This is a genomic window from Streptosporangium sp. NPDC000095, from assembly GCF_042899335.1.
Lineage (GTDB): Bacteria > Actinomycetota > Actinomycetes > Streptosporangiales > Streptosporangiaceae > Streptosporangium.
On the sequence record NZ_JBIAZS010000010.1, the window covers coordinates 284,991 to 340,406 of the forward strand.

The window sequence follows — 55,416 nt, forward strand, 5'->3', positions numbered from 1 at the left end:
ACGGTCCTGGAGAACTGGGTCGCCAGGCGCAGGTCGACCGGTGTGGTGAAGGCGCGGAGCCTGGCGGAGAAGTAGGCGTCCAGCTCCCGGCGGACGGGATCGAGCCGCCGGGCGTCCGGCCCGATGAACGTGCCGACCTCCCTGCTGATCCGTTCGAAGACGACGTTCTCGTCCTCGTAGCTGCAGGCCACCACACCCCTGCCCGTCACCGCGAGGGTGAGACGCCCCAGCGGGCCGTCGAGCGTGCCGAACGCGATGTCGGGATGGCTCGTGCCGACGTAGTCGGGCGAGGTCACCCGTAGCAATGCATCGATGTCGCCGGATGACATGGCCCCACCCTTTCGTATCCAGGTGTGTGGTGACCGCAGAGTATCGGACGGATCGCCCGGCCAGTGGCAACACGTGCGGGACGAAAGTGCCAAGATCAGACCGGTTGAGACGGCACTATGGGTCTGTGGTGGACTACAGGGCCGACAGTGACGGCGGTATCGGCCGTGAGGTCGTCGCCGCGGCGCCCAACGCGATCGTCGCCATCGATCGCGAGCAGACGGTGCTCGCCTGGAATCCCGCCGCCGAGCGCCTTTTCGGCTGGTCGGCGAAGGAGATCGTCGGGCGCCGGGCGCCGGTGGTCCCCGAGGAGCTGACGGCCGAGCACAACGCGGTCCTGGAGAAGGTCCGCACCGGCGGTGAGGTCTCGCTGAGGACCAAGCGGTTTCGCCGCGACGGCAGCCTGATCGACGTACGGGTCGACACCGGCGCGCTGTCCTCGCCGGACGGCGCCCTCCTCGGCTACGTCAGCGTCTACCACCTGGCCCAGGACGACGAGACCGCGAACGAGCGCAGCGTCCGCAGGGCACAGCTCGTCCGCAGGCTCACCGACGTGGTCGCCGACATCAACGCCGAGCTGGAGCTGCCCGCCGTGCTCGACCGGATCGCGGCGAGCCTTGCCGACCTGACCGGGGCCGACGCGGGCGGGTTCGTGCTGATCGAGGGCGACAAACTCAGGCTCGTGGCCTGCCACAACCTTCCCGACACGATGCGCGACTCCACCGCCGACCTTCGCACCAGCCTGGTCGGCAAGCTGCTGCGCGAGGGCAGGACCGTCCTGCTGGAGACCGGCGACCAGAGTCGCCTGGACGATCTGATCTGGTCGCGGCTGCCCGGCCTGCACACCATCGCGCTCGGCCTCGCCGCCATGGGCGGGCGGCCGTACGGCGCGCTGTACGCGCTGTTCGCCAAGCGCAAGGTGAGCCACCTGGAGCTGGAACTGCTGGAGCTCCTCGCCGGTCACGCGGGCATCGCCGTGGGCAACGCGATGGCCTACCAGGAGGCCGTACGCCAGCGCGCCCACGAACGGGCGGTGTTCGACGCCAGCGCCGACGGCATCGCGGTCCTCGACGGCGCGGGCAGGGTCGTCCGGTGGAACCCGGCCGCGAGCGAGCTGACCGGTTTCCACGCCACCGAGGTGATCGGCGGGCCGCCGCCGTTCGAGCTGCCGAGGCCCGGGGACAAGCTCGGCATCCAGCTGCCCTCGGGCACCTGGCTGGACGTGCTCTGCGCGGAGATCGTGGAGACGGGCGAGATCGTGGTCGACTTCCGCGACGTCACCCGCGCGAAGGAGCTGGAGGAGGCCAAGGACCTCTTCCTCGCCACCACCAGCCACGAGCTGCGCACGCCGATCACCGTGGTCCGAGGCTTCGCCAGCACGCTCGACAGCCGCTGGGACGGCATGACCGACGTCGAGCGCCGTGCCGCCGTGCACACCATCGCCGAGCGGGCCCGCTCTCTCGGTCAGCTCATGGACCACCTGTTGCTGGGCTCGCGCGCCGGGGCCGGCGAGCTCGTGCTCAGGATCGAGAGCTTCGACCTGGCCGAGCTGGTCGGGCGTGCGACGCTGGGTCTGCCGATCCTGTCGGACCTGCACCGCATCGAGGTCGCCGTCCCCGACGACCTGCCCCTGGTGTCCGGTGACGCGCTGGCCACCGACATCCTGCTGGCCCAGTTGCTGGAGAACGCCTTCAAGTACTCACCGGACGGTGGCCTGATCAGGGTCGAGGCATGGGTGGACGGCGACCGGGTGGTGCTGGTCGTGGACGACGAGGGCGTGGGAATCGCCCCCGCCATGCGGGAGCGCGTCTTCGAACGTTTCGTCCAGGCGGACAGCGGTGACCGCCGCAGATTCGGCGGGGTCGGCCTCGGCCTCTACATCGTGCGGAGCCTCGCGCGGGCCCAGGAAGGGGAGGTCACGGCGCATCCGCGCCCCTCGGGCGGCACCCGGATGAGGTTGGCTCTTCGTATTGCCGACACGCCGAGCGCTCTTACCTGATCGACACGCCGAAGCGGTAACGAGCCGGTAACGGATGTGCTGATCTATTGTCGAATGTGCACAAGCTGTAATTGGTGTGCGGTTTCCAAGACTATCTAACGGGGCATTTCGGTCGTACTGGGGTGAGTTCCTCAGGGGGGAACAGGCATACGGGGAGGTGAGTGCGTCGAGCGTCGTTCTGTTGCCGTATGCACCGTCCAGCGTCGCTGTCGCACGCCAACGCCTCTGCTCTGACCTGCAGGAACGGGGTGTGTACGAGTCCGCCATCGATGACGCGGTGCTCGTGGTCAGCGAGCTGCTGAGCAATGCGCTGCGTCACGCTCACCCCCTGCCATCAGGGCAGATCAGGGTGTCATGGCGCTGGACCGAGGAGCATGTCGAGGTCGCTGTGAGTGACGGTGGCGCCGCCACCGAACCGCGGGCGGGACGCCCGGCGCTCTCCTCCCTGGGAGGGCGAGGACTCGGAATCGTCGAATATCTGGCCTCCACCTGGGGCGTCAGGCACGAGGGAGACATCACCACGGTGTGGGCGTTGGTCGCGGCGGTCGACACGGTAGGTAACGGCCGTGTTTCCACCCCCGAACCCGCCCTCAGGGAATGCGGGTAACGCTCCCGACGGTGTCCCGCCCCACCTCACACGTCACGAGGCAGGGCGGGATCCCGATCTCCGCGTGCTCACCCGGGGCCCGCCGGGCGGCGTTGTTCGGTGGGCGGCTACGCGGGTTCTACGCGTAGAGGAACCACTTGTCGTACTGGGGGACGCAGCTGTACGAGGTCCACCAGCCGCTCTGGATGCCGAGGTTTCCGACCCGGTGGCAGTCCCAGTCGTAGTAGTAGACGTTTCTGAGAGTGGCGGCCTGTGCGGGCGCCGCGCCGACGGACAGTGTCAGGCCGGTGGCCAGCACGGCCGAGGCGAGCAGGGTCAGGGTCTTGCGCATCATTCCTCCTGGGGCATGGACGAAATGCGGTTCCGCGAAGACGTGCGATCACTCCGTCGGGCCGGACGGCACCGGAAGTATCACATCGGCACTCGCCAGGAAACAGATCACCGTCCCCGTCCCGGTCCGCGGAGCGGGCCTGACCTCGTGACACCGGCGAGGAGACGTGCGGCGAACGTGAAACGTTCACGGTGGTTTTTCGCGGGTGCCGAGCCGGTGTGACGGTGGTTCTTTCGCGGGCGTCGAACCTGTGTCGCGGTGCTTCTTTCGTGGGTGTCCGAAGCGGTGTGACGGCGCCTCCTTCGCGGATGTCGAGCCGGTGTGACAGTGGTTCTTTCGCGGGTGCCGACCCCATGTCGCGGCCGTTCTTTCCTGGACGTCGAAGCGGTGTGACGGCGCTTTCCTCGTGGAGGCCGAACCGGTGTGACGGGCACTCCCTCGCCGGTGCCGAGTTCGGTGGATCCGGGGACGGGACCCTCACGCCCCGGCGAGCGCCGGGCGGTGCAGCACCGCCTTCTCCCCGGCCGTCCAGGCCGTCGAGACGAGGAGATAGATCCCCGCCGCCAGCGGCAGCACCATGGCGACCAGAACCGTCCCGTACGGCAGCAGGGGCAGCATCCGGCGCAGCGCCGCGGGCTGGAGGTCCTCGCTCATCGTGCGCCGCATCCGGCGGGAGGTGACCCACGCCACGGCGACGAGCAGCAGGAAGAGTCCGGCGAACACCATGGTCGGACCGCTGATCAGCCCGAATCCGGCCACCGTGCCCGCGAACTGCTGCCCGAGCGGCACCCCGAGGAGCCCGTGGGTCAGGAGCGTGTTGGCCTGCCCGGCGATCGTCGAGGAGACGAACACCTGGTACGTCACCATGAGGAACGGCATTTGTGCCACGGATGGCAGGCACCCGGCCAGCGGCGAGGTCTTCTCCCTGGCGTAGAGGGCGGCCATCTCCCGCTGGAGCCGCTCGGGGTCGCGGCCGTACCGCTTCTGGAGTTTCCTGAGCTCCGGCGCGAGGCGGGTCCTGACCCGCTCGCCCCTCGCCTGCATGACACCGAGCGGAAGCAGCATGAGCCGGACGAGGAGGGTGAAAACGACGATCGCGAGCGGGGCCGAGCCCAACGGCTCGGCGAGCACGGCGATGAGACCGGCGGTGAACGAGATGACGGGGTCGAACATGGAAGGGCCCTTCTGAGCGGAGTGAAGACGGCGCAGAAGGCACCCGCGAACCGCGAGGATCTTTTCGGGACGCGTGCGCGGCGCGCGAAGGCCGGGTGTCCCGGAGACATGCCGATCACGCATGTACGGGGTTACCGGTCATGTGCGCGGGTGACACACGGCGATCGCGTGCGCGTGGACGCACGGCGACCACATCTGTGCGGACACACGGTGATCAAGAACACGGGGGACACACGGCGATCACGCGCGTCGGGCACGGAGGTCGCGAGAGGTCGCGGGGGTTACGCGGGCGCCGGGCCCGCGGAGGGTGCTCTGGGCCGGGACCTCCCGGCCGCGTCGGGGTCGCACTGCCGGACGAACATCGTCAGCCTGGCCCGGTCGCGCCGGGACAGCGGTGACCGTGACCCCGTACCCGAGGTGACGGGCGCCGGACGCAGCGCCCAGGCGAGCAGGAGCACGCCCAGCCCGACCACGGCGGCGGCCGTGAGGACACCGCCGCCGTCGAACATCCAGACCGTCAGGGTCTGGACGGCGAGCAGTAGGTTCACTGCTTGAGCTTGCCGACCACGGTGACCGCGGCGACGACCACGAGGGCGAGCACCCCGAGCACGAGCGCGAACTTCAGCAGCCCGAAGAGGGCGGGCAGCACGAGCCCGAACACCACGTAGAGCGCGAGCAGGACGCCCAGAACCCCGAACACGATACGACTCATACGCTCTACCGTACGTCGGCCTGGGAAACGGCGAGGGCCTTGATCATAACGAAGGTCATAACGATCCAGTCCTTACGGACCGATGACACGAATGAGGGATCGTTCCCTCGCGGGCCTACCGTGGAGGCCATGAACGCGCGGATTCTGGTGGTCGAGGACGATCCGATGGTGGCCGAGGTCGTGGCCCGCTACCTGGAGCGCGACGGTCACGCGGTCGACTGCGTCGGGGACGGCGCCGAGGCGCTCAGGCGCGCGCTGGCCAACCCGCCCGATCTGATGGTGCTCGACCTGATGCTTCCGAAGATGGACGGACTCCAGGTCTGCAGGAAACTCAGGGAGCGCTGGCCGGTCCCGGTGATCATGTTGACCGCGCTCGGCGAGGAGCTGGACAGGGTCGCCGGCCTGGAGACCGGTGCCGACGACTACGTCACGAAGCCGTTCAGCCCGCGTGAGCTGGCCCTGCGCGTACAGTCCGTGCTGCGGCGGGCGCGCGGCGCCTCCCTGCCCGCCGGTACCGGCGTGCTCAGGGACGGCGAGCTCACGGTCGACGTCGGCGCCCACGAGGTGCGCCTGCACGGCGACGAGGTCCTGCTCACCGCCCGCGAGTTCGACCTCCTCGCCCACATGATGCGCAACCCCCGCCAGGCCTTCAGCCGCTCCGCCCTGCTCGACCAGGTGTGGGGCTGGTCCTTCGGCGACTCGTCCACGGTGACCGTGCACGTCCGCCGCCTCCGCGAGAAGATCGAGCCCGACCCGACCGCCCCCCGGCGCATCGTCACCGTGTGGGGCGTCGGCTACCGCTACGAACCGCTGGCGGAGTCGTGATCCCCGAGATCCTGCTGATCGTCGCGGTCACCGCCGGGCTGGGCCTGCTGGTCGCGCTGGCCGGGCTGGGCGCGATGCGACTGCTGCGCGAGCGGTCGATCGGCGTGATGCTCGCGGTGGTCGTCGTGGTGACCGTGGTGGCGACGGTGGGCGGAGTGGTCGCCATCACCCTGAAAATGATCATCGAGGGTACGCCGAGGGACATCGTGCTCAGCGTGGTCGTCGTGGGCGGCCTGGTCGGGCTGGGCGTCGCCACGGTGCTCTCGCGCCGGGTCGTGGCGGCGAGCCGCAGGCTCGTCGACGCCGTGCACGCCGTATCGCCCTCGGGGGAGTTCACCCCACCGAGGGGATTGCCCGCCGAGCTCGGCACGATCGCCGGGAGCCTGGACCAGGCGTATCGGCGGCTGCGGCTCGGCCACGAGCGCGAGCGCGCCCTGGAGAGCGCCCGCCGAGAGCTCGTCGCCTGGGTCAGCCACGACCTTCGCACCCCGCTGGCGGGCATGAGGGCGATGGCCGAGGCCCTGGAGGACGGGGTGGTCTCCGACGAGGAGACCGTCCGCCGCTACCACCGGCAGATCCGCCTGGAGGTGGACCGGCTGTCGGGCATGGTCGACGACCTGTTCGAGCTGTCCAGGATCCACGCCGGGACACTGCGCCTGTCGCGCAGCAGGATCGGCCTCGGGGATCTGGTCGCCGACGCGCTGGCCGGGGTCGAACAGCTGGCCAGGGCGAAGGGGGTGCGCCTGACCGGCGAGGCCGACCAGGTGGTCCCCGTCCAGGCCGACGCCGCCGAACTCTCCCGGGCGCTGCGCAACCTCGTGGTCAACGCGATCAGGCACACCCCGGGCGACGGCACCGTCGTGGTCCGCGCCTCGGCCGAGGACGACATCGCCTGCCTGTCCGTCGCCGACTGCTGCGGCGGCATTCCGGCCGACGACCTGCCCCGCGTCTTCGACGTCGCCTTCCGCGGTGAGACGGCCCGTACCCCCAGCGCCGACGGAGCCGGAGCGGGCCTCGGCCTGGCGATCGCGCGAGGCATCGTCGAGGCCCACGAGGGGTCGATCGGCGTCGTCAACGCCGACGCCGGCTGCCGCTTCGAGATCCGGCTGTCACTCTCCGCCTGAGCGGCCGGGTGCCGGGTGCTCCTTCGTCCGGTTCGTCCGGGCTTCGTCCGGGCGGCCAGGTGCTCCTTCGCCTGGGCGTTCGTGTGTTGAACGGTCGAGCCCAGGTGCGGGGGCAGGACGGTCGAGGGACGGTCAGTTCGCGCCCGTGCCGTTGGAACCCGTGCCGCCGGCGGCCGGCGCGGGCGTGACGTGGTCATCGAGGTTCTCGGGTCTCACAGCGACCATGAGGGCCATCTGCGCGCACTCGTCACCCTCGGTGTCGCGTTCGACGTGCTGGCAGGAGGTCAGCCTCCTGGTGGTGCCGAGAGATTCCACCATCGCCCGGAACGTCGGGCACGGCCAGCGCCACATGCAGCTGCGGCAACGCAGGATCGGATGCGCGGTGTCGCTCGTGACGCCGCCCGCGTCGCGCGGCCGGTGCAGGTCGAGCAGCCTGACGCCGAGCGTGGCGAAGTCGAGGAGCTCCTCACGCGCTCCCTCAAGGAAGTCCAGGTCCTCGGTCGACAGGCGGGTCCTGATCGGGATGTGCCCCTCGTGGTCCACCAGTTTTCGCAGTGAGCTCGCCGCGTCGCGCCACGAGGTGGCCTTGTCGGTACGAGTGATCATGGACTCCAGGTGCTCCCGGAGCCGCTTCCGCTGGAGATCTTCGGGTAGGTCGGTGTTCATGATGCGTTCGAGCCCGTTTCTTGTGACTCAACGGCCGCCACTGACGTGGCGCGGGGTGATCGGGAGGTGCCGGGTCTCCTCCCTTTCGGGCCAAGCCGTTGTTGCGTAGTGTCAAGCTTCGCGCACTCAGGGTTTCCGTGAGACGGAAACGGGGGACAAAGGGCCGGACGACTCGGGTTGTTCAAGAGAACGTGACCAGCGGCTCTCGCGCCGATAGTGTGCCCGCTGTGGAGCTAAAAGTCTCAACTCGATCTCATGCCGGGCACACCGTCGTGACCATCGTTGGCGAAATCGACCTATACACCGCGCCTCGCCTGCAGGCCGAGTTCACCCGGCTGCTTGGTCAGAGCCAGACCATGCGTGTCGTCCTCGACATGTCCGCGGTGGAGTTCTGCGACTCCACCGGCATGAACGTGCTGCTGTCCGCGCTCAAGCGGTTGCGGGAGCGGGGCGGCACACTGGAGGTGGCGGCGCCCCGGCCCGCCGTACGCAAGATCCTGCAGGTCACGGGTCTCGACTCCGTCTTCGTCGTGCACGAGACCCTGCCGGAGAAGCTGCTGACCTCCGATTCCCAAGGATGACGTCCTCCCCACGGCTGATGCCCGGGGTCACCACGCTGGAGGTGTTCGATGGCCGGCACGGCGGCGATCATTCCCGCCAAGGATGAGGGCGACAGGATCGGGGCCACCGTGGCCGCGGTCCTGGCGCTGCCCGGCGTCGACCTCGTCGTGGTCGTCGACGACGGTTCCGGCGACCAGACGGGACGGGTGGCCAAGGCCGCCGGCGCCCGTGTCGTGCGACACAGCCACAACCGGGGCAAGGCCGCCGCCATGGAGAGCGGTGCCCACGCCGTGCGCCAGCTCGACGGCGAGGAGCCCCGGCACCTGCTCTTCCTCGACGCCGATCTGGGCGACACCGCCCGTACGGCCACCGCGCTGATCGAGCCGGTCGCGGCGGGCGAGGCCGACATGACGATCGCCGTCTTCGTCACCCGGGTGAAGCTCGGCGGCCACGGGTTCGTCGTGAGACTCGCGCGTGAGGGCGTCGAGCGCGCCACCGGCTGGACCCCCACCCAGCCGCTCAACGGGCAGCGCTGCCTGACCCGGGCGGCCTTCGAGGCCGCCCGCCCCCTGGCGCGCGGTTTCGGCGTGGAGACGGGTCTCACGATCGACCTGCTCAGGAAGGGCTTCCGGGTGCGCGAGGTTCAGGTCGAGATGGCACACCGGGCCACGGGTACCGACTGGAAGGCCCAGATCCATCGGGCCAGGCAGTTCCGCGACGTCGCCCGCGCCCTCCTGGCACGCCGTTAACCCGGCATCCGGGTCCGGCACCCGGTCGACCAGGTCGGCGGGCCTGGAAGCCCGCGCCGAACCGGGCACCCCGCCGGGTGTGCTGGAATTTGCGGGTGACTCGGGATGCGTCGGTCGTCGACGCCAGGCGGAGCCCCGCCGGCGATACGCCGCGAAGGCTCGGCATCGCCGCGTTCGCAGCCGTGGGGCTCTCGGCGGCGACGACGGTTCTGATCGGGCTGCTCGGCCCCTCGGCCATGGTCCCGAGGCTGCCCGGCCCTTCCTGGCAGCCGCCGTACTCGCTGGACGTCCATCCCGGCACCCATCTGGTCATCGCCATGGGCGCCTTCGCGATCGTGCTGGGCGGGCTCGGACTCGTCGGCGCGCTCAGGTCACGGTGGGGCCCCGACCCGCGCCTGCTGCTCGCGGCCGGTTGCGCCGTGTCGGGCGTGCTCGCCTTCCTGTCGCCCTCGGGCTCGGCCGACCACCTCAACTACGCCGCGTACGGTCGCCTGGTCACGCTCGGCCTGGACCCGTACGCGATCACCCCCGCCACCCTGCCCGGCGACCCCGTCACCGGCGCGGTGGAGGAGTGGGCCGGCGTGACCAGCGTCTACGGCCCGGTCGCCACCGCAGTACAGGCACTGGCGAGCCTCGTGGGCGGTGACTCGGTCAGGCTCACGGTCTTCGTGATGGCCGTCGTCAACGCGGCGGCGTTCGTCGGTACGGCGCTGCTGCTGCACCGTTTCGCCAGGGGGGACGCGAACCTCCAGCGGCGGGCGGCGCTGCTGTGGGCGGCGAACCCGCTGATGATCTACCACCTCGCCGCCGGGATACACGTCGACACCCTCGCCGTCGCCTGCATGGTCGCCGCGCTCACGGTGCGCGGCGCAGCCTCGGGGCTGATGCTCGGGGTGGGCATCGGGGTCAAGCTCAACGCCGGGCTCGTCGCCCTCGGACCCGCGTGGGAGTTGCGTCGCTCGCCGGGCAGGCTCGCCGTGGTGGCGGGGACCGCGACGGCCACCGTGGTGGCGATCTACGCCGTCGCCGGGCCGCACGTGCTCGATCAGGTGAGCGCCGCCAGTAAGAGGGTCTCCCTCGCCACCCCCTGGCAACTCGTCAAGGTGGGGCTCCAGTCGCTCTTCGGGCCGGGCGCGTACTCGGCGTGGATCCAGATCGGGTCCCTGCTCCTGATGGCCTGCCTGGCCTGGCTCGTGCTGCGGGCGCTGCCCGCCGACACCGCCCCGGCCGTGGCCGCCGCGATGGTGGTCGCCTGGCTGTTCGCCGCCCCGTACGCGCTGCCCTGGTACGACGGGCTGGCCTTCGCGCTGCTGGCGATGGCGTCCTGGCCCGCGTTGGAGGCGTTCATGGTGGCCAGGGTCGCCGTGCTGTCGCTCGCCTACCTCCCGGCCAGGGAGATAGCGCGGCCCGATGACCTGCTCTGGACCAAGACCCTGCTCAGGGAGACGGTGGTGCCGTGGACGCTGCTGGCACTGACGATCGCCCTGGTGTGGTGGGCGGCGAGAGCCGGACTGCGCGCACGCAGGCGGCCAGCGTCAGCGGCACCGCGACCGTGAGCGCCATCGCGGGGATCGCGATGCCCGAGTCGTTCATCAGAAACCCGATCAGCGAGCAGGCCAGCGCCCCGATCAGCCCGGCGCGCAGCGCGGGCGCGAGCGTGTAGGCCCGGCCCAGGGCCGAGGCTCCCCACCGCGAAGGGCGGTCGAGCACCAGGAACAGGAACGCCAGCGCGACCAGCGTGAGCAGCGACAGCGACCAGTTGCCGACCGTGACCCCGATCATCGCGCCGAACTTGCGGCCGACCACGGTCCAGGCCTCCCCGTCCAGCACCTGCTGCACGAAGGCACCCAGGTGGGTGCGTTGGTCGGCGGGCCGCATCCAGTCGGCCACTGCTATGGCGCCGATCAGCAGGCTGCCCGCCAGGCCGACCAGGATCAGTCTCATCGGTGAGACCCGCCCGCCGGACACCAGGATCATGAGGATCGCGACCCCCACCAGGAACGCCGGGACCCCGCCGAAGTCGGCGCCCCACGCGGGCCAGCCGTCGGCGAACACCGCCAGTCCTCCGTACGCCGCGCACACCGCGAGCGCGAGCGTCCGACGGCCACCCGAGATCAGCCACTGGGCGATTCCGGCGAGGGCGAGGATCGTGCCGGCGGCGTAGACGGCGAAGGCGATGTTGCTGAAACCGTAGAAGCGTCCGCCGGTGACCGGCTCGTAGCCGGTGACCGCGTTCACCTGAAGTGCCGAGCCGGTCATCACGTCGGCCAGCAGCGCGACCGAGGTGATGGCGGCGACCACCGTCAGCGGGCCGAGCGGGTGCGCCCGCCACGGTCCGGAGAGCGCCACCCCGGCGACCGCGCAGGCGAAGCCGAGGATCGTCACGATCACCCAGACCATCGGCGCGGGCAGGCTCCACCAAGGGATCAGCTGCGCCAGGAAGGTGGAGACCGCGATCGCCCCGCTGACCACGGCGACGACCTGGATGGCCGTCAGGGCACGAGAACCACCCCAGCCCCGGCGGATCGCGACGGCGGCCAGCAGGTAGAACAGGATCTGCACCGCCACGAACACCGCGAAGAACGGCCCCCTCACCTCGCGCAGCACCTGGCTCGCCAGGTCGTCGTCGGCGAGCTTCTCGACCGTCGCCGCGACCGGCTCCTCGCTCGCCCCGCCGCCCTGCCAGGCGCGTCCCACGACCCCGTTGGGGGACTGGAGGCCCAGCAGGCCGATCGCGGTGGCGGTCAGGTCGGTGTTCGTGACCAGGCCGTCCTGGCGGGTGGAGGCGGCGGTGAGGTAGCCGCGCGGGTACGTTTCCCCGCCGGGGGACGGCCCCCGGGCGATCGCCACGTGCAGGTGAGGCGCGACCGAGGTGTCGGCCAGGCCGGCGACCAGGACCGTGGTCCCCGTTCCGGGCGCGGCCGTTCCGGGGACGGTGCCTTCGGAGGGCGTGGCCTCGGGCGTCGTGGCTCCGGGCGCGGTGGTTTCCGGCGTCGTGGTTTCCGGTGCCCGGGTCCCGGGTGCGGTGGTTTCCGATGCCGGTGCCGGTGCCGGGGTTTCGGGCGCGGTGGTCTCCGGGGCCGTGCTCGCCGTGGGCGACGCCGGGGTCGTGCCGTCGGCGAGCGAGGGGGGCAGGCGGTCGAGGACCGTGCCCACCACGCGGTCGGCCCTGGCCACGGCCTCCCGCCTGGCCTGGATGGTCATCGTGGCGAGGACGTCGTCCGCGGCGAGGGCGTCACCGGTCCAGGCCCTGGCGAGGTCATCGGCCTCGACCACGATCAGCCCGTACGGGGACAGGTCGCCCAGCTCCTCGACACTCGCCGCGTATTTCCCGATTTTTCCGGACTTGTCGGCGGCGGCGAGGGCGGCTCCCGGCCCGACGGCCGCCACCTTCAGACCCGCCTCCGCCGCGAGCCCGCCCAGCTGCCCGAGAACCGGCCGGTAGGAGGTGGTGGCGTTGAAAGCGGTCAGCTCGTCCCAGCCGGGCACGCTCGCCCCGCCGCCGGGGGTCGCCTCCGGTGCCCGAGGGGGCTCGCAACCCGTGCCGGGAGCGCCCGCGCGCTGGCCGGCCGACACCGTCAACCAGCCCGCCGCCGGGCAGGTGATCCCCCGTTCGGGCGGCGGGACCGCCCGGGTGGACATGGACGCGGACCCGCCCTCACCCGCGAGCCTCCACAGGTTCGGGGTCCGCTCCCGGTCGAGATCGCTCCACTCCAGGCCGGGCACCCCGATGATCACGACCCTTCCGGGAGGCGTCACCGCCGAGGCGCCCGTCACGCCGTCACCGGAGCCCCCCGGAACACCGAGGGCACCCGAGACGCCCGTACCGGCACCCGAGGCGTCGAGGGCACCCGAGATCCCCTGGGCTCCCGAGGTATGGGGAACAGCGGAGGCGGCGAAGGCCTCCGGAGTGCCCGGGAGGCCGAGCAGGACGAAGAGCAGGGCCGACAGCAGGGCCGACAGCAGGGACGCGGCGGTCGGCACGGTCCCGGCGACCCGGCGGAACGCCGGCCGTGTCGCGGGTCCCCCGGTCGCCGGGCACGCGCGCCCGTGACCGCTGTGTGCCGAAGCCATCCGGTTCCCCCTGTCCGTGCCCGTTGGGCGGCCACTTTTCCCCGCCCCCACGGTAACCTGCCTGCTCGTGAGGACTGGCGAGGCGACCACGACCGAGCGGCGCCCATGGACGTGGCCGTCGTGGTCGGCGTGGCTGCCCTGGCTGCCCGCGCTGCTGCTCGTCGCCGCCGCGGTGGCCCCGCTGGTGCTCCACTGGCTGGGCAATGTGGACGACCAGCGTCTGGTCGACCTGGATGTGTACCGTACCGGCGGAGCGGCGATCCTGGAGGGTCGGTCCGTCTACGGGTTCGTCACGCCCGCGCCGCAGTTGCTGCCCTTCACCTATCCGCCGGTGGCGGCGCTGTTCGCCACGCCGCTGGCGGCGGTGTCGTGGACGACGGCGCAGTGGGCGTGGACGGCGTTGATCTTCCTGACACTGGGGGTCTCCGTCCGGCTCTCCTTCCGCGCCGTGTTCGACGGGGTGGGTGGCGTGCCGGGGAGGTCGGGAGCGGCGGACGAGGTCCCGCTCTCACCGGGTTCCGCTCCCCGCGCGCCCGGTGGGGATCCGGCGCCGACGGAGGGGAAACTCCGGGGCGTACGCACCCGACTGGTCGGCTCGGGGAGATTCGGCGGGCTCGGTGGGACGGGCGGGGGGCGGCTGTGGACGCCGCTGCTGTTCGCCGCCCTGATGATCGCGTGCACCTACCTGATGCCGATCAGGGACCAGGTCCGCTTCGGCCAGGTGGACATCCTGCTCGTCGCGCTCTGTCTGGCCGACTGCGTGGCCAGGCGCCCGCTGTGGCCGCGCGGCATGCTGATCGGCCTGGCCACCGCGGTCAAGCTCACCCCGGGTGTCTTCCTGATCTACTTCCTCATCGCCGGTTTCGGACCCGGCGCGAGACGGGAGCATCGAGAGACCTTCCTCGTGGCCGCGCTCACCGCCGCGCTGCTGACCCTGCTCCCGTTCCTGGTGATCCCGGCGGACGCCGCCGACTTCTGGTTCCGCGCGTTGCTCGACCCCGAGCGGCTCGGTGCCAACGCGGCGACCACCAACCAGTCGATGCGCGGCATGCTCATCCGGCTCTACCTCCCCGACGTGCTGACGAGCCTGCTCTGGCTGGCGCTGGTCGCCGTGGTCGCCTGGTACGGCTTCCGCCACGCCCGTAGAGCGCTGCTCGACGGGCACCTCGTGAGCGGGGTGGCCCTGGTCGGGCTGATGGCCGTACTGCTCTCGCCGGTCGCCTGGATCCACCATCTGGCCTGGGTGGTCGTGGTGCTCGGCGCGTTGGTCGGTGACGGGCGCGACCCGGTCAGGCTCCGGGTGGCCGCCGGGGTCTGGCTCTACTACGTGCTGCCGATCCCCTGGTGGGGAGTGACGATCAAGGCGATGGAGATCCCGGTGCTCAGCCCGGTGCTGGGCAAGATCGTGCAGAACGGATTCGGGCTGGGCGCGCTGGCCCTGGTCTGGGTGCTGGGAGTGTGGCTGCCCCGGCGAAGGGCGACGTTCGAGGTGCTCTCCCGGCGGGATACGGCTCCGGAGGCGGAGCGGCCCGGGAGGGACGGGGGCCCCGGACGTGAAGCGGCCGTCGAGGGGACCTGAGCGGGAGGGGGCAAGGTGCGCGGCGGCCGTCGAGGGGAAGATCAACGAGGAAACGACCTCTGACGTGGGACGACTTCGACTGATCGGATAGGATTCGGTCGTATCGGTATGTAATCCTGCGCACATTTTCTGACAGTCGCCGGATACCCTGGGGCCATGCCGAAACTCGCTTACCTGGGACCGGAGGGGACCTTCACCGAGGAAGCCCTGCGCATCCTGGCGCCTGAGGCCGAGCGCCTGCCGAGCCCGAACGTCACCGCGGCCCTCGATGCCGTACGGCGCGGCGAGGCCGACGGAGCCGTCGTCCCGATGGAGAACTCGCTCGAAGGCGCGATCACCACGACCCTCGACGAGCTCGCCCGGGGTGAGGCGCTGCTCATCACCGCCGAGCTGCTGCTTCCCGTCGAATTCTCGCTCCTGGCGCGTCCCGACACCGAGATCGGCCACATCAAGAGGGTCTTCACCCACCCGGCGGCCATCACCCAGTGCCGCAACTTCATCGCCCGCGAGCTGCCCGACGCCGTGGTGGTCGCCGCCCCGTCGACCGCCGCCGCGGCGCAGGAGGTCGCGCTGCCCGGCTCGCCGTACGACGCGGCCATCGCCGCGCGCATCGCCGGAGAGCACTACGGACTGGTCGAGCTCGCGTCCGGGATCGGCGACCGCACCGACACCGTCACCCGGTTCGTCCAGGTGTCGCGTCCCGGACCGCTGCCGGAGCCGACCGGTGCCGACCGGACCTCCCTGGTCGTCTTCCTCGCCGACGACCACCCGGGCGCGCTGCTGGAGATGCTGACCGAGTTCTCCGTCCGCGGCGTCAACCTGTCCCGCATCGAGTCGCGGCCCACCGGCGACGGCATCGGCCGCTACTTCTTCCACTTCGACTTCGAGGGCCACGTCGCCGACGCCCGCGTCGGAGAGGCGATCTCGGGTCTCCACCGGGTCTCCGCCGAGGTGCGCTTCCTGGGCAGCTACCCGCGTGCCGACGGTCTCTTCCCGCAGATCAAGCGTGGTACGAACGACGGCGACTTCACCGAGGCCGCCAGCTGGCTCGGCAGGATCCGCAACGGTCAGGTCTGACCGTCACCCGGCTCGCGAGCCGGGGCCGATCCCAGGGGGCAGCCGGAGTATGCCCTTCGAAGGCGCCCTCCGAGAGGGATCCGGAGTGTGCCCGCCGAAGGCACGCCAGAGGGGGCGGGGCCGGTGCGTACCCCCGCCGAAGGCGTCCGCCGGGCGGAAACGGGGTCGGTGCGCCCGCTCCAAGGCGTCCCAGGGAGGCTCCAAGGCGTCCCGGGGAGGAAGACGGGGCCGGTGGGTGCCCGCCGAAACGTCCCGCCGGGCGGGAAAGCGGGTTCCGTTCCCGTGGCGCCACCCCGCCCCGGAGGGCGGGCGGTCAATCCGGGCGCGGGCGCGGGCAGTACATCGGTAGCCTTGTGGCTGTGATTGACCTGCGTACCCTTCGTGAGGATCCCGACCGGCTACGGGCGTCGCAGCGTGCCCGCGGTGAGGACGACTCTGTCGTCGACACGCTGCTCGACCTCGACGAGCGGCGGCGCGGCGCGCTGAGTCGCTTCGAGACGCTCCGCGCCGAGCAGAAAACCATCGGCAAGTCGGTCTCCCGTGCCTCGGGTGAGGAGAAGGCGACCCTGCTGGAGCGGGCGAAGGATCTCTCCGCGCAGGTGAAGTCCGCCGAGGCCGAGGCGGAGAAGCTCGGCTCCGAACTCGACGGCCTGCTCTACACGGTGTCCAACCTCGTGGAGGAGGGGGCTCCCGCCGGCGGCGAGGACGACTACGTCGTGCTGGAGGAGATCGGCGAGAAGCCGTCCTTCGACTTCGAGCCCAAGGACCACCTGGAGCTGGGAGAGCTCCTCGGCGCGATCGACATGGAGCGCGGCGCGAAGGTCTCCGGCTCGCGGTTCTTCTTTCTGAAGGGTGTCGGCGCCAGGCTGCAGCTCGGGCTGCTCAACATGGCCATGCAGCAGGCGATCGAGGCGGGCTTCGTCCCGATGATCACGCCCGTGCTGGTCAAGCCGGAGTCGATGAAGGGCACCGGTTTCCTCGGCGCCCACGCCAGCGAGGTCTACCACCTGCCCGACGACGACCTTTTCCTGGTCGGCACGAGCGAGGTGCCGATGGCGGCCTACCACGGCGACGAGATCCTCGACGGCTCCGCGCTCCCGTACCGCTACGCGGGATGGTCCTCCTGCTTCCGGCGCGAGGCCGGCTCGTACGGCAAGGACACCCGGGGCATCATCCGGGTTCACCAGTTCGACAAGGTGGAGATGTTCTCCTACGTCCGCCCCGAGGACGCCCACGCCGAGCACCTGCGTCTGCTCGCCTGGGAGAAGGAGATGCTGGCCAAGGTCGAGCTGCCCTACCGGGTGATCGACACCGCGGCCGGAGATCTGGGGTCCTCGGCCGCGCGGAAGTTCGACTGCGAGGCGTGGGTGCCCAGCCAGGGCAGCTACCGCGAGCTCACCTCGACCTCCAACTGCACCGACTTCCAGGCCCGCCGTCTCGGCGTTCGCTTCCGTGACTCCGGTGGCAAGCCCCAGCACGTGGCCACCCTGAACGGCACGCTGGCCACCACCCGCTGGATCGTCGCCATCCTGGAGAACCACCAGCAGGCCGACGGCTCCGTCGTGCTCCCCAAGGCGCTGCGCCCGTACGTCGGCCTCGACGTGCTCGAACCCGTCAAGTAAGCCCGCGCCGCGCGAAGAGACTCACAGTGAAGGCCCCGCCGCGGCGGGGCCTTTTCGTGGTCACGCCGGATGTTCCGCCGCTTTTGTCGCTTCCTCGGTCGGCGCGGCGCCCGCCCAGCCGACCAGGACGGACCCGCCGACTCCGATCGCGCCGACGAGCCAGGCGAGGAACCCCGCCGTCGGATAGTCGTCGATGACGCCCGCCTCCCAACCGGTGAAGAGCGTCCATGTCGCGAACGGCGTGCAGCAGGCGATGGTGACGAGCGCCAGCCAGGTCCGGGCCGGTACGCGCGCCCGGATCGCCGCCACCGACACGAGAATCGTCGCGGTGAGGGCGCAGGCGCCGCCGAGCAGGGCCATCAGAGCGCCGATGTCGATGACGTGCGGTTCGCCGGACGGCAGGGCGAGCACGAAACCGACCGCGGCGAGGAAGTACGCGGGCCCGGTCACGCCGGTGATCCGCCGTGTGTGACGGCGTGCCACGGCCATGCCGGACATGAAGCCGAGCAGGCCGACGAAGAGACCGACGCGGTGCTCCGTCCTCAGATCGACTCCCGGCGCGTCGAGCGGGATCGCCGCGTTCGCGGAGAGACCTCCGTCGAACAGGCCCATCCGCCGCCAGTTTCCCCGCGCGTCCCGTACGGCGATGCCATCCTCACCGTTGGCCGCCACCACCACGTGCCCGTCCGGTACGCGCTGGACCGCGATGGCCGAGGAACCGTGCCATGGCCTGTCCTGCGTGCCCGCCGCCCGCCGCCGAAGGGCGTCCTCACGCCCTGGGGAGACCGCCCACACCGTTCTCCAGCTGTTCCCGCCGTCCCGCGACTCGTCCACCGCCAGCCGAGGCGGGACGACGCGGTAGCAGTGCAGGGGGTCATCGGGCAGGCAGCTCCGGGTCGCGGGGGCCTGGACGGGCGAGGAACCGAGGTCTGGGAGGCCCGAGTCCGGTGAGGGCGAAGAGATCCGGGTGCTCCGCTCCTGTGCGGGGTGACCGATCCACGTACGGCCGCCGTCACGGGAGAGGAACTCGGCACCTTGGTCCAGGACCACGGCGATGACCTCGCCACGTATGAGGACCTGCGTCGCCGCGGGCGGCCGCGGTTCACCTGCGGTGGCGGTGACCCCGACAAGGGCGATCGGGACGATGATCAACACGCGGACCCGCGATACCGGGTGACCGGTACCGCACCGGAGCCAGATCAGCCACGCGGCGCCCAGCGCCGGCAGGGCCACCAGGTCGGTCGGGTCGGCCAGGACAAGCGACGGGCCGGCGGCCAGGGTCCACGCTCTGGAGGCGAGTGCCGCGCCCGCCTCCGTGGTCTTGACCAGGGTGAAGCCGACACCGGTGGCGGTGATCGCCACGAGGGCGGCGAGCCGGATGGGGGCGAGCGAGGCGCCGCCTCCGGAGAGGGCGAGGACCGAGGAGAAGAGGAGAGAAAGAACGAGGGCGAGTACGGGCGGGGCGACCAGCAGCCCCGCGACGTCGCTCAGCTTGCCGGTGACGAGCCCCGGCCACAGGGCCTTGAGGAGATGGTCGTTGATCAGCAGCACGAAGGTGGCGACCACGGTCGCCGGATGCCCGATCCAGGCAAGGAGGGGCTCTCGCGGGCTTTCCACGGCCGGGTAGATCCACCGCGACGAGGCTTGGTTCGGGGTCGGTGGCATTCGTGATCGAGGTGTGTCCCGAAACCCGAGCGATCCGCACGTCTCGGTGCCGGGCGAGTTCGGTTCGCCGGTGACGCCGCGCACGTCCACAGTCCCGCGGGAGGGCACGGAGTGATTCCTCCCGCTGTCGCCCTGGCGAAGCCCTTACGGTCGCTCTCAGAGGCGGAGAGAGGGCGCTGGACCGCTAGGTCGCGGCCCGCCGCCCCATCGCACTCCAGGCCGCCACCCTCACCGGGCGGCTTTCAGGCCGGCCGACGTGAACAGGCACCCGCGACCGCTCGGAGACCTCGTTCTGCGGCTCCTGGCGCTCAGCCCGGCCTTTCTTCGGCGTCTCGCCTGGCGGCTCTCGGATCCGGTCTGTCGGTGAGCCCCGCGGGTCTGGCCCGGGGCCGGTGCCCTCAAGGGGGAGAATCGGCCTCCGCGGACGAAAGCGAGGCGAGAACACGCGGGGCGGTACGCCGGGGCGCGCTCCGCAGGGCGGGGGCCGGTGCCCGAAGTGCCGCGGGACGCCCCGAAAGGTCCGGGAACAGAAAGACGGGGTTCGCTAGAAGCGAACCCCGTCTTCCCGGTTCAACCAAGAGGTCTATGCGTCAGACGGCGCGGACCTGCGAGGCCTGCGGGCCCTTCTGGCCCTGGGTGATCTCGAACTCGACCCGCTGGCCGTCTTCGAGGCTACGGTAGCCGTTGCCCTGGATCTCGGAGAAGTGCACGAACACGTCCGGTGCACCGCCGTCCGGTGCGATGAAGCCGAAGCCCTTTTCAGCGTTGAACCACTTGACGGTTCCCTGAGCCATTAAAGCTCTCCCTCAGGATTTGAAACTTTGGGATTCACACCTCATGAACCCCATGTGTCGTACAGCGGGCCCCGGGGTGGCTCAGTCAAACTGGTTTTCACAACGGGATTCAGCTAATACAACGCCATCACATCTAACACTATCCGGCGCGGGCGTGTTCCCGCCATGAGGAAGATTCCTCGGACCGGATCCCGGGGCCGACAGACCGGCTATCACAGTGCAGACTGGGACGTGTTATGCAAAGCCCCAGGTTGATCGCCACAGACCTCGATGGCACCGCTCTGCGCTCGGACGGTACCGTCTCTCCCCGTACGGCCGCCGCTTTTGCGCTTGTGGAGAACGCCGGGGCCACGCTGGTCTTCGTGACCGGCAGGCCACCCCGCTGGATGAGCATGGTCGCGGGTGCCGTACGCCGTCGTGGGCTGGCCATATGCGCCAACGGAGCCCTCGTCTACGACCTGCACAGCGAGCAGATCGTCAAATCCCACCTCATCCACCCGGACGTGCTCGAAGAGGTGGTGAGACGCCTCCGCGAAAAGGTGCCCGACCTCGCCTTCTCCGTGGAATACGAGGGCGGATTCGCCCACGAATCGGACTTCCGTCTCGGAAGATGGGACAGCAAGACGGTCGTCGGACGCCGTGTCGGAACGGACGCACTTACCTCGCGGCCCTGCGCCAAGCTTCTAGCGCTGCATCCCAGAATGGACCCCGACATCCTCCATGAGGCGGTTTACGGGCTGGTCGGTGACCTTGTCACCCCCACCCATTCCAGCGGCCGGGCACTGATAGAGATGAGCGCGCACGGTGTGACGAAGGCATCGGCACTGGCCCATCTCGCTATGACGCTCGGTGTCGTGGCCGAAGAGGTGGTCGCCTTTGGTGACATGCCCAATGATCTGCCGATGCTCAGGTGGGCCGGCACCTCGTACGCCGTCGCCAACGCACACCCGGAGGTGCTGGCCGCGGTCGATCACGTGACCGCGGCCAACAACGACGACGGGGTCGCCGGAGTCCTTGAGGAGCTCTACAAGGGGGACGGGTTTCGCGAACCCCATGAAGGCGTCCCGTGAAGGCTCCGCGGGCGGGGGCGGCCACCGGCTCTCGCCGTACTCTCGCCGGATCGCGGGCCTTCTACAGGTAGGGGCCCGCGTTACCCGCGGGTCCTCCCTCCTGCTGCTGTAGGGACATGCCACCGGGCAGAGCCCTGCGCATGTTCTCCAGCTGGGCGCGAGCCGCCATCTGCTGGGCGAACAAGGTGGTCTGTATGCCGTGGAAAAGCCCCTCGAGCCAGCCGACCAGTTGCGCGTGGGCGACCCGGAGCTCGGCCTCGCTGGGCGGGGTGCCGTTGACGTCCTCGGTGAACGGCAACGAGAGCCGTTCCAGCTCCTCGACCAACTCGGGCGCCAGACCGTCTTCGAGCTCCTTGATGGAACTCTCGTGGATCTCCTTGAGCCGCTTGCGGCTGGCCTCGTCCAGAGGAGCCGCCCGGACCTCCTCAAGGAGCTGACGGATCATGCTGCCGATGCGCATCACCTTGGCGGGCTGCTCGACGAGGTCGGCGATGGACCTGCTCTCGCCCTCCTCCTCGCCCTTGGAGCCCTGGGGACCCACGACCACGATGTGCGGAGTGCTCTCCTCAGCGTTCATAGCCTCAACTTACTAGCAGGATTTTCCCGACGTGTTCTCCAGACTCCAGGATGCGGTGAGCCTCGGCCGCCTCCCTCATCGGCACCCGGGCATGCACCACCGGCCGGATCGCCCCGGCGTCGAGCAGGGGCCAGACGTTGTCGACGACCCCGCGCACGATGACCCCCTTCTCGTCGACGGGCCGGGAGCGCAGCGTGGTGCCGTACACCGAGGCCCGCTTCGCGAGCAGGGCTCCCAGGTTCAGCTCGCCCTTCGCGCCGCCCTGCAGGCCGATCACGACCAGCCGCCCCCCTGTCTTGAGAACCTTGATGTTTCCCGGAAGATACCTGCCGCCCATGATGTCGAGGACCACGTCGGCCTTGACCTTCTCCGAGAAGTCCTCCCGCCGGTAGTCGATCCCCTCGTCGGCTCCCAGCTCCAGGCAGCGCTCGATCTTCTCGGGGGACCCGGCGGTCACGACCACGCGCGAGCCGAACGCCTTCGCCAGCTGTATGGCCATCGTGCCGATCCCGCTGGCACCGCCGTGCACGAGGAGGGTCTCGCCCTTCCGCAGGCGTCCGGTCATGAAGACGTTGGACCAGACCGTGCAGGCCACCTCGGGCAGCCCGGCGGCCTCGACCAGGTCGACGCCCTCCGGCACCCGCATGACCTGCTGCCAGGGTACGGCGACCTTCTCCGCGTACCCACCTCCGCTGAGCAGCGCGCACACCCGGTCACCCGGCGCGAACCCCTCCACGTCCTGGCCCACCGCCCCGACCACGCCGGAGCACTCCATGCCCGGGTACGGTGAGGCGCCGGGGGGCGGATCGTAGAAGCCCTGACGCTGGAGCGCGTCGGCCCTGTTGACCGCGGAGGCGGTCACGTCGATGATGACTTCGCCACGTTCGGGTAGCGGGTCGGGAACCTCCCGCCACGTCAGAACTTCCGGTCCGCCTGGTTTATCGATCACGATGGCGCGCATGTGAGAAAAGGTATCCGCTGAGCCCCAACTTGGTGGTTGCACGCGTTGACATGAACACAGGGCGTTAACCTGCTATGTGTTTGCTGCCCTTTTATGCCCATCCCGAGGGGGAACACGGTGGCAAGACACGATCGTGAGGAATCTCTCGAGGAACAGCTCGCGTGGCTGGATGCCATCAAGGAGCAGGAGGAGGAGGCGCCCGCCCTGGCGGTGAAGGCCACCGCGGTGGACGACGCCGTCGTCTCGCCGTACCCGAAGGATCCCTGGAGTCTGGTCCCGACCGAGCCCGACACGACGTCCTCGCCGCTGTTCCGTGCGGCTGTCGACTCGGCCCACCCGGACACCGATCCGCCGGTGGAGGACGCCGACGCGGCCGAGTGGATGGAGGCCTCCGACACGGTGACGTCGTTCACCGTGCCCGCCCCGGCGTCCGGCAAGCAGGACAACGACGGTTTTCTCGAGCCGCTCAAGCCCCTGCCGCGCCAGGAGTCGGCCGACACCGGCGAGTACGGCGCCGGCGACTTCACCGAGCCGCACATCCGCACCCCGTTCGCGGCGCCCGCCCAGGAGCCGTCCCGAGGGCTGTTCGAGCAACCCCAGCGTCCGGCGGAGCCGGCCGCTCCCGCCTCGGCGGAGCCCTCCGAGTTGGAGCCGCTCAGGCCGTCCTCCTCGGACACCGAGCGGTTCACCTTCGGCAGTAAGGAGTTCGGCGGCACCGACTCCGACCGCTTCTCCTTCGGAAGCGGCGACACGCGCCCCGCCTCGGGGGACAAGGACTTCTCCTCGACCAGCGGAGATCTCTCCACCGGAAGCACCGACTCCGACCGGTCCCCGTCCGGCGCCTCCGGCACCACGGGATCCGGCACGTCCGGTGCATCCGACACATCTGGTTCGTCCGGCGCGTCAGGCCCTTCCGGTACGTCTGGTTCGTCCGACGACGGCGACCGATTCTCGTCAGGGGCCGCAGAGGCCGACCGCTTCCCCTCCACCGGCGCCGAGCACGACCGCGACCGTACGAGCTTCGAGCCCTTCGGATCCTTCGACTCCACGGTGACGTCGGCGGCGAAGGAGTCGCCGTCGCCCAGGCAGGCGTCCGAGCGTTTCGAACCCGCTCCGGATCGCTTCGCCCCTGTTCCCGCGCCCGTTTCTCCGCCCGGTTCCGAGCCCGAATCGGAGTCGGAGTCGGAGTCGTTCCAGGCATCCGAATCCTTCGGCACCGACAGGCCGGAAGCGGCCGCGTCGCCGGAGCGCCCCTCCACGGCGGGTGCCTTCGGCTCGAAGCCCACCTCGGGCGCCTTCGGTGACGCTCCCGGTTCCTCCGGAGCCTTCAGCTCGTTCGGCTCCTTCGACACGGAGCGTTCCAGCTCACCGTCGTCTTCTTCCTCCGGGTTCGCCGCCTTCTCCGGCCCCACGGCCTTCTCGCCGGGCCGGGACGCGCCCCCCGCCCCCGAACGGGAGACCCCTTCACCCCAGAAGCGCGGTCGGGACACGGCGGAACGGGAGAATCCTTTCGCATCCAACCGGGACACGGCGGAACGGGAGAGCCCTTTCGCACCCGGTCGGGACGCGGCGGAACCGGTTCGGGAGCCGTACCAGGCACGCCGCCGCCAGACGGCCCCGGCACCCGCCTTCGGCGCACCGGCCAGGCAGCAGCCTCCGGGCACGGCTCCCCGGCCGTCCGCCGACAGCCTGGATCCGGAGTCGCTGCTGAGGGGCCGCCGCAACGCGCCCGCCGGCGGCTGGCGGAAGCTCGTCTACAAGGCGTCGGCAGGGTTGATCAAGCCGGGCGAGTCCCCGGAGGTCCGCCGCCGCAGAGAGCTGGTCGGCCGCGCACGCACCCCGGTGGCCACCGGCCACCACCGTGTCGCCGTACTCAGCCTCAAGGGCGGTGTCGGCAAAACCACCACCACGGTCGGCCTCGGCGCCACCCTGGCCCAGGTACGCGGCGACCGGGTCATCGCGGTCGACGCCAACCCCGACCGCGGCACCCTGTCGGACAAGGTCGAACTCGAAACCTCCGCGACCGTCCGCGACCTGCTGAACGAGCGTCAGCAGATCAAGAGGTACGTCGACATACGGGCCTTCACCTCCCAGGCCCCGTCGCGCCTGGAGATCCTCGCCTCAGACCGGGACCCGTCGGTCTCCGAGGCCTTCAGCGCGGCCGACTACCAGTCGGTCTCCCAGGTCCTGGAGAACTTCTACTCGATCTGCATCACCGACTGCGGCACCGGCCTGCTCCACTCGGCCATGTCCGGCGTGCTCGGACTGGCCGATCAGCTCGTCCTGGTCAGCTCCCCCTCCGTGGACGGCGCCCGCGCCGCCTCGGCGACCCTCGACTGGCTGGAGGCCCACCACTACGAGGAGCTCGTACGCTCCGCGACCGTGGTGCTGTGCAGCGTCCGCCCGCGCTCGAAGTCGACCGTCGACCTCGACCGCCTGGAAGCCCACTTTGCGGCCCGCTGCCGCGCCGTCGTCCGCGTCCCCTACGACCCGCACCTCGAGGAGGGCGCGGAGATCGACCTGGAAAGACTCCAGGCCGGCACCCGCGAGTCCTACCTCCGCCTGGCCGCCTCGGTCGGCGACGGTTTCGCCGGCCCTCAGCCCTGATCCACACACGATCCTCAGCTTGACCCACACACCGGCGGGCGCCGCGACTCCAGATCGGAGCCACGGCGCCTGCCGGGTCCGGGCACGCTCGGGCCAATGAGAGACTAGGGTGCAATCTGACACGTTCTTTGGACGTGTCACCAGGAGAGCTCGCCTAGTGGACGATGGCGGCGGTCTTGAAAACCGCTAGGCCGGGTGACCGGTCTCGTGGGTTCGAATCCCACGCTCTCCGCTCAGCTCGGAAAACGGCGTCTGACCAGGGACTTCCCTCGGATCGGGCGCCGTTGATCGTTTCCAGGATGCGTAACCGTAGGCCACCGTGAGCGGCTCTCGGCCGGTGTTCGCGGGATATGTGCGGGATGAATCTTGAGGTGTTCTCCCATGTCGCGCGCGAGAATCTTGCCTCGAGAACCGTGAGGGGACATCGACATTCTGTGCGTTGGTGAGCGGTGAGCTCTGAAGCAAGACCGGGGCCTGTGCGGGTTGCTGGGGTCACGAACTGCTGATCGCGTCGGCGGTCACTCCGGACCGACTTGACGCACCCCGCCCATCGGATGTCTCAGCTCCGGCTCAACGGAACGCGTGACTGGGCCGTCATACTGACGTTGCGACCCCTCGCAGGGGCGATTAACCACCGGATTTCCCGTCAGAACGGTTCCGGACTCGACACGCTCAGGACGGTCGCTATCAGCACTGAGTCAGGTCGAGCTGCACACCTCGCTCACGGCAACACTTACCGATCGTGCCAGACAGCACCTCGCTCCTGCCATAGCCGAGGAAGGCATTAGTGCATCAGCCGAAGCCGCCGCTCCCATCTACCCAAGCTTTCATGCTTCAGCCGTTAGCTATGGATACCAGAATCTCTATCGCCCCCGTCTGCGCACCGCATCTCGCCAATACTCCCCCTTAGCATCGCGATGCTGGTGACTTAAGATCGGCTTTGGAGCCCCCAGCCATACATGGAGCGAATGGAACTCGACAGGCTCCAGCGTGGCGCTGGCCTCGTCGCGCCCCCGAGCATATGCCCTGATTCGATAGTCACCAGCACCTCGAAAATTTATCAATGGAAAGTGGTCGGCGCCACCACCATATAACGTCTCAAGGAAAAAATTTTCATCGGCATGAAAACTAAAGTCAACAATTTCATCCCACAGGCCAACCTGGATAGGCGGCTCGGAAGAATGAAATTCTAGACGTAGATTAATTTCCCCATCATCCAATCCTGTGATAATTCTCACCGAACCTGTATAGATATCTACCAAACCATTCCCGCCTGCGGTATGTATGCTTTCGATGTTGATAGAGTGAGTAATCAGATACTGGTTCTTGTAAGCCAGGATTTCGCCTTCGAATATCTGCGGTTCGGCCTCGCGGTTAAGTGACATCATTGCTCCTTGTCTGATTCAAATGACTCTACGTGGTACACCACTGTGACCGCCCGTCCTCCTTCAGTCGGTCACAGTGGTGTCGGGTGGTCGCTAAGAAACGTTACTGAGGAAGAGCGAATCCGAGTTATCAGTTAAGCTGCTGTCCACACCTGCATTCCCGGTGTAGTTGCGCTGCTCGTTGAATGCCCAGTCAGCGATTGGGGCGCCATTATACTCCATGTGCTTGAACGAGTTCCCCGAACTTCCGAAGCGGAACACCCTGCCGGGGTCATCATAGTAGTCGACGTATGCACCTTCGATGCTGCCCAATTGCTTCTTGAGGGTGTTATTGTAGAAGACATTGTTTGGCCCAGAAGATCCTGACCATTTAACGGCCTTCAGTCCCGTTGCCCACCAGATCGGGAACCAGTCGGAACTATCTGGTGCGCTATTACCCTCGTCCCCGCAGTTGCTCTTGCAACTTCCAGGGCGGTGAGAATATGACGTGGAGACCTGATTCAACTCGAAGAGATTGTTACGCTCCCAGCCTCCATGAAGATTGAGATCGGAGTCGAAACTGTTTCCGATCGCGACATTTCCAGACGCCGACCATTGGAATGTGAAATGGCGCAGGTATCGTGTTGTGTTGCCCGCATACAGGGAATCCCAGACCCGGGATCCCCGGAAGTATCCGTTCCCGCCTTTACCTTTGTTCCAGGACCCTTCCAGGTAGTTATTGACGACCGTGAGATTCTTGGCCTCTTCGGTCACGATCGGATGAGAGCCGACCATTTCGGCGTGCACGTTGCGCACAAAGCTATTCACGGCCCACTTGAAAACGATGCCATGCATCGCCGCCTCTGGGGCCATATTTCCGTAGTTACTGATGGCGTCGTCTGAGTCCATATTCGCATCTTGTGCGAAATATAGATTCTCGAATCCAACGCCTAAGACGGGGTCAACCAGAGGTGATGCCTTGGAATCGTATGCCGCATCGTAGCCGGTAATCATCTCGGAGCCGTCTGATATTGACGTGACCGGAACGTCGTACTCCAGAGGTTTATCTATCGTGACCCACTTGTCACTGCTGGACCTGCCGACACCAGTAATCTCGAAAATCTGCTGCCGCATATGCAGATTTTGCAATTCCCACTCGGTGGGAACAGCCTTCATGGTCCGATAGAAGTTCATGGTGTTTGCAGCACGAATGTTGATATAGCCGCCGACTTGAATTGTGTTCATGATGGCGCTACTGGTGTTATTGGCGATGAAGACTTTTGTTTCGCCCTCACGCGCAGCGAAACCAGCGTCCCCTGGCTTGTCACGAAGCTTTGCGCCAGCCTTCCAGTGGACGTTTACAGTCCCCTCGAACAAGTCTTTTCTATTACTGGGCGCAGCCAGATGCTGGACGAGGTAAGAGGAGTGGACTCCTCGCGACTGAACGCGGAACAGCCCTCGTCCGGGCCAAATCCAGCCTCCCTTAGCATCAGCGAAAATCATTGCGTCTTGGTCCCAGCGCGAACCGTCATCCGCAACCGCGTCATACAACGTGTTCTCATCCGGCGAATAGATGAGCCGAGTGCCGTTTTCCGGATCATTGCCGGCACCAGTAATCACCAGGTAGTCGGCGTCAGCGTATATCTGATGTGTTATTGCTAGCTCGCCCGCCGGCAGCCGGATTCGACTAAGGCTTGTATAATTTGCTGTTGGTGAGCAATCGCTCTTGATTGCGTCAATGGCGGCCTGAAGACCGTTTGTGTCGTCGTTGTCGTCGTCAGGAACCACGCCGTAGTTGCTGGCTAGCTCTGCTTCGGTTATTTCGCAAGAAGGTGATGTATTGAAGTCACTTACGGAAGGCAAACTCGCAGCACCTTCGCGATATCCAGCTCTTGACCAGTCATAAAGACCTGACACGGGGGTGCGGCGGTTCCCTGCTGACAGATCCAAACTCAATAACGCTGGTCCCGGAGGGATGGTGCTCGATGGCTCGTTCGGATCCGGAGTCACACACCAGGCTTCAGTCGTACACGGGATGACGTGTACATAGAATTTGTCGCCGTCAATTACCCGTTGTGGCGTGTAGAAAGCTGTAAATAGATAGGTTCCCCCGTTTGAGTTATGCTGCTCGTCGATCATTCGGCGGCTGAATCCAATCCCAGAGGTTCCGCCCTCCCGAGTCGACGCCATAGGATATTCATCACAGGTTTTTCCTGCGGTAGCGTTATTTCTCTTCCACGTCCTTGTACAGGCTGCCGCACGGTTCTTCTCGCCGAGACCGGTATTGCCGCGGGTGAGCGGCACCCCATCATCCTTATTCGGAAACCCCGGCGCACCCGGGAGGGGGCCACCGCCTGTTCGACCTGGAGTCCCTTGGCCGTTCTGCGCGTCCTGAATGTGTTGAGCTAGTTCGGGGAATCCATTTGGCGCATTGGGGTTGAAGCTGTATTCCATAACTGGGCGGAATGAGTCAAAGACACAGCCCTTGGTGTTGTTATTGCCTGGTAGCGCGTTGTCGCAACGGATTACCCGGGTCGCGAGAGCCTTAGGTTCACCCTTCCAGTCTAGTGGACTGGCGCTATGGAGTTCGAAAGTGCCATACGGGTACTCGTACAAGATCATGTTCGGTTCGGCGGGCGTAAACTCGAATGTCCACGCGCCAACTGCTGGTGGCCCTCCGGGAAGTAGCTCTTGCTGATCGAATCCCCCGCTGACGACTGCACAGCCGTCGCTGCTCGCGCAGTCTGCCTCGCTGGTAATGGTGAGTCCCGGCCAAACGGCCACCGGCCCGTGAATTACGGTTATAACCGTCTGAGTCCCCGGATCTTCTGGGTTCAGCCACGCTCTGTGCGAGTAGACATATTGCCCTGGAGCCGCGATATTATCCACGGTGATCTCAAGTTCGTGGAAAGTGTTTACTTGGCCGATTTTCCGCGGAACAGGTAGCGGCCCTTGCGGATAGATGATCTCTACGACATCCGTCGTTTCTTCTACTTGCCTACACGAGTAGGTGCGCGTCTCGTACCAACCTACGGTTCCGCACTCCGTTGCATTGTTCAGCGTCGAGTGCCCTTCCGCATCCCGGTAAGCGGAGCGCGCAGGGACCTTAACCGAAGAATCCCAGCCAGGGCGGGAACAGGTGAGAATGGTTCCTGCCGGCGGCTTCTCTTTAGCGATCTTCTTTTCGAGACCCTTGCAGGTATCCTGGCTGGGCTTGATTCGAGCGTCTCGGCTGAGTAGCGGTTTGTTTGCGAGACTCAGTTCTTTGGTGTCGACGACCGGCGTAGGCGTAGGCGCGGGACTTGCAGTGGCAAAGGCCTGTGGTATGGCATTGACGAATGTGAGTGCCATGATTAAGGCACTGAGGACGGCCAGGCTTCTCTTTCTCATTGCACCTTCCTTGATACGGCCCGGGAATGGGTCAGCAAGAAACATGTGCGCTTCGAAGTCCGAGAAGGCATGGTTGTCTTGTCTGCGGTACACGATTCACAGACGGTAGTCGGGAGGAGTATCAACGGATGATGTAGCGACAGACGTCATACATGGCGGTTAGAACGCAGGCCAAAGAGAGGTCTTCGCGTCAGGTAGGGGACGGGGACCTTGCAATGTCGAGGATTCGAGTTTCTCGAAAATTTGTGCGTGCCCGTCTCGGATGAGAGAACGATATGCCTGAAGATTATTTCCGACAATATGACCTTAATCACATTACTGAGCGATCAGGATGGTTTACTGTCTACGCAACTCGGGCCGCAGGATATCTCCATTACGGAAGACCGGATCTCCGTGACTTGAAATCTTGTGGATAACGCCACGGCTGCACAGCCGGAGGTCATGAAGGTTCACGGCGCTCGCCTTTCCTCAACCGATCGAATACGCTGAGACGACACCAGCGTTCTACGTTGATCAGCGGCTCATGGATGCAGGGGCGGTCATCTTCCGTGAATGCCGGACGGCGACGCCTCGACTGATCAAGATCACCGCGCCGACGAGCAGGGTCACCACTCCTGACAGCTCGGCGAACGCCGCCATGACGTATTCGCCGTCCGGATCGCCGACTCCGGAAGGCCAGCTGTTGAGCCATCGTGACGTGGCCATTGCCTGTGACAAGACCAGAGCTCCGAACGCGATGGTGATCCCTCCCAGGACGAAGCCCGGGGGCACCGGCCGGGTCCGCTTGCTGAAGAAGCCGACCCAAAAGACTCCGACCACCAGTGAGGTCGGGACCATGAGAAACCAGCCGATCTCCAGGTTCATGATCGCGTCCAAGCGCAGATGCTCGAATCCCTCGCCCCGTGGGGAGTGCAGGAGCGGGACCATCACGGTCCCGCTGAGGAGCCCGATGGCGAAGAAGCGGAAGAACCACATGATCGACATGGTCTCGGACGGCCTGGGGAGCAGGTCAAGAGTTGGGGAGGAAAAAGCTTCCGTTGGTGGGGAAGGAATGATCCGCGGCACCAGCCATGGTGATCGGAGACCAGGAGCCCGTGGGATATGCGCGGGATGATCTTCCGTGGCCGAGATCCGAGAAGAGCCTCATGGCCTGGTCAGGGGCCCTGTCATTGCTCGGAAGGCAGCCCTCTTGAAAACCGCTAGGCCGGGTGACCGGTCTCGTGGGTTCGAATCCCACGCTCTTCGCCCAGCTCGGAAAACGGCGTCTGACCAGGGACTTCCCCCGGACCAGGCGCCGTTGATCGTTTCCAGGGTGTGCAGCCGTAGGCCACCGTGAGCGGCCCTGAGTCGGTGTTCGCGGAATATACGCGGAGTGATGTTGGTCGCGTCCGCGCAGGTAGCGCCAGGAAAACAGAAGAGGCCTCGGGGGGTTCCGGAGCCTCTTCGAGGGGTGATCGATCATGCGGCCAATGCGTCGTCGATCCTGCGATTGGCGATCTCCGTGCCGCCGTCGATGCACTTGGCGTAGACCTTGAGAAGTACGTCCACCCCGTGCCCTGCCCGCTCTGCCACGTCGGGGGCCGCCACCCCGGCATTGAGCCAGAGGGACATCGCCGCGTGGCGCAGGTCGTACGGCCGGGCCGCCAGGGGGGAGACCTGCTGTTCGGGAGTCAGGGCGAAGGCCCGCGCAGCCTTCCACACCTCGCAGTAGGTCCCGATGGAGATCACGCCCCCGCGCGAGGTACGGAACAGCCGCCCGTCCTCGTGGACGCCGAACTCTTCGATAAGGGACGCCTACGGGAAACGTGAGGCACCGTATCCATGGCGAGGGCGGTGAGGCTGCGGCGCGCGAGGTCGTCACTTCACGAGAAGCTCATCTCCGCCAGACCTTTCTCCACTGTCACGTCAGGCGAGTAGCCCAGTTCCCTCCGCGCGGCGGTGATGTCGTAGGAACGGTCACGGCCGGTGAAGCTCACCAGCCAGTTCGTCAGCGGGGGCGCCGTCTTGCGGCGAAGCAGGCGCGCTGTGCGGTCCATCATCGCGGCCATGGGCGCTGCCATCGCCAGAGGGACGCTGCGGCTCTTGGACAGATCCACGCCGCGGGTCGCCAGCAAAGGGGTGAGGAAGTCTCGAATGGGCATCGGCGTGCCGTCCGTCGCGTAGTACACCCCACGGTGGCGGCCCCGTGTGAGCGCGAGGATCGCGGCAGCGGCCAGGTTTTCGACGTGCACGAAGTCGACGATGTGCTTACCGTGATCGATCCAGGCGAACCGCCCCGCCTCGGCGACCTTGACCATTTCGTTGATCGTCGTCATTCCGCGCCCCCAGATGAACGGCGGGCGGAGCACGACCAGTTCGGTGTTCTCGCTGTTGGCTTTCAACAGTGCGCGCTCGGTGGCCAGCTTGACCCGGCTGTAGGCGATGTTCGGCCGGCCTTCCGGCGTCGACTCGTCGACGACGGGACGACGTTGACTGCCCGTGGAGACGGACGCGGCGCTGATGAGCACGAAGCGTCGCACCTCGGCCGCGACGCTCGCGGCGTGCAGGGCGACGGTCGGCACGTGATTGGCCTGCTCGAAGAGCGAGTCGGGCCCCCAGAACTCCATGTGAGCCGCGACGTGCACGACCGCGTCGGCCTCGCGCAGCTTGGTGAGCCAGATCGGCGCCGGGGAACCGGCAGGGCCGAGCTTGGCGAGATCGCCGGGAACGGCATCGGCTCCGGCCGCACGTACCCGCTGAATGCTCGAGCCCGATCTGGCAAGCGCCATGACCTCATGTCCTTCGGCGACGAGGCGACGGACGAGAGCGCCGCCGACGAAACCGCTGCCACCAGTGACAAAGACCTTCATGATTGCACTCCCTGTGATTGAGTACGCACTTCTCGTGCACGCCCGGTTGTCGGTGCTGCTCGGCGCGCGATCCCGACCGCCTTCCGGATTCATAGCCATCAAATAGTTTGATGTCAATGCATCGATGTCTATGTAACCTCCCGTACGATGGGGGCGTCAAGTGGAGGTGGGCGATGCCGCACGCGAGGAAGAGCGTGACCGCAGCACAGGTCGCTGACGAGTTCAGTCGTACGGCGAAGGTGCTCGTACGTCACTTCAACGAGCGTCTGGGCGAGCATGGGGTGTCGACACCGAGGTCGCGCCTGGTGGTGGAGGTGGCACGTTCGCAGCCGGTTCGGCTCACCGAGCTCGCTCTCGCGGTCGGTATCGCCCAGGGGACCGCCTCCACCCTGGTCGACGCGCTCGTCCGTGACGGACTGCTCGAACGCCAGGCCAGCGCGGACGACCGCCGGTCCGTACTCCTTCGAGTGACGGCGCAAGGGGCCGCACTGGCCCAGGACTGGACGGCCGGCTATGAACTGGCGGCGGAAGAGCTGTTCAGGCCACTCACCCCCGAGCAGCTGTCGACGCTGGTCGACATATTGCGGACCCTCAGCGCCGACGAGGCGTCGCCCGCCGACGGCTGAAGAAGACATCGCCGGCGCGCGGATAACGGAACGCCCAGTGGCGATAGCGATCCGACGCGGGCAGGGTTCCCCCATTCACCGTTTTGATGTTGATGGGCGGTGGACCGATACACGAGGGTGCTGACGCCGCACCCCGCATACTTTTCCTTTCATCCGTCCCATTCGGTTGCAACCTGTCCTTAAGTGCCGCCGTCCATGATCCGATCATGGGGAAGACGACGCGGGAGCGCCGTAACAGACGGCAGCGATGGGAAGCGGCCCGAGCGCGCGAGGGGGCGCGGGCTCAGCGGCGACGGGAGGTTGCCCGAGCACACGCGAAGGCGCAGGAGCAGCACCTCAACACGAACGGCTCTTCCTCGACGGCTCGGAGGACCGGCGAGATCGGCGCGAACCTGTTCGTTGGGCTGGGGATGCTTATGCTGCTCTTCGCGCTGGTGGGATTTCCGGTCCTCATCATCGACTCCACCGTGCCCGACGTGCGGACGGCGCTCGGCATGGAAGGCGAACCCGGGACCGCGACCGTCCTATCCTGCCGTGAGTATCGGAGGGCGCGCCGCGCCGCCACCCAATACGACTGCAAGGTCCGGTTCGTGTTCGAGGACCCGGCCAGAGCACCGATTGTCATCCAGACCGTGGCGGAGACAAAGGCAGGCGAGATATTTCCGGCCGCGATCAGCACGGAGGGAGACCTTGCCATCCCTACCGGCACCCGAGGCGTATGGAGAGTCATGCCGGTGATGAGTGTCGTCCTGGTCATCCCGGCCATACTGCTGTTCTCCATCGGCATCCTGGTGGAATCCAGGGCGATGAAGATCGGCACGGGCGTATTGGTAGCTGTCATGGCCGTGGCCATGACCGGAGGATTCGCACTCGGCCGGTAAAACGCCGGTCAGGCCGGCGCGGTCCGACCCAAGGTCGGTGCGTCATGTGTAGGTCGCCGTCGGATTCGTAAGCACCGGCGGCCATCGACGCAGCCGTTGAGTGAGGGGTACGGGAATGGAGGACGGTTGACTTGGGTGGATCTGAACAGCCGGGCTTTTGGATTGGCAAGGAAGTCGGCTCTGAATTAGCCTGAATATTCCCTGGATTATTCGGACATATGCATCCGATAACACCTCATTCCCCCATTTCTCCGCCGTCCCCTTGCTGCTCCGTCCTCGAGTGCATCGAAGCGAGGCACTGGCCAGGAGGTAAGGCAGGTCATACGCTCCGATCGTGGCGGACATCGGCTATTTCGAGGCGTGGCAGATGTGGCTGGACGGCAGGTCCACCTTGGGAAACGACATGTTCGGCCTGCCGATGATCTGGTGGGGCAGGGCCGGGAAAATCGCGGCCTTCGTCAGCGGTATGACGATCCTGCTCGACATCGCGGGTCCCGAGCGTCTCACGTCGTTCGCAGGTCGGCTACACGCCCTCGTTCAGGCTCTCTGGAGCCACGCGTTGATATATTCGTTTTCGGTTGCCTCGTTTGTCATGGCGTTCAGCTGGGTCGCCATATGGGACCTCGTATGGAGCATCGACATTCCCGTACCGGTTGCTGTCTCCGGCTTGGATGTGTTCGTCGGCCTCCTCAGGATTGTCGCCATCGTCGCGCTGTGCTTTCTGCTCCCCCTGGCCATAGCAGGAACCGTACTTGTCATCGACAAGGTGTGCGCGAAGCTGCCTACGATTTTCACGCATCCCCGCGCGGTTCACATCCGTATTGTGGCGGCCGCACTGCTGATCGTCGGTTTCCATTTCGATCTGCTCGCCTCATAACTCGTTCCCAATAGCTTCCCCTGCGACCGGGTTGCCAGGGGTGCTATACGCCGATGTCGGGTGAGGTGAAGTAGGCGGCGCTCTCGGCGTCCGTCGGGTAGTACGACTCGATCGCGACCTCGTCCAGGGTGATGTCCATCGGAGTGCCGAAGGTGGTGGTCGTCGAGAACAGTCGCAGTTCCCGCCCGCCGAAGTTGAAGATCATTGGGATGGCGATCTCGGACTCGACCGGCTGACTCGCGTCCTCCGGGTGGGGGGCGAGGAAGTCCTCGTAGAGTGCGGTGAGCTCGGGGTCGGGAGCCGTGGCGAGCTGCCGTGTGATCCGGATGCGCAGTAGTGCACGCACCTGCGCCAGGTTGACGATGTGCGAAGCGAGGCCGCGCGGATCCAATCCCAGCCGCACCATGTTGATCGGCGGGGTCAGCAGGTCGGGGGCGACGTCGGTGAGGAACGGGGCGATGGCGCGATTGCGCATCACGATGTTCCATCGGCGGTCGACGGCCAGTGCCGGATACGGCTCATGCGCGCGCAGCACCCGTTCGATCGCGCTCCAGGCCGCCGCCAGCGCTTGCTGATCGAGCGGTCGCTCGGCATAGCGGGGCGCGAAGCCGGCGGCCAGCAGCAGCCGGTTGCGCTCACGTAATGGCACGTCGAGCTGCTCGGCCAGCCGCAGGATCATCTCGGTGCTCGGGTGGGACTTGCCGGTCTCCACCAGGCTGACGTGACGAGCCGACACGTCGGCGGCGATCGCGAGGTCCAGCTGGCTGAGTCGCCGGCGATGCCGCCACTGCCGCAGCAGTTCACCCACCGTGTACATGGACGTCGATGCTACTCATCGAACAGCCGGACGCCATGAAATGGGATTTCATCGACAATCTTCCCGGAAGGTGGAAACACTGCTGCCCATGACCACGCAGAACATGGCTTACGACAACAAGAGCATCGTCCAGCAGGCGCTGACGGCGCTGGTCGCGACCGGTGACGTCGACGCGCTCGCGCCGTTGCTGAGTGACGACTTCCTGCACCACCGGCCGGACGCGACCTCCCGGACGAAGCCGGAATGGCTGGCCGCCGTGGGCGCCGCGCTCGTCCCGCTCGCCGGCATGCAGGTCGAGATCCAGCACGTGCTGGCCGACGGCGAACACGTCGTGATGCATTCGCGGCGCCGGCTGCCCGGTGCCGGGCCGGAGATCACGGTCGTCGACATCTGGCGGCTCGACGACGGTCTGATCGCCGAGGCGTGGGAGATCATCGAGCCGACCTCCCACGCGGCCGCCAACCTGAAGTGGTGGGAGATTCGCTGATCGCCGACCGTACGGCATGCCGGTCGATGGCCCGCGCCGCGACGATGTCGCGTTCGGGCTGAGCGGGGTGGGTCGCACATCTCCGCGTCACGCCAGGATCGAGGGAGAGGCGCACAGTACGCGGCCCGGGCCTCGAAAAGGCGCGCCGTGCGCGGCCCGGGCCTCGAAGGGGCGTGCCGTACGCGGCCGAGGGCTCCGGGAGCGTCGGAAGACGAGCTTGCGGGATGAACGGCAGGTCAGCTCTTCTCCGCCAGGCGCCGCCGAGCGGCCTCCCATCGCCGCATCCCACCCTCTTCTTCGGAGTCCTCCTCGTACCAGCCGGTTCCCGAGACCCAGGTCTCAAGCCAGTCGGGCAGGCTCTCGGAGTCGACGTACCATGCGTCGTGCCAGTCGTCTTCGATTCCGTTCGGCTCGAAGAGCAGTATCGTGCCTGCAGGGGTCCGGCAGTCCATCGCGGCGTACATGCCGCAGCCCCAGTCCAGGATCGGCAGGACCTCCGCCGGCCAGTACGCCTTCTCGCCAAGCCCTGAGGCCGCGCGTTCCTCGTGGTAGACGCTCACGGCGGTGCGGCCCTCTCCCAGGAGCGGGAAGAGCTGGTATTCGGGGCCGAAGCCGCCGTCGGCCACCTCCCGATAGAGCCGTGCGAACAGCGGAGGAAGCCCGAAACCCAGGATGTTCTCCGCCCGCGCGACCTCTTCCTCCGTCGCGGTGGGAGGCAGTCGTTCTTCGCTCGCGCTCGCCTTCGTGAACACGCGCCGGAGGAGGTCGTCGATGTCTGTCACGGCGACGATCCTGCCATCCGCCCACGACAGATTCCCCTGATCGAGAGCCGTCCCGAGTCGCCTCTCCGGCGCGTGAGACGAAGTATGGGAGAAGGTTGAAGCCGGCCTGCCTACGGTGCCTCTTCGACGGTGGGCACCCGATTGCCCAGTCCGTGAGGCATCAGCAGGAAGACCTTGGGGGACAGCCGGTCCATGTCCCCGCCTCTGCCGAACACCAGGCCGGCGGCGAAGTCGACGAACTGTTTCGCCTCGTCGTCCGTGAGCCCGTTGAGGTCCATCACCACGGGCATGCCCGTACGGAAGAAGTGTCCGACGTAGATCGCCTCGTTGTAGTTCTGGGGACGTAGTGTTTTGACCACCGGACAAGTCTCCACCGTCCGTCACAGCCGTCAAGGTGTCTTCTGCTTGGAACCCGCGAATATGTCGCGTACCCGGGAGTGATCGCGTGACCGAGTCCGGCAGGCTTCTGTACGTCATCGTGTGCGCGGCGGGCGCCGCCCGGGACGTCGGCCGTCTCGTCGCCCTCGCCCTGGACGAGGGCTGGGTCGTCCAGGTCGTCGCGACCCCGTCCGCACTGGACTTCATCGACGTCCCCGCCCTGGAACGGCAGACCGGACGTCCCGTCCGCAGCCGGTATCGAAGGCCGGACGAGCCCAAGCCGCCCAGGGCCGACGCGATCATCGTCGCCCCCGCCACCTACAACACCGTCAACAAGTTCGCCCAGGGCATCGCCGACACCTACGCCCTCGGCCTCCTCGCCGAGGCACCCGGCCTCGGCATCCCCGTGGTCGTCCTTCCCTTCGTCAACGACGCTCTCGCCACACGCGCGCCGTTCCGCCGGAGCGTCGAGGGCCTCAGGGCCGAAGGCGTCCGCGTCCTGCCCAGCCCTTCCGGACCCGACCCGGCCGACACCGGAGACGAATGGGCCCTCGCTCTCCAGGAGATCTCGGGGAAACAGGCTTACCCTCGGTCGAACAGGCAGTAGGCGGCCGTCGCGTCGTCGTGGGTTTTCGTCCGGGGCCAGCGGGAGCCGTCGGAATCGGTGTCCTCCGCCTCGCGGACCCTGCGGATCAGCTCGCCGGGTCCTGAGCGTTCGAGGATGTCGAGGGCCTCGCGCCAGGTGGTCAGCCCGAACAGGTCGACGAGCCGGGAGGCTCCGTCGCTGAGCAGGGCGGCCGCCCGGACCCGGTCGGCGGGGAGCGTGCCGGTGAGCGACCGTTCGGCGGTGAGCGGGTCGACGGCGGCGATCCAGAAGCCGCCTTCGCGGTTGCGGTGGTCCCGCATGGTCTCCACGTACTCCCGGCGCGCGGTCACGTGCTCGGCGCTTCCGTGGGCGAGGCTGTCCATGGCCGACCGATGCGCCCTGCCGATCCGGTTCACCCGGTCGTCACAGACGACCGTCGGCTCCTGCTCGCCGACCACGTCCAGGAGGAGGACGGAGTCCGACAGGACGAGGAAGTCCAGGTTGCCCGCCATACGGCGGACCATGATCACTGTGGCGGACGGCGATCCGGGGTGGGTGAGGTCGCAGAGGAAGTGGTGGAGGGAGGCGACGGCTTTTATGCCGTTCGCGAGTATCTCCGTGAGCGTTCCCGTGTCCTGCGTCATGCCCGCGAGGAGGGTCGAGCCCAGGGAGCGTACGTACCAGCCGACGCCGTGAACGCATCCGGTCTCCGCCCCCGCGGGGGTGCCGGCGCCGTCGAGGAGGACGTAGGCGTCCGGGGTCGCCCCGAAGAAGTCCTCGTTGTCTTCGCTGTCCGCGCTGTCCAGGGTGTCCGTGATACCTGCGGCGTCCGTGGTTTTGTCGGCGTCCGCGTTCTGCCTGCCGGGTGCCGCTTCGGTGGCGAAGGTGATGCGCATCGGGTCGGAGCTCCTCGTGCTGGACGGGCGTGCGCGTTTCCCTCACGAGTTCCCCGGTTGGAACGGCGTACTCCCACTCACTCCGCGGGGGACGTCCGCGGCGTACTCTCGCGCGCACTTCGCGCGGGACGTCTTCCGCGGCTTACCGCCGTGGCACATCCTCAGGCCTCCAGGGCGTCCCGTACGGCGATTCGTGGATCCGGGGCAGGGCGTCACCGGTCCTTCGAGGTAGGCGCACCGGTGCGGGGACGAGCGAGGCAGATGAGCCGGGCACGGAAAAACCAGGGCACGGAGACGCCGGGGATGGGACACCGGAGCGCGGCGACCGGGATCCGGGGCGCGGGACGGACCATCGGAGAGGGTGGATCCTCGGTGGGGATGGACCCTCAGAGGGGGCGGAGGTCAGTACGAGGGTTCGGAAATGGACTCGGCCCGGTAGACGTCCAGCGGTCCCTCCTCGTCCTCGTCCTCGCCCACCTTCCTCAGCAGCAGGGTCCTGCTGCCGATTTTCAGGGAACGTTCGCCGTTGATCTCCGTGGACGCGAACACCGTGACCGCGTGACCGTGCATATCGCGCACCTGGTCATATTCCGGTCCGTCAGGAATCTCCAATTTGATGCGCCTCATCTGGAATGTCACTCTTCCAGTGTGAAAGCCGCGGCCGGGAAAATCGATCGTGCGTATGACGATATTTGGCATCATTTTTGACTGAAAAGGTATGAATGTAAGGCCCCTGCCGAGGTTCGGGTCCGTACGGTCGGCGGTGGCCGCCATGCCGGCGCGCCGCTCGGCCACGTCACCCGGCCGGGGAGCGGGTCAGGGCAGGGGATCGATCTCGATGTTCTGGTCGTACTGGACGAGCTCCGCCCCGCGATCGGTGAGGATGGGCCACTTGGTGGCGCGGGCACACCAGACGACGTGTCCGGCCGTGATGTCGCGCGATCCGTCGAGGATCTCCGCGATGTCCCCGACCTTCCCGTGGGTGAAGTCGTCGATCTTCACGCCGGGTGTCGTGACGAGCTCGAACAGCTCCACCTGGGTCGAGATCGGGGAGATGGACAGGACGGCCGCGAGACTGGTCGCCGGGACGCATATCCCGCCGCCACGGAAGAGACACATGGCCGCGACGCTGCGCGAGTATTCGGTCTTCGCCACCGCGATGTCGACCAGTGCGCTCACGTCGAGCACTCGACCGGGAAGCATGGCTCAGCGCCTCCGGAAGCGACGAATGCCGATCTGGCCCCACTCCGCCTCGGAGAGCTGGTCGACCCCGAGGGAGTCGGCCGCCGTGTCGAGGTCATCGCGATGCAGGTTCCAGCGGCGCATCAGGGTGATCACGTGGGGTTTGTTGCCGATCTCTCTCTGGAGAGCCGCGTGGATCACGTCGGCGAGGCGGTTTCCGGTCAGCCGCGCCTTACGGGAAAGCGCCTCATAATCCGCTTTATCCAGCTCTATGGTGATAGCTGTATCAGAAACCGGTGCGCTGATTTCCTTTTGCCCTTCTCTGAGCTGAAGGTGCGCCAGCCACAGCGGAACCGAATCCGATTCTTGTCTGGCGCCATCGTGATCATTTGATGATGGTTTTTCCGATCCTGTGCCGTCTCGCCATGCCGGCATGGAGTGGGCCATGCGTTCGACAGTAGCTGCGAATTGCGGATTATGGCAGCACTTCTGCATCAAAGGTCATCACTGCTGGAACCCCGGCGGTTGAATGTCGGGATTCGTAGGAGCGGAAGGATCGCCGGGGTTCGTGGGGCCGGAGGGAGCGGAAGGATCGCCGGGATTCGTAGGAGTGGAAGGATCGCCGGGGTTCGTGGGGGCGGAGGGATCGCCGGGATTCGTAGGAACGGAGGGATCACCGGGGTTCGTAGGAGTGGTGGGAGCAGTGGGATCGGTGGGGGCGGTCGCGCCGGGGCTGGGGGTGGTCGCGCCGCAGAGTCCCAGGGCCCGCCGCTGCGCGGCTATCTGGTCGACCGGAGCCTGGTAGGTGAGCCGCTCCTCGGGCGACGGTTCGTACCGCCACGCACTGCTCTCGAAGACGAAGCCGAACTCCGTCGTCTCGCCGAGCCTGGCCGCCTCGACCTTGGCGCTGTCTCCGGTGATCGTGACGGTGGAGATGGTGAGCGGGGAGTTCGTCACGGGCGGCGGGCAGATCTCGAACAGCCTCACATACTCCTCCCGCGCGATGAGCCCCTGCGCCTCGACGGTCCACAGGTCCCAGAAGTCGCCGTACAACCCGCTGCTGTAGGCGTCGAGTGCCGGCTGGACGGCCTGGCGGACCGAGACCTCCGAGTGCTCGCCGCCGCCTGTCGGGGATGTGCTCGGCGGTGACGAGGGCGGGTTGAGCACCGTGAGAACGGTGATGAGGGCCCCGATGGCCACCCCGACGGCCATGATGACTATCGCGGCCAGCCCGCGTCCTGTCTCGCCACGTGGCGGCTGGCCGTACTGCGGCGGGTAGCCCACGTGCGGTCTCCGGGGGGCTGGCAAGAGCGGATAAAAGTGATCATAACGCTCGCAGCTCTCGGCTGACCACGTCATCGGTCCGGTGATCGCGCTGGAGTCGACATTTAGGTAAACATCGACAAATCGCCCGAATCTAGGGCAAACCTACTGGGAAATTACCTACCATGCGAGACCATTTGCGCTTCTATCGGCATCGATGGTTCAAGGCGTGGATCGCCCTGATCGTTCTGTCCTTCTCGCTCATCACCATGATGCAGGTGGCCGGTAACCAGGCCGTCCTGCCCGCGGCCTTCTTCTACGGGGCGGCAGCCGGGCCCATCGCGCTCCTGCTCGCCGTCCACGACCGTATCCACATCGCCACCAGCGTGCCGGCCATGACGCTGGCGAGCATGTTCATGTTCGGCGGGGGCGTCGCGCTCCTGCTCGGCGGCTACTTCGACGCGCTTCTCATCTCCGAGAAGAACAGCACCTCGATCCTGCGGGTCGGCTGGATCGAGGAACCCGCGAAACTTGTCCCGCCCCTCGCGGTCGCGCTCACCGGCCGCCACCTCACCAAGGCCGCGGGGATCGCACTCGGCCTGGCGTGCGCGACCGGGTTCGCGATCATGGAGTCGATGGCCTACGCCTGGAAGAGCGTCGCCAACCACGACGGTGCCATGGGCGCGGGCACGGTCCTTCTCCTGCGCGGCCTCAGCACCCCCTTCAGCCACCTCGTCTGGACGGGCCTGGTCTGCGCGGTGGCCTTCGGCATCTGGGAGGTCCGGGGGCGCGCCGTCGTCGCCCTGCCCATCGTCGTCGCCTTCGTCACGGCGGCCATGCTCCACTCGCTCAGCGACGGCCTGCTCATCCTGGACATCCCCCGGCCGGCGAGGCTGTTCTTCATCGCCACCGCCGTGACGAGCTACTGGCTGTTCCACCGGGCCACCCGAGATCTGAAACCGGTGCCGCCCCTGGAACCGGAACCGTCCCGCGCCTGATCCGCGGGGTCGGAGTCCCGCGCTGATCCGCTGGATCAGAGCTGTGCCAGCAGCCACCGAGGCCCGGTGACCTCGGCGCCCAGTTCCGTGACCCGCTCGCGCAGTCCTCGGTCGGCGGTGACGACCAGGACGTGCTCCCACGGCCGCGCGTCCCGTACGGCCTGGACGACGGCGTCGTCCCCGCTCCCCGGCGCGGCGATCACCCGGACGCCGGGTACGGAGGTGACGCCGCGGGCGGCTCCCTCGACGATCGCGGTCAGCCTGGGAAACCAGCGTGCCAGCGTCGGCGTACGGCCGGGCACGGTCAACCGGCCGTCGCCGGCGCTCGCGCCGATCTCGGCGAGCAGTCTGGACGCCGCCCCCGCGCGATCCCTCCACCAGCCGTGTTCGGCGCGGGCGCCCACGATGTTGGCGATGTCGAGGACGACGAGGGAGGGGGTGAGCGCGAGGCCGACGACCGGCCAGGTCGCGGCGAAGCCGGGGTGGAGCTCCCTCGCGGTGATCTCCTCGGTGGGGACCCAGCGCAGGTCGTCGCTCTCGGCGCTGGCGGGGACCACGCGCAGCAGCTCGGAGGCCTCGGCGATCACGGTCTCGAAGGACCAGCCGCCGTGGTCGTCGAGGTAGACGCCCTGGACCCGTAGATCGGTACCGTCCAGCGCGGCCTCCTCGAAGGCCTCGCGCAGCGCGGTCTCGATCGTGTCCTCGTGGCTGTCGCGGGCGCCGCCCGGCAGTCCCCAGGTGCCGCCGTGGTGGCTCCACGCAGCGCGCTTCTGCATCAGGACGCGGGGCCCGTCCGCGGGGTCGTGGTGGACGGCGAGCAGACCGGCCGCGCCGTACACCCCCCAGTGCCGGTGCCCGAGATCGCACCGGGCCCAACCGTCCCCATCCCTCGCCGTCATGACTTCATGATGTCCCAGGGCATGCTTGAGGATTCTCCGCCCCCGGCCGATCAGGGAGACGCCGGGGATGGAGGGGACGGCCGGCAGGTAAAAATCGTTCATGCTGCCATGTCATGATCCGGCATACTTGCCGTTTTGATCCTCGTTGAAGGACTCGCATGTATCCGAGCGCGCGTTTCGCACCTGTTCGCGTCCTGCGGCCGGTCCGCGCGTTCGCGACCGTGGCCCTCACCCTGATCGCACTGAACTCGGTCTTCGCCGCGGGGACCTCGGTGCTTCGGCTCCTCTACCGGGAGGGCTGGTCGTGGCGGGCGGCCGACGAGTGGAACGCCGTGTTCGCGCTGCTCCTCTCCCCGATCCTCCTTCTTTTCCTGGCCCTCCAACTGGCGGCGGGCATCGCCTTCATGTGCTGGTCGTTCCGCGCCCGGGCCAACGCGTACGCGATCTCTCCCGGTGTTCTCCACAGGTACGCCACGCCGTTCCTGGTGTTCGGATGGATCGCCCCCCTCGTCAACCTGTTCGTCCCCAAGGGGCTCGTCGACGACATCCTGACCACCTCAAGGCCCGGCGGGCTGCGGCCGGGAACCGACCTCTACCGGTACCGGGGGCGCCGCTCGGGTCTGGTCTGGGCGTGGTGGCTGACATGGCTGGCGTGGGCGGTGATGGAGGCGGCGTCCGTACCTCTGGGGTACGCGGGCATGACCGTTGCGGAGACCGCCGTCCTCGTCGCCTGCGTCCTGCTGCCGATCGCCGCGGGCCTGCTCGCCGCCCGGGTCATCCTGAGGATCACCAATCTTCAGGAGAGCGCCCGTGCCGGCCTGCCCGCGGGAAGAGGCCCCCTGAAGAGGCAGGAGCCACCGGTGGGGTCCTACCTCGGTCTCACCACCGTCGTCGTACGCGACTACGACGAGGCCATCGGCTTCTACCTGAACGTCCTTGGCTTCGAACTCCTGGAGGACACGCCGCTGGGCGACGGCAGGCGCTGGGTGACCGTCCGCCCGCGCGGCGCCGGGGAGACGGCGCTGCTGCTCGCACGCGCCAACGGTCCTGAGCAGGAGGCCAGGGTCGGCGACCAGACCGGCGGCAGGGTCGGCCTGTTCCTGCACACCGACGACTTCACCCGCGACTACGAGCGCCTGCTGGCGGCGGGCGTCGTCTTCGAGGAGGCCCCGCGCAGCGAGCCGTACGGCCAGGTCGTCGTCTTCCAGGACCTGTACGGCAACCGCTGGGACCTGCTCCAGCCCGCCGACGTCTCCCCGGCGTACGGCTAGCCCTGTTTTCCGCAAGTGTCGCATCGTCACAGCTCAGCAGCTATATCTGATCCAGTGCCATGGGTAATCGCCCCAGGTTGGCCGGGGTCACGTGCGGAATGCAGGGCTAGCCCGACCCGGCTCTCGTCGATGCGCCGGGCTCAGCTCCCGCCCTTCGCGAAGTGCTGGTAGTCCCTGGCGCCTGACCAGGAGCCGCCCCACTCCCAGCCCTTCTGCTCGAAGGCCCTGACCACGCGGTCACCTGGGTTGATCACCCCGGGAGCCTTCAGCGGGCGCTCGGCGAACTCGCGGGCGTTCTTGTGCGACACCGAGCCGTTGGCGTACACGTACGGGTTCTCGCGCGGGTTGATGTCGATCGCCCGGCCGTAGGCGTGCTTGGACCAGTTGCTCGTCCCCTCCACGGGGCGGCAGTTGAAGGCCGAGGTGTTGTCGGCCTCGATGGAGGCGAAGTCGCTGGCCTTGTAGACGTCGACGAGCTCCATCCTGCGGATCGGCCAGCGCCAGTCGTACAGGCGACGGAAGACGGAGACGATGTCGTCGGTGACGTCCTTGTTCACGACCAGCTCGCCGGTGTGTGGTTTGTCGTCGAAGCCCCAGTAGGTCATCGTGATCAGCCGCAGGTCGCCGACCGGGACCGGGCATCCGGGCCGCCACGAGTGTTCGAGCCGTTCACGGGCGACCCGGGAGACCTTCGCGGCGAACTCCGGCGGGCCTGTCGGGGTCGGCGACACCGTGGTGGACGGGCCGGCCGTCGGCGTCGCGGCGGACGGCTCCGGGGGGGTCACCCCGGTGGAGGGCGAGGACGCCGAGATCGGCGCGGAGGTGGCCGGGGGCGCGGCCGGGGCGGGCTGGGAGGTGGCCGGGCCACACGCGGCCGCCGCCAGGCAGCCGGCGGTCGCCGCGAGCACGGCCCGCGTACGGATCATGAATCGGGAACCTGACACGTGCCGCCTCCTCAGAAAAACGGACAAAAGCGACAAAAGGCTATTGTAGGCGACCGGCCCGCCCGGGGCGGGAGGTGGCTGCGGCGGTGATCCACCCGTGGTCGATCGTAGGCTCCGGCGGTCAGGCCCCGATCCCGGCGACGTTCTCCGAGGGGGTGCCGCTTACGACCGGGTTCGTGGCCGCTTGGCGTGGGGGCCCACATTCCTTGGGGAGGCTTTTCATCGAAACGTATCGCGCCTGTGTTCGAACCCGCGCTACAGTCATGGGCACGGGATCGAACACGGGTTCGGTCTGACGTTCTCCCAGGTGAGGGGTGTGCCATGGCGACGCTCGCGGTGCCGTCGACGACGCGCCCCCCGCTCCCTCGCCCGTCGGCGGAGGGCGGCGCGACACGCCGTAGCGCTTTCTACGGAATTCTAAGCAGGCCGCTATATCCCGTCATAAAGTCCGAGAGCGTGGACCCCGTGCGCAATCCCTACGCTCCCGGTGCCGGACAACGCCCCCCGGAGCTCGCCGGCCGCGACCGCGAGCTGCAGCAGTTCGAGATCGTCCTGGAACGGGTGGCCAGAGGGCGCCCCGAGCGCAGCATGGTGGTCACCGGGCTGCGCGGCGTGGGCAAGACCGTTCTGCTCAACACCTTCAAGTCGATGGCCATGCAGCGGTTGTGGGGCACCGGCAAGATCGAGGCGAGACCCGACCAGTCGATCCGGCGTCCGGTGGCCGCCGCCCTGCACATGGCGATCAGAGAGCTCGCCCCGAGACATCGGGCGCCCGAGCGCATCGAGGAGTTCCTCGGCGTGCTCAAAGCGTTCGCGATGCGCGACCCGTCCGCGGCCAAGGGCACCTCACACTGGTCGCCCGCGATCGACGTGCCCGCGGGCCGGGGGCGGGCCGACTCCGGAGACCTGGAGATCGACCTCACCGAGCTGTTCGTCGACGCCGCCGCGGTCGCCACCGACCTGGGGGTCGGCATCGCCCTGTTCATCGACGAGATGCAGGACGTGCAGGCCCCCGACGTCTCGGCGCTCTGCGCGGCCTGCCACGAGCTCTCCCAGAGCGGCGGCCCGCTGATCGTGGTCGGCGCCGGGCTGCCGCACCTGCCCAGCGTGCTCTCGGCGAGCAAGAGTTACTCCGAGCGCCTCTTCCGCTACGCGAGGATCGATCGCCTCGACCGGGAGGCGGCCGACCTCGCGCTCATCGCCCCGGCCGAGAGCGAGGGCGTGGAGTTCACCCAGGACGCCCTCGACGCCCTCTATGTGGCCGCCGACGGTTACCCCTACTTCGTCCAGGCGTACGGCAAGGTCGCCTGGGACCTGGCGCTGCGCAGCCCGATCACCGCCGATGACATCAGGGTCTCCGCGCCGGAGGCCGAGGAGGAGCTCGCGGTCGGGTTCTTCGGCAGCCGCTACGAGCGGGCCACCCCCGCCGAGCGCGACTACATGCACGCCATGGCCGCCATCGGCGACGAGCCCGTCGCCACCGCCGAGGTGGCCGAAGGGCTCGGCCGCAAGCCGTCGAGCCTCTCCCCGGCCCGCGACAGCCTCATCAAGAAGGGCCTCATCTACAGCGCGGAACGCGGGCTGATCGCGTTCACCGTTCCGCACTTCGGAAAATTCCTGCGGTCACAACCGATCTGATCGAACATTTGTTCGATATAGTGTACGGGAACCCCTAGCCCTCTATATGGCTCTCTAGTGGGGAAGCTAGAGAGCCATATAGAGTTCAATCGTGCTGCCCTAGGAAAATCTAGGGCTCTCTAGCGTCCAGCCGAGATCGGCAGAGATTCCGGCAGAGACTCCGTCGCCACCGGCCGCCCGTCCAGACCGACCATGGCGACCCGCACCGCCGGGTGCCGTCCGCTCAGATAGATCGCGAAGACCACGTCGACGGGGTCGCCCGTGTGGCTGTTGCCGGGATAGACGAAGAACCGCCAGCACAGCTCCCGCCAGCTGTCGACCGGATCCTTGCTCGACAGCAGTCCCAGGTGCGAACGCCAGACGGCGCTCGACCGCAGCCGTCCGAGCGCGGTGGCCGGGTCGAGGCGGCGCTGCTCGCAGGGCGCCCGGTGGCGGAGCCTCGCGACCGTCTCCTCGATCTCCGGTGAGAGCGCGGCGAGCAGCAGCAGCCCCGCGAGCGCGGCCGACGCGTGGGTCCACGTCAGATCCGCCGTCGACTCCCAGCCGGAGATCCCCGGGGTGAGGAGCAGTCCGAGGGACATCGCCGTCAGCACCATGGTGCGGCCGAGTGACCGCCGTCCCACCGGGAGCGCGCTGACCTCGCCGAAGCAGCCGCAGCCCGCGTCCGGACGGCGACGCCGCAGCTCCCACAGGACGTAGGTGGAGACCGCGAAGAACCCGGCGGTCGCCCACCGGAAGAACGGATGGCCGGTCAGCAGCAGCCCGCTCGCCAGGAACAACTCCACGAACGCGCAGCACAGCATCGCCGGCGCGCGCCAGCGCTCGGGCACCAGCACGGCCGGCCCCAGCTTGCTCAGCATGCCCGGCTCGGTCTCGCGTACGACCGTTCCGACCTTCGCGACCGTGCCCGCGACCAGCAGCACGAACACGACCGGCAGCTGTGCGGCGGCGATCGTCGTCAACATCCGTGTCACCCCATTCCAAGCCGGGCGTTGAAGCACCCGGTGGTCAGGTCTCCGCCGAGTTCCACGAAGGAACTCGGTGACAGTTCCAGAATCCGGCCGCGCGGGGAGGTGCCACACTCCAGGCACCGGTCACAGAATCGGCCGGCGAGGCAGCCGCAGGCCACGATCGGCAGGAGCGAGGTGCGCCCGGCGCACACGTTGCGCACGTTGAGCATCGACCCCAGCGCCAGGTACGGCAACCCCGCGCAGGACACACCGGTGTCGTCGCACGCCGTGTCGGCCCGCTCCAGCATGGGGTAGGCCACCCCCTGCTCTCCGTCGTCGAAGGTGTCCGACCAGGTCGCCGTGCCCGAGATCCGCGACTGCACGCCGACGTAGCCGGAGGGCGGTGGCGGTACGGCCGTCCACCGGTAGGGCGGCTGCGAGGTCGCGGGCAACCGCGCCCGCGCCGCACCGTCCTCGCGGACCCCGATGGCGTCGAACAGATAGCCGGGCTCGAACCGCGGATGCCTCACCCGCAGCCGGCCTGAGGAGCGGTAGGGGATGACGATCGTGCGCCGCCCGCGGTGCGGCCCGCAGTACAGCTCCACGGTGTGGTCCTTGCCCTCGGTACCGATCGACTGGATCACCCCGGTGATCCTGGTGATGTCCGCCCAGATCCGGTCCACGACCCGGCCGGACCGCAGCGCCTTGATAATCACGTTGGCCCCCCGGGGGAGGTCGGCGGGGCTGACGGCCTCACCGCGCCAGGCGGTCGCCCACGGGGCGATGACGAGCCGCTCCTCCTCGCCCTCCGGGGTGTCGATGACGATCAGATGCGGGCTGACGTCGAGGACGGTGCCGCTGACCGCGTGGAAGGACTCGCCTTCGAAGGGGAGAGGGCCCGGTTCCTGGACGGTCCGGCCAAGCGCGGCGGCAGCCAGCGTACGGCGGCGATCGGCGCTGCGATAGGGCATCGTCGCTCCCCAATTCTGCGAGGTGTCGCAGCCAGCGTCACACGCTTCGCGGAATCCCGCTGTCCGCTCCACGAATAATCACGGCAGGTGTCCAACCAGGTACTAAAGTTCCCCTCCCTGGTGGAACGCATTGGTGCCCACCCCACAACAAACCGCTATCTAATGGTTCTTGCGTGCTCCATCGCCCATCGAAGCCGATCTTTACCTTTGATGGATGAAATATAGATTTCGGTTCAGCCGCAGTATGGGTTCGGGCTGCGATTCTGGCACCTAAGCACCTGGAGCACAGGCTGGTGATCGCGGTGACCGGCGGGACCGACGAGGAGTTCCGCGAGTATGTCCTTGCTCGCGGCCCCGCGCTGCTGCGTGCCGCCTACCGGCTCACCGGGCATCCGAGCGACGCCGAGGACCTGCTGCAGGCGGCGCTGGTCAAGACCTATCTCGCCTGGGACCGCATCCAGGACCGCGGCGCCCTGGACGGATACGTACGCCGGGCGATGGTCAACATCAACATCTCCTGGTGGCGGCGGCGCAAGCTGGAGGAGTATCCGTCGGGCGAGCTGCCCGAGCCGGTCGCCGCGGGCGGCCAACACCTTCCGGAACGTGTCGAGCAGGCCCTCGACCGGCTGCCCACCCGGATGCGGACCGCCGTCGTCCTGCGCTACTACGAGGACATGACCGAGCCGGAGATCGCCAAGGCCCTGGGGATCAGCGTCGGGACGGTCAAGAGCACGGTCTCCCGGGGAATGGCCAAACTCCGCGGGGACCTCACGCCCTCCGAGCCGCGGCACCTGGATCGGACGGGATGAGCGCGCCCTGCTCCTGCCGGAAGTCCTCGGCCCCCGCGGTGGCGCACGGTCGTACGGCGTCGCGGATGGTCCTGAGGGTGGCGAGGAAGGAGTCGAGCTCCGCGGGAGGGAGAAGCCCGGTGAACCAGGTCTCGATGTCGATCAGGTGTTGCGGGAGGACCTCGCCGAGCCGGTCGACGCCGGTCTCGGTGATGGCCGCGTAGGAGGCCCGCCGGTCGGTGGGACACGCCTGTCTCATGACCAGGCCCTCGCGCTCCAGCCGGTCGACGACCCGGGTCGTCCCGCTCGTGGACAGGCTCGTCTGCGCCGCCAGATCGCTCATGCGCAGCCGCCGCTGTGGCGAGCGCGCCAGCCTGACCAACGTCTCGAAGTCGACCTCCGAAAGCCCCGCGGCCGCGAAGGACTCGTGCGACTTCGCCGCGATGCCGCTGTAGACCTCGGCGAGGAGGCCCATCGCCGTCAGCCGGGGGTCGTCAAAGTGGTTCACGGTCATACCCTACCCGACAGTAGTTGACGAGAGGAATATTTCTCGTGTAGAAATCTGTTGACGCAATCATCCAATCGGCAAGCATCTCTTCGGGAGCAGAAAATGACCACTCGGACCTGGGAGAACCTTCAGATCCCCGCCCCGGGCACCTACGCTCTGGACGTCGCCCACACCCAGATCGGCTTCGTCGTCAAGCACATGATGGTGAGCAAGGTTCGCGGTCACTTCAACGAGTTCGCCGGCACCGTCACCATCGCCGAGAACCCCCTCGACTCCTCCGCGCAGCTTTCGATCAAGACCGCGAGCATCACCACCGGTGCTCCCGACCGTGACGGCCACCTGCGCAGCGACGACTTCCTTTCCGCGGAGAAGTTCCCCGAGCTGACCTTCCGCAGCACCCGCGTTCTGGGTCACTCCGGTGACGAGTTCACCCTCGTCGGTGACCTCACCATCCGCGACGTCACCAAGCCGGTCGAGCTCACCGTCGAGTACGGCGGCGCCGGCACCAACCCGTGGGGCCAGGACGTCTGGGGCTTCTCGATCAAGGCCGAGATCGACCGCGAGGAGTTCGGCCTGACCTGGAACCAGGCGCTGGAGACCGGCGGCGTCCTGGTCGGCAAGAAGATCAAGATCGAGATCGAGGGCGAGGCCAACCCGGCCGCCTGATCTCCGTGACCACCCGAGGTCCCACCGGACGGTCGGGGCCTCGGAAGTGTTCACGTGGTGAGATGTAGCGTCTCGCAAACTGGGAATCCACAGGATTTCCGCCACACCCAGCTGCGGATTCCCTGGTTTGTCCACAGGGGCGAGGAGAGTTATCCACTGCTTGTGGATAACTCTCCCCCAACTCTTGCCCGAGACGTGATCGTTAACCACTTTGCCGCCTTGCCTGATGGCCGGTACTCTGTGCTGAGCCGAACGGCAACCAGGAGGCTTCGCCTAGTCAGGTCTATGGCGCCGCACTGCTAATGCGGTTTGGGTTTACCGCCCATCCGGGGTTCAAATCCCCGAGCCTCCGCAGATCAGAGGCCCTCTCCCGAGACACGGGGAGAGGGCCTTTTTGATCTCCAAAGGTGTTGTGGTCGCAGTCCTGGTCGCAACGTTCAGGACCTTCCCCGGAGCACGGAGGCCGGCCCCGTTCCCCGGCATCGCGCATCAACGGTGTGGACACGTGCGCGTACCTCTCGGTCGTGGTCACCCTCGTGTGGCCCAGGACCTCCTGAACGACGCGGATGTTCACGCCCTGCTCGATGAGAAGTGTCGCGGCCGTGTGGCGAACACGAGATCGTGATCCTCCCAACGGTCCCCCGCCTTGAGACGCTCCGCAGCCTGGATCTTGCGGTGTGCCCTGAGGAGCGCGAGCAGTTCGGGAGGGCATTGAAGAGTGAGCTTGCTCTTACCCTTTCGCTGGCGAAAGGCGATGCCTCCGCCCGTGCGCTTCGGGCACTTGTCGGCGTGACTCGTACAGTCCTTGAGACAGGTCCTCTTAAAACAGGCCTGCCCCTGCTTCTTGCAATCCGCCTTACAGCTGGGGTTGTGCCCGTGATCACTGTACTTCTTCTTGCAGGGCCAGCGGTGCCACCTCTCCCCGCATTTATGGGGATCGGCGCATCCGTGTTGCCACTCGGTGCGCTGAATCTGGAACCACGCCCTGATCACTCCGGTCTCCAGATCGACGTACTGCCAGCGGAGCCCGAGCGCTTCACCCTGGCGGATGCCGAGAGCCAGGGCGACCGACCAGCGCGCCCCGTTCTGTCGAGTGCCGGCCACATCGAGGATGTTGCGGGCTTCCTCGCGACTCAGCGGTTCGATCTCGATGGACGCGGCCGAGGGAGCGTCGACCAGAGTTGCGACGTTCCGTGTGAGCTTGTTGCGGCGTACCGCGATGGTCAGCGCCCGCGACAGGATGCGGTGAACTTTGAGCACGGTGCTGGTCGAAAGGTTCCTCGTTGAGGTGCTCGGGAGCGAGCCGGTTGAGCCGATGTCGCCCGAGCAGCGGAATGATCCAGTGACGCGTCTTGGACCGGTAGTCCGTCAGAGTGCGCGGCACCATCTTGTCGGAGATCACGAGCCGCTCACAGATCACGTCGAGATACTCGGTCATCCGCTCGGCGACGGTGGGCGTGCGGCCAGGCTTGGTGACCTGTCCCGACTCCCGGTTGTTCTCCAGTTCCCTGACCTTGCGGGTCACCTCGGCCTCAGTCTTGGCCATCCGGTGACGACGGTCGAGGGAGCCGTCACCAACTCCAGATCGGCGACATTGCCGAAGGAATCACCTACGCCCGCCGCGCCCTGGAATCCGCTCAGCGCAGCGAATCCACCTGGGGCATCGAACACCTCACCACCGTAGAGAAGGCCTTGGCACCCCACACCGACCAGGCCGTCCGCGAGCTGCTCGGCGACATCGCCGCTACCCGCCGGAACCAGGGACCGTCTCCCGCCTGATCCACTCCAAGTAGTCAGCCGTACCGGCCACGAGTGCACTGGCAATGATCTGCGGCACCTCATAAGAGTGCAGCTCCCGCACACACCGAGCTAGGTCATCGAATCGCTCGGTGGTCGTCGTCATCAGCAACAGCCACTCGCCGGAGTGCTGGATCTGCCCGGCCCACCAGTAGGTCGACTCGATCGGCGCGACGACCTGAGCCCCCGCGGCCAGCCGACGCTCCACCACTGCCGAACAAATCCGATCGGCCTCATCACGACTGCTGGCAGTGACGCGGACCTCGATGCAATCCGAAGTTTTTTCGATCATGCCAACACACTGCCGAATTGTTCTCATAGGTATCAAGCGGCGGCGCGCCGCGCCGCCGTATCCGGCCCTCTGCCGCACGCCGTCCGGGCGTGCGGCGTGGGCGCCGGTCCCGGCCGGCAGCACCCCGGGCCGTAGCCGCACCGCGTGCTCGCCGTAACCGATGCACTCGCCGACCCTGGCGACGCGCCGCCGCCTCATGGCTTCACCTCCATGCGGATGCTCCGGATTGACGTCGGCTGCGCGCTCACGTCTTGGGCAGCCACCAGAGATCGTCGAAGTCACCGAGCCTCTTGCGTAGCACAAGAGCGTCCTTTTTGGGCAGGACATGAACCACGGCGTCCAGGATCGTACGAAGCTCGACAGGATCGGGACAGCACAGCATCTCTCCGCAGGATTGCGCCGAATCGAGAAGCCGATGCCAGGGGTTCCGTAAGAGCAACGACCAGGCGCGTAACGCCTCTTCCACCGCCCCGGGCCAATAGCGCTCGTACTGCAAACGAGCGACTGCAATACGGCCTTGGTACGACAGGCCTGGAATCGCGGGAACTTCCGTGGCGGTTGGCCATGAGCGCCATGGGCCATCAGCGCGGATCTGAGCCGGACGTCTACGCGCCATGGCCCTTTCGTGTGATCGACATGGCGTCATCCTGCCACAGCGAATACGTGCCCGCTGCGTGCCCGTCAGGGGGGTCACCAAAGGTGAATCACGGGGACTCACGGGCAAGGCAAGACCGTCTCTGACCTGGAGCGCAGCAGGTCAGAGGCTCACGTACCGAGATCTTCCAAACTGGTTGTCAGTGACCGTGATCGATCATCTCTTCAAGTACGTTCGACCAGCTCCCCACCACTTCGCATGCCGGCCAGGATGGATCCGTCTCCCTGCGCCATGTGAGGTGCACGATCACCCAACCTTGCTGATCAAGGAGCTTGAACAACACCTCGTCACACGTTCCGCAGCAAGCTACGGCCTCGGCTCGCCGCCCGAACATGGGGTGTTGATCACTGCCGCACTCGTTCACCAGCTCGTTTTCCAGCACCCGGCATCGCCCTTGATCGCTCTTGAGGTAGTACCAAGCACCCGGAAGATCATCGGTTTCGCGAAACACCGGGCCATCATGGCAGGCATAGCGATGGGACTTGTATCGCAACAGAGGCACACCGGGCAGCTCGCGTCCACGTCCGTCCAGCACCTTCCAAGGCCGGATAAGGAGGAGGTGGTTACCTTGATCACGTGCCGGATGCGTGCCAGAACAGGCGGGGAACCATGGTCACTCAGGGGGACTCACGGGGACTTGACCCGCTTTGACCTGCGCCCCCCGTTTTTCCAGCTCAGAGCACCAAAGTCAGTAGATGATTCCCAAGCTGACAGCGCGGGTTCGATTCCCGTCACCCGCTCCACGCTCAAAGGCTCGGCTCAAGAATGTGATCTAGAGCTGGGCCTTTCCTCGTTCCCCTGGCGCCGGCGACTCCCGAGCAAGCCTCAAACGGATGAAGACCGCCACCGCGGAAGGAACAGCGGAAGCCTACGGTCTGAGCCTCGAAGTTGCGCCTGCGACTTATGCGCTCGTGAGCCGTCGGTGATGCACCGTTAGGGGCTCGATTTCAGTGGTGTCGTCGTCGACGACGAGCTCGACGCGGAACCGAACCCCCATTGCCGCACCAAGGCGCAGCAGTGTCGCTATATCCGGAATGCCACCGCCGCCCTCGATGCGAGACAGGGCGGGCTGGGACATCCCGGAGCGCTCCGCTACGACCTTCTGCGACAAGCCTCGGCGCTTACGGATTTCACGCAACTGGTCTCCAAGCTCCAGGTCACGGCCCGCCTGCTCGTACTCGGAGTGGGGCTGCGCATCCGCCTCCATCTCGCGCAGACGCTTCGCCTTGTAGGTCTCCCAACGACTGTGCCCCATCATGCGCTCCTCTCGAACACGTGCGTGGTGGTCAGGTCATGCTCTGCCTCACATCGCTTCTTAGCAGCGATCGCTCGGTCAATGTCCGCGGCCTGCGTCCCATCCTGTGTCTTGCGGAAAACCGTCAGGATCACGATCACCTTGTTGGATGGCTTCCAAAAGGTCAACCGCCAGGTCGTGCGGTCGAGAGCGACACGCAGCTCGTGCACTCCTTCGGCATCCTTCAGCTTCTTCACGTGATCCCCATCAGGGATGCCGCCGGTGACGAGGTAGTCGTCTACGTTCCGCATGACCCGCTGATAGAGC

56 protein-coding genes, 2 tRNA genes and 2 pseudogenes (1 of these 60 cut by a window edge) are annotated in these 55,416 nt (G+C 67.4%); 26 read left to right on the forward strand and 34 right to left on the reverse strand.

Going from position 1 to position 55,416, the window contains the following annotated elements:
- Positions 1 to 329 carry the 5' portion of a methylated-DNA--[protein]-cysteine S-methyltransferase gene (locus ACFY3V_RS23365; RefSeq protein WP_362902111.1) on the reverse strand. Its footprint begins 256 nt before the window's first position, so only the first 329 of its 585 coding nucleotides appear in the window; its start codon is at positions 327 to 329; its stop codon lies beyond the left edge, outside the window.
- 125 nt (positions 330 to 454) lie between these two features.
- Here ACFY3V_RS23365 and ACFY3V_RS23370 point away from each other — a divergent pair, with 125 nt between their 5' ends.
- Both ACFY3V_RS23370 and ACFY3V_RS23375 read left to right on the forward strand, forming a co-directional pair.
- Positions 455 to 2,326: a PAS domain S-box protein gene (locus ACFY3V_RS23370; RefSeq protein WP_389776148.1), complete on the forward strand. Its 1,872-nt coding sequence runs from the start codon at positions 455 to 457 to the stop codon at positions 2,324 to 2,326.
- 157 nt (positions 2,327 to 2,483) lie between these two features.
- The gene (locus ACFY3V_RS23375; RefSeq protein ID WP_362513493.1) at positions 2,484 to 2,933 is read left to right on the forward strand and encodes an ATP-binding protein; all 450 of its coding nucleotides are present in this window, start codon (positions 2,484 to 2,486) and stop codon (positions 2,931 to 2,933) included.
- A gap of 118 nt (positions 2,934 to 3,051) precedes the next feature.
- Here ACFY3V_RS23375 and ACFY3V_RS23380 read toward each other — a convergent pair whose 3' ends face one another.
- From ACFY3V_RS23380 to ACFY3V_RS23395, 4 genes are all read right to left on the reverse strand, one after another.
- Positions 3,052 to 3,264, reverse strand: a complete 213-nt coding sequence (locus ACFY3V_RS23380) for a hypothetical protein (RefSeq protein WP_350942030.1) — start codon at positions 3,262 to 3,264, stop codon at positions 3,052 to 3,054.
- Between the two features lie 477 nt (positions 3,265 to 3,741).
- Positions 3,742 to 4,437, reverse strand: coding sequence for a YidC/Oxa1 family membrane protein insertase (locus tag ACFY3V_RS23385; protein ID WP_389776152.1), 696 nt, complete (start codon positions 4,435 to 4,437; stop codon positions 3,742 to 3,744).
- A 281-nt stretch (positions 4,438 to 4,718) separates the two neighbouring features.
- Entirely contained in the window at positions 4,719 to 4,985 is a 267-nt protein-coding gene (locus tag ACFY3V_RS23390) for a DUF6412 domain-containing protein (protein WP_350942032.1), read from the reverse strand.
- The gene (locus tag ACFY3V_RS23395; protein WP_350942034.1) at positions 4,982 to 5,149 is read right to left on the reverse strand and encodes a hypothetical protein; all 168 of its coding nucleotides are present in this window, start codon (positions 5,147 to 5,149) and stop codon (positions 4,982 to 4,984) included. The genes ACFY3V_RS23390 and ACFY3V_RS23395 overlap by 4 nt, the downstream gene beginning before the upstream one ends.
- Before the next feature lie 129 nt (positions 5,150 to 5,278).
- Between ACFY3V_RS23395 and ACFY3V_RS23400 the strand changes: the two genes are divergently transcribed.
- Both ACFY3V_RS23400 and ACFY3V_RS23405 read left to right on the forward strand, forming a co-directional pair.
- Positions 5,279 to 5,974: a response regulator transcription factor gene (locus ACFY3V_RS23400; protein ID WP_350942035.1), complete on the forward strand. Its 696-nt coding sequence runs from the start codon at positions 5,279 to 5,281 to the stop codon at positions 5,972 to 5,974.
- On the forward strand, positions 5,971 to 7,098 hold the full coding sequence (locus ACFY3V_RS23405; protein WP_350942037.1) for a HAMP domain-containing sensor histidine kinase: 1,128 nt from the start codon (positions 5,971 to 5,973) through the stop codon (positions 7,096 to 7,098). Before ACFY3V_RS23400 ends, ACFY3V_RS23405 begins: the two co-directional genes overlap by 4 nt.
- Positions 7,099 to 7,230: 132 nt before the next feature.
- On the opposite strand, the gene ACFY3V_RS23410 is transcribed toward ACFY3V_RS23405, so the two are convergent.
- Entirely contained in the window at positions 7,231 to 7,764 is a 534-nt protein-coding gene (locus ACFY3V_RS23410) for a hypothetical protein (RefSeq protein WP_362902122.1), read from the reverse strand.
- A gap of 227 nt (positions 7,765 to 7,991) precedes the next feature.
- Between ACFY3V_RS23410 and ACFY3V_RS23415 the strand changes: the two genes are divergently transcribed.
- From ACFY3V_RS23415 to mptB, 3 genes are all read left to right on the forward strand, one after another.
- Positions 7,992 to 8,345 carry an STAS domain-containing protein gene (locus tag ACFY3V_RS23415; RefSeq protein WP_350942041.1) on the forward strand — a complete coding sequence of 118 codons (354 nt, stop codon included), beginning with the start codon at positions 7,992 to 7,994 and terminating at the stop codon, positions 8,343 to 8,345.
- A gap of 48 nt (positions 8,346 to 8,393) precedes the next feature.
- On the forward strand, positions 8,394 to 9,074 hold the full coding sequence (locus ACFY3V_RS23420; RefSeq protein ID WP_350942042.1) for a glycosyltransferase: 681 nt from the start codon (positions 8,394 to 8,396) through the stop codon (positions 9,072 to 9,074).
- A 95-nt stretch (positions 9,075 to 9,169) separates the two neighbouring features.
- Positions 9,170 to 10,630, forward strand: a complete 1,461-nt coding sequence (gene mptB, locus ACFY3V_RS23425; RefSeq protein WP_389776159.1) for a polyprenol phosphomannose-dependent alpha 1,6 mannosyltransferase MptB — start codon at positions 9,170 to 9,172, stop codon at positions 10,628 to 10,630.
- On the opposite strand, the gene ACFY3V_RS23430 is transcribed toward mptB, so the two are convergent.
- On the reverse strand, positions 10,512 to 13,148 hold the full coding sequence (locus ACFY3V_RS23430; protein ID WP_389776162.1) for a hypothetical protein: 2,637 nt from the start codon (positions 13,146 to 13,148) through the stop codon (positions 10,512 to 10,514). The genes mptB and ACFY3V_RS23430 overlap by 119 nt on opposite strands.
- A gap of 67 nt (positions 13,149 to 13,215) precedes the next feature.
- On the opposite strand from ACFY3V_RS23430, the gene ACFY3V_RS23435 reads away from it, so the two are divergent.
- From ACFY3V_RS23435 to serS, 3 genes are all read left to right on the forward strand, one after another.
- Positions 13,216 to 14,727: a glycosyltransferase 87 family protein gene (locus tag ACFY3V_RS23435; RefSeq protein ID WP_389776164.1), complete on the forward strand. Its 1,512-nt coding sequence runs from the start codon at positions 13,216 to 13,218 to the stop codon at positions 14,725 to 14,727.
- Positions 14,728 to 14,883: 156 nt separating this feature from the next.
- Positions 14,884 to 15,804 (forward strand): prephenate dehydratase, encoded by a 921-nt coding sequence (pheA, locus tag ACFY3V_RS23440; protein ID WP_350942047.1) that lies wholly within the window; start codon positions 14,884 to 14,886, stop codon positions 15,802 to 15,804.
- 359 nt (positions 15,805 to 16,163) lie between these two features.
- Positions 16,164 to 17,426: a serine--tRNA ligase gene (gene serS / locus ACFY3V_RS23445; protein WP_362902130.1), complete on the forward strand. Its 1,263-nt coding sequence runs from the start codon at positions 16,164 to 16,166 to the stop codon at positions 17,424 to 17,426.
- Between the two features lie 60 nt (positions 17,427 to 17,486).
- Here serS and ACFY3V_RS23450 read toward each other — a convergent pair whose 3' ends face one another.
- Positions 17,487 to 19,043, reverse strand: a complete 1,557-nt coding sequence (locus ACFY3V_RS23450; protein WP_389776168.1) for a hypothetical protein — start codon at positions 19,041 to 19,043, stop codon at positions 17,487 to 17,489.
- 96 nt (positions 19,044 to 19,139) lie between these two features.
- Here ACFY3V_RS23450 and ACFY3V_RS23455 point away from each other — a divergent pair.
- Positions 19,140 to 19,772, forward strand: a pseudogene (locus ACFY3V_RS23455) (hypothetical protein); the annotation flags it as partial.
- On the opposite strand, the gene ACFY3V_RS23460 reads toward ACFY3V_RS23455, so the two are convergent.
- Positions 19,682 to 19,885, reverse strand: coding sequence for a cold-shock protein (locus ACFY3V_RS23460; RefSeq protein WP_012886943.1), 204 nt, complete (start codon positions 19,883 to 19,885; stop codon positions 19,682 to 19,684). The pseudogene ACFY3V_RS23455 and the gene ACFY3V_RS23460 sit on opposite strands and share 91 nt — an antisense overlap.
- Before the next feature lie 251 nt (positions 19,886 to 20,136).
- On the opposite strand from ACFY3V_RS23460, the gene ACFY3V_RS23465 reads away from it, so the two are divergent.
- Positions 20,137 to 20,955, forward strand: coding sequence for an HAD family hydrolase (locus ACFY3V_RS23465; RefSeq protein WP_389776171.1), 819 nt, complete (start codon positions 20,137 to 20,139; stop codon positions 20,953 to 20,955).
- A gap of 61 nt (positions 20,956 to 21,016) precedes the next feature.
- Here the strand turns inward: ACFY3V_RS23465 and ACFY3V_RS23470 are convergent, their stop codons facing one another.
- Together ACFY3V_RS23470 and ACFY3V_RS23475 are read right to left on the reverse strand one after the other, a co-directional pair.
- Positions 21,017 to 21,532 (reverse strand): bacterial proteasome activator family protein, encoded by a 516-nt coding sequence (locus ACFY3V_RS23470; protein WP_350942052.1) that lies wholly within the window; start codon positions 21,530 to 21,532, stop codon positions 21,017 to 21,019.
- 4 nt (positions 21,533 to 21,536) lie between these two features.
- Positions 21,537 to 22,493: an NAD(P)H-quinone oxidoreductase gene (locus tag ACFY3V_RS23475; RefSeq protein ID WP_350942053.1), complete on the reverse strand. Its 957-nt coding sequence runs from the start codon at positions 22,491 to 22,493 to the stop codon at positions 21,537 to 21,539.
- 117 nt (positions 22,494 to 22,610) lie between these two features.
- Between ACFY3V_RS23475 and ACFY3V_RS23480 the strand changes: the two genes are divergently transcribed.
- Together ACFY3V_RS23480 and ACFY3V_RS23485 are read left to right on the forward strand one after the other, a co-directional pair.
- On the forward strand, positions 22,611 to 25,100 hold the full coding sequence (locus ACFY3V_RS23480) for an AAA family ATPase (protein ID WP_389776176.1): 2,490 nt from the start codon (positions 22,611 to 22,613) through the stop codon (positions 25,098 to 25,100).
- A 143-nt stretch (positions 25,101 to 25,243) separates the two neighbouring features.
- Positions 25,244 to 25,332 (forward strand) — tRNA-Ser (locus tag ACFY3V_RS23485).
- 631 nt (positions 25,333 to 25,963) lie between these two features.
- On the opposite strand, the gene ACFY3V_RS23490 is transcribed toward ACFY3V_RS23485, so the two are convergent.
- The 5 genes from ACFY3V_RS23490 to ACFY3V_RS23510 all read right to left on the reverse strand — a co-directional run bounded on the left by ACFY3V_RS23490 (position 25,964) and on the right by ACFY3V_RS23510 (position 32,703).
- Entirely contained in the window at positions 25,964 to 26,485 is a 522-nt protein-coding gene (locus tag ACFY3V_RS23490; RefSeq protein WP_389776179.1) for a hypothetical protein, read from the reverse strand.
- A gap of 93 nt (positions 26,486 to 26,578) precedes the next feature.
- The gene (locus ACFY3V_RS23495; protein WP_389776182.1) at positions 26,579 to 29,947 is read right to left on the reverse strand and encodes a NucA/NucB deoxyribonuclease domain-containing protein; all 3,369 of its coding nucleotides are present in this window, start codon (positions 29,945 to 29,947) and stop codon (positions 26,579 to 26,581) included.
- 420 nt (positions 29,948 to 30,367) lie between these two features.
- Entirely contained in the window at positions 30,368 to 30,919 is a 552-nt protein-coding gene (locus ACFY3V_RS23500; protein ID WP_389776185.1) for a hypothetical protein, read from the reverse strand.
- Between the two features lie 393 nt (positions 30,920 to 31,312).
- On the reverse strand, positions 31,313 to 31,582 hold the full coding sequence (locus tag ACFY3V_RS23505) for a hypothetical protein (RefSeq protein ID WP_362902148.1): 270 nt from the start codon (positions 31,580 to 31,582) through the stop codon (positions 31,313 to 31,315).
- A gap of 134 nt (positions 31,583 to 31,716) precedes the next feature.
- The gene (locus ACFY3V_RS23510) at positions 31,717 to 32,703 is read right to left on the reverse strand and encodes an NAD(P)-dependent oxidoreductase (RefSeq protein WP_362902150.1); all 987 of its coding nucleotides are present in this window, start codon (positions 32,701 to 32,703) and stop codon (positions 31,717 to 31,719) included.
- 194 nt (positions 32,704 to 32,897) lie between these two features.
- Between ACFY3V_RS23510 and ACFY3V_RS23515 the strand changes: the two genes are divergently transcribed.
- The 3 genes from ACFY3V_RS23515 (at position 32,898) to ACFY3V_RS23525 (ending at position 35,087) form a co-directional block, all read left to right on the forward strand.
- On the forward strand, positions 32,898 to 33,329 hold the full coding sequence (locus tag ACFY3V_RS23515; protein WP_350942060.1) for a MarR family transcriptional regulator: 432 nt from the start codon (positions 32,898 to 32,900) through the stop codon (positions 33,327 to 33,329).
- Positions 33,330 to 33,535: 206 nt separating this feature from the next.
- Positions 33,536 to 34,210: a hypothetical protein gene (locus ACFY3V_RS23520; RefSeq protein WP_389776189.1), complete on the forward strand. Its 675-nt coding sequence runs from the start codon at positions 33,536 to 33,538 to the stop codon at positions 34,208 to 34,210.
- 334 nt (positions 34,211 to 34,544) lie between these two features.
- Positions 34,545 to 35,087 (forward strand): hypothetical protein, encoded by a 543-nt coding sequence (locus ACFY3V_RS23525; protein ID WP_389776192.1) that lies wholly within the window; start codon positions 34,545 to 34,547, stop codon positions 35,085 to 35,087.
- A gap of 43 nt (positions 35,088 to 35,130) precedes the next feature.
- Here the strand turns inward: ACFY3V_RS23525 and ACFY3V_RS23530 are convergent, their stop codons facing one another.
- Complete coding sequence (locus ACFY3V_RS23530) at positions 35,131 to 35,904, reverse strand: helix-turn-helix domain-containing protein (RefSeq protein WP_389776195.1); 774 nt, start codon at positions 35,902 to 35,904, stop codon at positions 35,131 to 35,133.
- Positions 35,905 to 35,992: 88 nt separating this feature from the next.
- Here ACFY3V_RS23530 and ACFY3V_RS23535 point away from each other — a divergent pair, with 88 nt between their 5' ends.
- Positions 35,993 to 36,391, forward strand: a complete 399-nt coding sequence (locus ACFY3V_RS23535) for a nuclear transport factor 2 family protein (protein WP_362906983.1) — start codon at positions 35,993 to 35,995, stop codon at positions 36,389 to 36,391.
- A gap of 236 nt (positions 36,392 to 36,627) precedes the next feature.
- Here the strand turns inward: ACFY3V_RS23535 and ACFY3V_RS23540 are convergent, their stop codons facing one another.
- Together ACFY3V_RS23540 and ACFY3V_RS23545 are read right to left on the reverse strand one after the other, a co-directional pair.
- Positions 36,628 to 37,173: an SMI1/KNR4 family protein gene (locus ACFY3V_RS23540; protein WP_389776199.1), complete on the reverse strand. Its 546-nt coding sequence runs from the start codon at positions 37,171 to 37,173 to the stop codon at positions 36,628 to 36,630.
- 110 nt (positions 37,174 to 37,283) lie between these two features.
- Positions 37,284 to 37,532, reverse strand: a complete 249-nt coding sequence (locus ACFY3V_RS23545) for a cell division protein SepF (RefSeq protein WP_350942069.1) — start codon at positions 37,530 to 37,532, stop codon at positions 37,284 to 37,286.
- 86 nt (positions 37,533 to 37,618) lie between these two features.
- Between ACFY3V_RS23545 and ACFY3V_RS23550 the strand changes: the two genes are divergently transcribed.
- Positions 37,619 to 38,158, forward strand: a complete 540-nt coding sequence (locus ACFY3V_RS23550; RefSeq protein WP_362906987.1) for a flavoprotein — start codon at positions 37,619 to 37,621, stop codon at positions 38,156 to 38,158.
- Here the strand turns inward: ACFY3V_RS23550 and ACFY3V_RS23555 are convergent.
- The 5 genes from ACFY3V_RS23555 to ACFY3V_RS23575 all read right to left on the reverse strand — a co-directional run bounded on the left by ACFY3V_RS23555 (position 38,134) and on the right by ACFY3V_RS23575 (position 41,523).
- A complete protein-coding gene (locus ACFY3V_RS23555; protein WP_389776204.1) occupies positions 38,134 to 39,033 on the reverse strand; it encodes an integrase in 900 nt (299 codons plus the stop codon). The two genes, ACFY3V_RS23550 and ACFY3V_RS23555, sit on opposite strands and share 25 nt — an antisense overlap.
- Positions 39,034 to 39,435: 402 nt before the next feature.
- On the reverse strand, positions 39,436 to 39,612 hold the full coding sequence (locus ACFY3V_RS23560) for a hypothetical protein (RefSeq protein ID WP_389776207.1): 177 nt from the start codon (positions 39,610 to 39,612) through the stop codon (positions 39,436 to 39,438).
- 237 nt (positions 39,613 to 39,849) lie between these two features.
- The gene (locus tag ACFY3V_RS23565) at positions 39,850 to 40,236 is read right to left on the reverse strand and encodes a hypothetical protein (protein WP_350942077.1); all 387 of its coding nucleotides are present in this window, start codon (positions 40,234 to 40,236) and stop codon (positions 39,850 to 39,852) included.
- A 3-nt stretch (positions 40,237 to 40,239) separates the two neighbouring features.
- Positions 40,240 to 40,662, reverse strand: coding sequence for a hypothetical protein (locus ACFY3V_RS23570; RefSeq protein WP_362906993.1), 423 nt, complete (start codon positions 40,660 to 40,662; stop codon positions 40,240 to 40,242).
- Positions 40,663 to 40,719: 57 nt separating this feature from the next.
- On the reverse strand, positions 40,720 to 41,523 hold the full coding sequence (locus ACFY3V_RS23575; RefSeq protein WP_389776211.1) for a hypothetical protein: 804 nt from the start codon (positions 41,521 to 41,523) through the stop codon (positions 40,720 to 40,722).
- A 140-nt stretch (positions 41,524 to 41,663) separates the two neighbouring features.
- On the opposite strand from ACFY3V_RS23575, the gene ACFY3V_RS23580 reads away from it, so the two are divergent.
- Positions 41,664 to 42,476 (forward strand): PrsW family glutamic-type intramembrane protease, encoded by an 813-nt coding sequence (locus ACFY3V_RS23580; protein ID WP_389776214.1) that lies wholly within the window; start codon positions 41,664 to 41,666, stop codon positions 42,474 to 42,476.
- A 35-nt stretch (positions 42,477 to 42,511) separates the two neighbouring features.
- Here ACFY3V_RS23580 and ACFY3V_RS23585 read toward each other — a convergent pair whose 3' ends face one another.
- A complete protein-coding gene (locus ACFY3V_RS23585; RefSeq protein WP_389776217.1) occupies positions 42,512 to 43,375 on the reverse strand; it encodes an NUDIX domain-containing protein in 864 nt (287 codons plus the stop codon).
- 158 nt (positions 43,376 to 43,533) lie between these two features.
- On the opposite strand from ACFY3V_RS23585, the pseudogene ACFY3V_RS23590 reads away from it, so the two are divergent.
- Together ACFY3V_RS23590 and ACFY3V_RS23595 are read left to right on the forward strand one after the other, a co-directional pair.
- Positions 43,534 to 44,154: pseudogene (locus ACFY3V_RS23590) on the forward strand (DUF4328 domain-containing protein); the annotation flags it as partial.
- A gap of 81 nt (positions 44,155 to 44,235) precedes the next feature.
- Positions 44,236 to 44,646: a VOC family protein gene (locus tag ACFY3V_RS23595; protein WP_389776251.1), complete on the forward strand. Its 411-nt coding sequence runs from the start codon at positions 44,236 to 44,238 to the stop codon at positions 44,644 to 44,646.
- A gap of 140 nt (positions 44,647 to 44,786) precedes the next feature.
- Here the strand turns inward: ACFY3V_RS23595 and ACFY3V_RS23600 are convergent, their stop codons facing one another.
- Positions 44,787 to 45,590 carry a M15 family metallopeptidase gene (locus ACFY3V_RS23600; protein WP_389776220.1) on the reverse strand — a complete coding sequence of 268 codons (804 nt, stop codon included), beginning with the start codon at positions 45,588 to 45,590 and terminating at the stop codon, positions 44,787 to 44,789.
- A gap of 456 nt (positions 45,591 to 46,046) precedes the next feature.
- Between ACFY3V_RS23600 and ACFY3V_RS23605 the strand changes: the two genes are divergently transcribed.
- Positions 46,047 to 47,228 carry an ATP-binding protein gene (locus tag ACFY3V_RS23605; protein ID WP_362907002.1) on the forward strand — a complete coding sequence of 394 codons (1,182 nt, stop codon included), beginning with the start codon at positions 46,047 to 46,049 and terminating at the stop codon, positions 47,226 to 47,228.
- A gap of 119 nt (positions 47,229 to 47,347) precedes the next feature.
- Here the strand turns inward: ACFY3V_RS23605 and ACFY3V_RS23610 are convergent, their stop codons facing one another.
- A complete protein-coding gene (locus ACFY3V_RS23610) occupies positions 47,348 to 48,193 on the reverse strand; it encodes a MauE/DoxX family redox-associated membrane protein (RefSeq protein ID WP_362907004.1) in 846 nt (281 codons plus the stop codon).
- A gap of 5 nt (positions 48,194 to 48,198) precedes the next feature.
- Positions 48,199 to 49,149 carry a hypothetical protein gene (locus ACFY3V_RS23615; protein WP_350942089.1) on the reverse strand — a complete coding sequence of 317 codons (951 nt, stop codon included), beginning with the start codon at positions 49,147 to 49,149 and terminating at the stop codon, positions 48,199 to 48,201.
- Between the two features lie 293 nt (positions 49,150 to 49,442).
- Between ACFY3V_RS23615 and ACFY3V_RS23620 the strand changes: the two genes are divergently transcribed.
- Complete coding sequence (locus ACFY3V_RS23620) at positions 49,443 to 49,958, forward strand: SigE family RNA polymerase sigma factor (protein ID WP_386210175.1); 516 nt, start codon at positions 49,443 to 49,445, stop codon at positions 49,956 to 49,958.
- Here ACFY3V_RS23620 and ACFY3V_RS23625 read toward each other — a convergent pair.
- On the reverse strand, positions 49,918 to 50,451 hold the full coding sequence (locus ACFY3V_RS23625) for a MarR family transcriptional regulator (RefSeq protein WP_362907008.1): 534 nt from the start codon (positions 50,449 to 50,451) through the stop codon (positions 49,918 to 49,920). The genes ACFY3V_RS23620 and ACFY3V_RS23625 overlap by 41 nt on opposite strands.
- A gap of 96 nt (positions 50,452 to 50,547) precedes the next feature.
- On the opposite strand from ACFY3V_RS23625, the gene ACFY3V_RS23630 reads away from it, so the two are divergent.
- Positions 50,548 to 51,111 carry a YceI family protein gene (locus tag ACFY3V_RS23630; RefSeq protein WP_344915082.1) on the forward strand — a complete coding sequence of 188 codons (564 nt, stop codon included), beginning with the start codon at positions 50,548 to 50,550 and terminating at the stop codon, positions 51,109 to 51,111.
- Between the two features lie 262 nt (positions 51,112 to 51,373).
- A tRNA-Ser gene (locus tag ACFY3V_RS23635) sits at positions 51,374 to 51,463 on the forward strand.
- Positions 51,464 to 51,681: 218 nt separating this feature from the next.
- Here ACFY3V_RS23635 and ACFY3V_RS23640 read toward each other — a convergent pair.
- From ACFY3V_RS23640 to ACFY3V_RS23660, 5 genes are all read right to left on the reverse strand, one after another.
- Entirely contained in the window at positions 51,682 to 52,371 is a 690-nt protein-coding gene (locus tag ACFY3V_RS23640; RefSeq protein WP_389776227.1) for a hypothetical protein, read from the reverse strand.
- Positions 52,372 to 52,855: 484 nt separating this feature from the next.
- Positions 52,856 to 53,200 (reverse strand): divalent-cation tolerance protein CutA, encoded by a 345-nt coding sequence (gene cutA / locus ACFY3V_RS23645; protein ID WP_389776230.1) that lies wholly within the window; start codon positions 53,198 to 53,200, stop codon positions 52,856 to 52,858.
- A gap of 794 nt (positions 53,201 to 53,994) precedes the next feature.
- Positions 53,995 to 54,306: a hypothetical protein gene (locus tag ACFY3V_RS23650; RefSeq protein ID WP_389776232.1), complete on the reverse strand. Its 312-nt coding sequence runs from the start codon at positions 54,304 to 54,306 to the stop codon at positions 53,995 to 53,997.
- A 450-nt stretch (positions 54,307 to 54,756) separates the two neighbouring features.
- A complete protein-coding gene (locus ACFY3V_RS23655) occupies positions 54,757 to 55,110 on the reverse strand; it encodes a helix-turn-helix transcriptional regulator (RefSeq protein WP_362896440.1) in 354 nt (117 codons plus the stop codon).
- A partial coding sequence (locus ACFY3V_RS23660; protein WP_389776235.1) for a type II toxin-antitoxin system RelE/ParE family toxin occupies positions 55,110 to 55,416 on the reverse strand: 307 nt, incomplete at its 5' end. The genes ACFY3V_RS23660 and ACFY3V_RS23655, both read right to left, overlap by 1 nt.

Bases quoted from the DNA above. Each gene is read 5' to 3' on its own strand.
- ACFY3V_RS23420 (WP_350942042.1), top strand. From the start codon at position 8,394: ATGGCCGGCACGGCGGCGATCATTCCCGCCAAGGATGAGGGCGACAGG.
- ACFY3V_RS23490 (WP_389776179.1), bottom strand. From the start codon at position 26,485: ATGTCACTTAACCGCGAGGCCGAACCGCAGATATTCGAAGGCGAAATC.
- cutA (WP_389776230.1), bottom strand. From the start codon at position 53,200: ATGATCGAAAAAACTTCGGATTGCATCGAGGTCCGCGTCACTGCCAGC.
- ACFY3V_RS23655 (WP_362896440.1), bottom strand. From the start codon at position 55,110: ATGGGGCACAGTCGTTGGGAGACCTACAAGGCGAAGCGTCTGCGCGAG.
- ACFY3V_RS23615 (WP_350942089.1), bottom strand. From the start codon at position 49,149: ATGCCCTATCGCAGCGCCGATCGCCGCCGTACGCTGGCTGCCGCCGCG.
- ACFY3V_RS23565 (WP_350942077.1), bottom strand. From the start codon at position 40,236: ATGCTTCCCGGTCGAGTGCTCGACGTGAGCGCACTGGTCGACATCGCG.
- ACFY3V_RS23410 (WP_362902122.1), bottom strand. From the start codon at position 7,764: ATGAACACCGACCTACCCGAAGATCTCCAGCGGAAGCGGCTCCGGGAG.
- ACFY3V_RS23610 (WP_362907004.1), bottom strand. From the start codon at position 48,193: ATGTTGACGACGATCGCCGCCGCACAGCTGCCGGTCGTGTTCGTGCTG.
- ACFY3V_RS23535 (WP_362906983.1), top strand. From the start codon at position 35,993: ATGACCACGCAGAACATGGCTTACGACAACAAGAGCATCGTCCAGCAG.
- pheA (WP_350942047.1), top strand. From the start codon at position 14,884: ATGCCGAAACTCGCTTACCTGGGACCGGAGGGGACCTTCACCGAGGAA.
- ACFY3V_RS23380 (WP_350942030.1), bottom strand. From the start codon at position 3,264: ATGCGCAAGACCCTGACCCTGCTCGCCTCGGCCGTGCTGGCCACCGGC.
- ACFY3V_RS23520 (WP_389776189.1), top strand. From the start codon at position 33,536: ATGGGGAAGACGACGCGGGAGCGCCGTAACAGACGGCAGCGATGGGAA.
- ACFY3V_RS23470 (WP_350942052.1), bottom strand. From the start codon at position 21,532: ATGAACGCTGAGGAGAGCACTCCGCACATCGTGGTCGTGGGTCCCCAG.
- ACFY3V_RS23430 (WP_389776162.1), bottom strand. From the start codon at position 13,148: ATGGCTTCGGCACACAGCGGTCACGGGCGCGCGTGCCCGGCGACCGGG.
- ACFY3V_RS23510 (WP_362902150.1), bottom strand. From the start codon at position 32,703: ATGAAGGTCTTTGTCACTGGTGGCAGCGGTTTCGTCGGCGGCGCTCTC.
- ACFY3V_RS23460 (WP_012886943.1), bottom strand. From the start codon at position 19,885: ATGGCTCAGGGAACCGTCAAGTGGTTCAACGCTGAAAAGGGCTTCGGC.
- ACFY3V_RS23570 (WP_362906993.1), bottom strand. From the start codon at position 40,662: ATGGCCCACTCCATGCCGGCATGGCGAGACGGCACAGGATCGGAAAAA.
- ACFY3V_RS23555 (WP_389776204.1), bottom strand. From the start codon at position 39,033: ATGCGCATCACCTTCGCCACCGAAGCGGCACCCGGCAGGCAGAACGCG.
- ACFY3V_RS23630 (WP_344915082.1), top strand. From the start codon at position 50,548: ATGACCACTCGGACCTGGGAGAACCTTCAGATCCCCGCCCCGGGCACC.
- ACFY3V_RS23530 (WP_389776195.1), bottom strand. From the start codon at position 35,904: ATGTACACGGTGGGTGAACTGCTGCGGCAGTGGCGGCATCGCCGGCGA.
- ACFY3V_RS23580 (WP_389776214.1), top strand. From the start codon at position 41,664: ATGCGAGACCATTTGCGCTTCTATCGGCATCGATGGTTCAAGGCGTGG.
- ACFY3V_RS23625 (WP_362907008.1), bottom strand. From the start codon at position 50,451: ATGACCGTGAACCACTTTGACGACCCCCGGCTGACGGCGATGGGCCTC.
- ACFY3V_RS23395 (WP_350942034.1), bottom strand. From the start codon at position 5,149: ATGAGTCGTATCGTGTTCGGGGTTCTGGGCGTCCTGCTCGCGCTCTAC.
- ACFY3V_RS23400 (WP_350942035.1), top strand. From the start codon at position 5,279: ATGAACGCGCGGATTCTGGTGGTCGAGGACGATCCGATGGTGGCCGAG.
- ACFY3V_RS23475 (WP_350942053.1), bottom strand. From the start codon at position 22,493: ATGCGCGCCATCGTGATCGATAAACCAGGCGGACCGGAAGTTCTGACG.
- ACFY3V_RS23585 (WP_389776217.1), bottom strand. From the start codon at position 43,375: ATGACGGCGAGGGATGGGGACGGTTGGGCCCGGTGCGATCTCGGGCAC.
- ACFY3V_RS23385 (WP_389776152.1), bottom strand. From the start codon at position 4,437: ATGTTCGACCCCGTCATCTCGTTCACCGCCGGTCTCATCGCCGTGCTC.